Annotated in this window: 50 protein-coding genes (1 of these 50 only partly in view); 33 read left to right on the top strand and 17 right to left on the bottom strand. The window is 73.0% G+C overall.

Going from position 1 to position 56019, the window contains the following annotated elements; all coding sequences use genetic code 11:
* On the top strand, positions 1–1629 hold the 3' portion of the coding sequence (locus SGA01_RS11190) for a phosphatidylglycerol lysyltransferase domain-containing protein (RefSeq protein WP_141296040.1). It extends 135 nt beyond the left edge of the window; 1629 of the gene's 1764 nt are visible here — the last part of the coding sequence; its start codon lies off the left edge, out of view; the stop codon is at positions 1627–1629.
* Positions 1626–2375, top strand: coding sequence for a hypothetical protein (locus SGA01_RS41425; protein WP_174867266.1), 750 nt, complete (start codon positions 1626–1628; stop codon positions 2373–2375). Before SGA01_RS11190 ends, SGA01_RS41425 begins: the two co-directional genes overlap by 4 nt.
* Here SGA01_RS41425 and SGA01_RS11180 read toward each other — a convergent pair.
* Entirely contained in the window at positions 2315–3079 is a 765-nt protein-coding gene (locus tag SGA01_RS11180) for a hypothetical protein (RefSeq protein ID WP_141296037.1), read from the bottom strand. The two genes, SGA01_RS41425 and SGA01_RS11180, sit on opposite strands and share 61 nt — an antisense overlap.
* Positions 3080–3104: 25 nt before the next feature.
* Here SGA01_RS11180 and SGA01_RS11175 point away from each other — a divergent pair, with 25 nt between their 5' ends.
* Positions 3105–3911 carry an adenosylcobinamide-GDP ribazoletransferase gene (locus tag SGA01_RS11175; RefSeq protein ID WP_141296034.1) on the top strand — a complete coding sequence of 269 codons (807 nt, stop codon included), beginning with the start codon at positions 3105–3107 and terminating at the stop codon, positions 3909–3911.
* Positions 3912–3929: 18 nt separating this feature from the next.
* On the opposite strand, the gene SGA01_RS11170 is transcribed toward SGA01_RS11175, so the two are convergent.
* From SGA01_RS11170 to SGA01_RS11150, 5 genes are read right to left on the bottom strand one after another with little or no spacing between them, the layout of a single operon-like run.
* Entirely contained in the window at positions 3930–4730 is an 801-nt protein-coding gene (locus SGA01_RS11170; protein ID WP_141296031.1) for an endo alpha-1,4 polygalactosaminidase, read from the bottom strand.
* The gene (locus tag SGA01_RS11165; protein WP_141296028.1) at positions 4727–5344 is read right to left on the bottom strand and encodes a spherulation-specific family 4 protein; all 618 of its coding nucleotides are present in this window, start codon (positions 5342–5344) and stop codon (positions 4727–4729) included. The genes SGA01_RS11170 and SGA01_RS11165 overlap by 4 nt, the downstream gene beginning before the upstream one ends.
* Before the next feature lie 8 nt (positions 5345–5352).
* Positions 5353–6837, bottom strand: coding sequence for a hypothetical protein (locus SGA01_RS11160; protein ID WP_141296025.1), 1485 nt, complete (start codon positions 6835–6837; stop codon positions 5353–5355).
* Positions 6834–8390, bottom strand: coding sequence for a GT4 family glycosyltransferase PelF (pelF, locus tag SGA01_RS11155; protein ID WP_141296022.1), 1557 nt, complete (start codon positions 8388–8390; stop codon positions 6834–6836). The genes SGA01_RS11160 and pelF overlap by 4 nt, the downstream gene beginning before the upstream one ends.
* A gap of 41 nt (positions 8391–8431) precedes the next feature.
* Entirely contained in the window at positions 8432–10510 is a 2079-nt protein-coding gene (locus SGA01_RS11150) for an Agd3-related carbohydrate deacetylase (RefSeq protein ID WP_141296019.1), read from the bottom strand.
* A gap of 314 nt (positions 10511–10824) precedes the next feature.
* On the opposite strand from SGA01_RS11150, the gene SGA01_RS11145 reads away from it, so the two are divergent.
* From SGA01_RS11145 to SGA01_RS11120, 6 genes are all read left to right on the top strand, one after another.
* Positions 10825–12348 carry a leucyl aminopeptidase gene (locus SGA01_RS11145; protein WP_141296016.1) on the top strand — a complete coding sequence of 508 codons (1524 nt, stop codon included), beginning with the start codon at positions 10825–10827 and terminating at the stop codon, positions 12346–12348.
* 299 nt (positions 12349–12647) lie between these two features.
* Positions 12648–14036 carry a dihydrolipoyl dehydrogenase gene (gene lpdA, locus SGA01_RS11140; RefSeq protein WP_141296013.1) on the top strand — a complete coding sequence of 463 codons (1389 nt, stop codon included), beginning with the start codon at positions 12648–12650 and terminating at the stop codon, positions 14034–14036.
* Positions 14037–14098: 62 nt separating this feature from the next.
* Positions 14099–15877, top strand: coding sequence for a 2-oxoglutarate dehydrogenase, E2 component, dihydrolipoamide succinyltransferase (gene sucB, locus SGA01_RS11135; protein WP_141296010.1), 1779 nt, complete (start codon positions 14099–14101; stop codon positions 15875–15877).
* Positions 15878–16016: 139 nt separating this feature from the next.
* Entirely contained in the window at positions 16017–16640 is a 624-nt protein-coding gene (locus SGA01_RS11130) for a GntR family transcriptional regulator (RefSeq protein WP_055643967.1), read from the top strand.
* A 319-nt stretch (positions 16641–16959) separates the two neighbouring features.
* Positions 16960–19665, top strand: coding sequence for a pyruvate dehydrogenase (acetyl-transferring), homodimeric type (gene aceE, locus SGA01_RS11125; RefSeq protein WP_141296007.1), 2706 nt, complete (start codon positions 16960–16962; stop codon positions 19663–19665).
* 132 nt (positions 19666–19797) lie between these two features.
* Complete coding sequence (locus SGA01_RS11120; protein WP_141296004.1) at positions 19798–20763, top strand: helix-turn-helix transcriptional regulator; 966 nt, start codon at positions 19798–19800, stop codon at positions 20761–20763.
* Positions 20764–20876: 113 nt separating this feature from the next.
* On the opposite strand, the gene SGA01_RS11115 is transcribed toward SGA01_RS11120, so the two are convergent.
* Complete coding sequence (locus tag SGA01_RS11115) at positions 20877–21797, bottom strand: SDR family oxidoreductase (RefSeq protein ID WP_141296001.1); 921 nt, start codon at positions 21795–21797, stop codon at positions 20877–20879.
* A gap of 110 nt (positions 21798–21907) precedes the next feature.
* Between SGA01_RS11115 and SGA01_RS11110 the strand changes: the two genes are divergently transcribed.
* The gene (locus SGA01_RS11110) at positions 21908–22429 is read left to right on the top strand and encodes a DUF4240 domain-containing protein (RefSeq protein WP_141296395.1); all 522 of its coding nucleotides are present in this window, start codon (positions 21908–21910) and stop codon (positions 22427–22429) included.
* A 125-nt stretch (positions 22430–22554) separates the two neighbouring features.
* Here the strand turns inward: SGA01_RS11110 and SGA01_RS11105 are convergent, their stop codons facing one another.
* Positions 22555–23349, bottom strand: coding sequence for an SDR family NAD(P)-dependent oxidoreductase (locus SGA01_RS11105; RefSeq protein WP_099054276.1), 795 nt, complete (start codon positions 23347–23349; stop codon positions 22555–22557).
* A gap of 119 nt (positions 23350–23468) precedes the next feature.
* On the opposite strand from SGA01_RS11105, the gene SGA01_RS11100 reads away from it, so the two are divergent.
* Complete coding sequence (locus SGA01_RS11100; RefSeq protein ID WP_141295998.1) at positions 23469–24185, top strand: TetR/AcrR family transcriptional regulator; 717 nt, start codon at positions 23469–23471, stop codon at positions 24183–24185.
* Here SGA01_RS11100 and SGA01_RS11095 read toward each other — a convergent pair.
* A complete protein-coding gene (locus SGA01_RS11095) occupies positions 24174–24674 on the bottom strand; it encodes a GNAT family N-acetyltransferase (RefSeq protein WP_141296392.1) in 501 nt (166 codons plus the stop codon). The genes SGA01_RS11100 and SGA01_RS11095 overlap by 12 nt on opposite strands.
* Before the next feature lie 46 nt (positions 24675–24720).
* Between SGA01_RS11095 and SGA01_RS11090 the strand changes: the two genes are divergently transcribed.
* A complete protein-coding gene (locus tag SGA01_RS11090; protein WP_141295996.1) occupies positions 24721–25632 on the top strand; it encodes a TIGR01777 family oxidoreductase in 912 nt (303 codons plus the stop codon).
* A gap of 188 nt (positions 25633–25820) precedes the next feature.
* Entirely contained in the window at positions 25821–27191 is a 1371-nt protein-coding gene (locus SGA01_RS11085) for an NAD(P)/FAD-dependent oxidoreductase (protein ID WP_141295993.1), read from the top strand.
* A 116-nt stretch (positions 27192–27307) separates the two neighbouring features.
* Here the strand turns inward: SGA01_RS11085 and SGA01_RS11080 are convergent, their stop codons facing one another.
* A complete protein-coding gene (locus SGA01_RS11080) occupies positions 27308–28861 on the bottom strand; it encodes an NsdA family TPR-like regulatory protein (protein ID WP_141295990.1) in 1554 nt (517 codons plus the stop codon).
* A 358-nt stretch (positions 28862–29219) separates the two neighbouring features.
* On the opposite strand from SGA01_RS11080, the gene lipB reads away from it, so the two are divergent.
* The 4 genes from lipB to SGA01_RS11060 all read left to right on the top strand — a co-directional run bounded on the left by lipB (position 29220) and on the right by SGA01_RS11060 (position 32353).
* On the top strand, positions 29220–30029 hold the full coding sequence (lipB, locus tag SGA01_RS11075; protein WP_141295987.1) for a lipoyl(octanoyl) transferase LipB: 810 nt from the start codon (positions 29220–29222) through the stop codon (positions 30027–30029).
* Positions 30030–30176: 147 nt separating this feature from the next.
* Entirely contained in the window at positions 30177–31145 is a 969-nt protein-coding gene (gene lipA, locus SGA01_RS11070; RefSeq protein ID WP_055643960.1) for a lipoyl synthase, read from the top strand.
* 277 nt (positions 31146–31422) lie between these two features.
* Positions 31423–31638: an SCO2195 family GlnR-regulated protein gene (locus SGA01_RS11065; RefSeq protein WP_141295984.1), complete on the top strand. Its 216-nt coding sequence runs from the start codon at positions 31423–31425 to the stop codon at positions 31636–31638.
* 10 nt (positions 31639–31648) lie between these two features.
* On the top strand, positions 31649–32353 hold the full coding sequence (locus SGA01_RS11060) for a DUF4191 domain-containing protein (protein WP_141295981.1): 705 nt from the start codon (positions 31649–31651) through the stop codon (positions 32351–32353).
* Between the two features lie 133 nt (positions 32354–32486).
* Here SGA01_RS11060 and SGA01_RS11055 read toward each other — a convergent pair whose 3' ends face one another.
* Positions 32487–32954 carry an RDD family protein gene (locus tag SGA01_RS11055; protein WP_055643957.1) on the bottom strand — a complete coding sequence of 156 codons (468 nt, stop codon included), beginning with the start codon at positions 32952–32954 and terminating at the stop codon, positions 32487–32489.
* Positions 32955–33175: 221 nt separating this feature from the next.
* Between SGA01_RS11055 and glnA the strand changes: the two genes are divergently transcribed.
* The 3 genes from glnA to SGA01_RS11040 all read left to right on the top strand — a co-directional run bounded on the left by glnA (position 33176) and on the right by SGA01_RS11040 (position 36745).
* Positions 33176–34600 carry a type I glutamate--ammonia ligase gene (gene glnA, locus SGA01_RS11050; protein WP_141295977.1) on the top strand — a complete coding sequence of 475 codons (1425 nt, stop codon included), beginning with the start codon at positions 33176–33178 and terminating at the stop codon, positions 34598–34600.
* A 238-nt stretch (positions 34601–34838) separates the two neighbouring features.
* A complete protein-coding gene (locus SGA01_RS11045) occupies positions 34839–35552 on the top strand; it encodes a cyclodityrosine synthase (protein WP_141295974.1) in 714 nt (237 codons plus the stop codon).
* Complete coding sequence (locus SGA01_RS11040; protein WP_141295971.1) at positions 35549–36745, top strand: cytochrome P450; 1197 nt, start codon at positions 35549–35551, stop codon at positions 36743–36745. Before SGA01_RS11045 ends, SGA01_RS11040 begins: the two co-directional genes overlap by 4 nt.
* A gap of 62 nt (positions 36746–36807) precedes the next feature.
* Here the strand turns inward: SGA01_RS11040 and SGA01_RS11035 are convergent, their stop codons facing one another.
* Positions 36808–37083, bottom strand: coding sequence for a hypothetical protein (locus SGA01_RS11035; protein ID WP_024758496.1), 276 nt, complete (start codon positions 37081–37083; stop codon positions 36808–36810).
* A 149-nt stretch (positions 37084–37232) separates the two neighbouring features.
* Between SGA01_RS11035 and SGA01_RS11030 the strand changes: the two genes are divergently transcribed.
* Together SGA01_RS11030 and pdxR are read left to right on the top strand one after the other, a co-directional pair.
* Complete coding sequence (locus SGA01_RS11030) at positions 37233–37601, top strand: arsenate reductase family protein (RefSeq protein WP_141295968.1); 369 nt, start codon at positions 37233–37235, stop codon at positions 37599–37601.
* 52 nt (positions 37602–37653) lie between these two features.
* A complete protein-coding gene (gene pdxR / locus SGA01_RS11025; RefSeq protein ID WP_141295965.1) occupies positions 37654–39114 on the top strand; it encodes a MocR-like pyridoxine biosynthesis transcription factor PdxR in 1461 nt (486 codons plus the stop codon).
* On the opposite strand, the gene SGA01_RS11020 is transcribed toward pdxR, so the two are convergent.
* Positions 39090–40010, bottom strand: a complete 921-nt coding sequence (locus tag SGA01_RS11020; protein WP_141295963.1) for a Gfo/Idh/MocA family protein — start codon at positions 40008–40010, stop codon at positions 39090–39092. The genes pdxR and SGA01_RS11020 overlap by 25 nt on opposite strands.
* A gap of 56 nt (positions 40011–40066) precedes the next feature.
* Between SGA01_RS11020 and SGA01_RS11015 the strand changes: the two genes are divergently transcribed.
* The 4 genes from SGA01_RS11015 to SGA01_RS11000 all read left to right on the top strand — a co-directional run bounded on the left by SGA01_RS11015 (position 40067) and on the right by SGA01_RS11000 (position 44933).
* Positions 40067–41608 carry a hypothetical protein gene (locus tag SGA01_RS11015; protein WP_229917810.1) on the top strand — a complete coding sequence of 514 codons (1542 nt, stop codon included), beginning with the start codon at positions 40067–40069 and terminating at the stop codon, positions 41606–41608.
* Positions 41605–42780 carry an ARPP-2 domain-containing protein gene (locus SGA01_RS11010; protein ID WP_141295957.1) on the top strand — a complete coding sequence of 392 codons (1176 nt, stop codon included), beginning with the start codon at positions 41605–41607 and terminating at the stop codon, positions 42778–42780. The genes SGA01_RS11015 and SGA01_RS11010 overlap by 4 nt, the downstream gene beginning before the upstream one ends.
* 142 nt (positions 42781–42922) lie before the next feature.
* Positions 42923–43954, top strand: a complete 1032-nt coding sequence (gene glnII / locus SGA01_RS11005; RefSeq protein WP_141295954.1) for a glutamine synthetase — start codon at positions 42923–42925, stop codon at positions 43952–43954.
* Between the two features lie 391 nt (positions 43955–44345).
* Complete coding sequence (locus SGA01_RS11000) at positions 44346–44933, top strand: winged helix-turn-helix domain-containing protein (protein WP_055643946.1); 588 nt, start codon at positions 44346–44348, stop codon at positions 44931–44933.
* Here the strand turns inward: SGA01_RS11000 and SGA01_RS10995 are convergent, their stop codons facing one another.
* Positions 44934–46376, bottom strand: a complete 1443-nt coding sequence (locus SGA01_RS10995; protein WP_141295952.1) for a PepSY-associated TM helix domain-containing protein — start codon at positions 46374–46376, stop codon at positions 44934–44936.
* A gap of 49 nt (positions 46377–46425) precedes the next feature.
* A complete protein-coding gene (locus SGA01_RS10990; protein ID WP_229917788.1) occupies positions 46426–47034 on the bottom strand; it encodes a hypothetical protein in 609 nt (202 codons plus the stop codon).
* A gap of 222 nt (positions 47035–47256) precedes the next feature.
* Between SGA01_RS10990 and SGA01_RS10985 the strand changes: the two genes are divergently transcribed.
* The 5 genes from SGA01_RS10985 to SGA01_RS10965 all read left to right on the top strand — a co-directional run bounded on the left by SGA01_RS10985 (position 47257) and on the right by SGA01_RS10965 (position 53757).
* The gene (locus SGA01_RS10985; RefSeq protein ID WP_174867264.1) at positions 47257–48270 is read left to right on the top strand and encodes an NAD-dependent epimerase/dehydratase family protein; all 1014 of its coding nucleotides are present in this window, start codon (positions 47257–47259) and stop codon (positions 48268–48270) included.
* A gap of 135 nt (positions 48271–48405) precedes the next feature.
* Positions 48406–49206: a tyrosine-protein phosphatase gene (locus SGA01_RS10980; protein WP_141295946.1), complete on the top strand. Its 801-nt coding sequence runs from the start codon at positions 48406–48408 to the stop codon at positions 49204–49206.
* Positions 49207–49268: 62 nt separating this feature from the next.
* Positions 49269–51740, top strand: a complete 2472-nt coding sequence (locus SGA01_RS10975; RefSeq protein ID WP_174867262.1) for a hypothetical protein — start codon at positions 49269–49271, stop codon at positions 51738–51740.
* 80 nt (positions 51741–51820) lie between these two features.
* On the top strand, positions 51821–52705 hold the full coding sequence (locus SGA01_RS10970) for a metal-dependent hydrolase (RefSeq protein WP_141295943.1): 885 nt from the start codon (positions 51821–51823) through the stop codon (positions 52703–52705).
* Positions 52705–53757 (top strand): PDR/VanB family oxidoreductase, encoded by a 1053-nt coding sequence (locus SGA01_RS10965; RefSeq protein ID WP_141295899.1) that lies wholly within the window; start codon positions 52705–52707, stop codon positions 53755–53757. Before SGA01_RS10970 ends, SGA01_RS10965 begins: the two co-directional genes overlap by 1 nt.
* A 14-nt stretch (positions 53758–53771) precedes the next feature.
* Here SGA01_RS10965 and SGA01_RS10960 read toward each other — a convergent pair whose 3' ends face one another.
* Complete coding sequence (locus SGA01_RS10960) at positions 53772–54260, bottom strand: hypothetical protein (protein ID WP_141295896.1); 489 nt, start codon at positions 54258–54260, stop codon at positions 53772–53774.
* A 37-nt stretch (positions 54261–54297) separates the two neighbouring features.
* On the opposite strand from SGA01_RS10960, the gene SGA01_RS10955 reads away from it, so the two are divergent.
* Entirely contained in the window at positions 54298–55029 is a 732-nt protein-coding gene (locus tag SGA01_RS10955; protein ID WP_141295893.1) for a TetR/AcrR family transcriptional regulator, read from the top strand.
* Here SGA01_RS10955 and SGA01_RS10950 read toward each other — a convergent pair.
* Positions 55014–55346: a 5-carboxymethyl-2-hydroxymuconate Delta-isomerase gene (locus SGA01_RS10950; protein ID WP_141295890.1), complete on the bottom strand. Its 333-nt coding sequence runs from the start codon at positions 55344–55346 to the stop codon at positions 55014–55016. The two genes, SGA01_RS10955 and SGA01_RS10950, sit on opposite strands and share 16 nt — an antisense overlap.
* Before the next feature lie 65 nt (positions 55347–55411).
* Between SGA01_RS10950 and SGA01_RS10945 the strand changes: the two genes are divergently transcribed.
* Positions 55412–55924 (top strand): GNAT family N-acetyltransferase, encoded by a 513-nt coding sequence (locus SGA01_RS10945; protein ID WP_167534059.1) that lies wholly within the window; start codon positions 55412–55414, stop codon positions 55922–55924.
* Positions 55925–56019 lie beyond the last annotated feature (95 nt).

Genomic DNA, 56019 nt, shown 5'->3' with positions numbered 1-56019 from the left:
TTCGGGCAGGACCTGCGCCGGCACAACGAGGACAACTACTTCACCCCGTACATGCTCACCGCGGGCTTCGCCTCGGGCGTCTTCACGCTCTTCCTGGCAATCACCATGCGCCGCCGCAAGCGGGCCGCGTGGATCCTCAACATGGTCCTCGCCGGGCTCTTCCTGCTGCTCTTCGCCGTCGTGATGGTCTTCCCGGAGATCCGGCAGCACGCCCAGAACTGGATCTCGCTCGCGCTGACGGCCGCCTTCGTCCTGGCGCTGCTGCTCGGCCGCAAGGAGTTCTACGCGAAGGGCGACCGCTCCAACCCGTGGCTCGCCGCGATCGTGGCCGTCGGCGGACTGCTCGTCACCTCGCTGCTCGCCGCCGTCCTGGTCACCGTCACCAACACCTCCACCGCCCACTCCACCTTCCTGGAGCGCTGGCGGTACGGCGTGATGCGGCTGGTGACCCTGGCCTCCGACGACTCGCGCTTCGCCGGGATCACCACCCCCGGCTGGGTCGACGTCACCATCAACGTCCTCTCCACGCTGCTGCTCTTCGCGGTGCTCTTCGCCGCCTTCCGCGCCCGCCGGGCCACCGACCCGCTGACCGAGGAGGACGAGGAGCGGCTGCGGGCCCTGCTCGACAAGCAGGGGGACCGCGACTCCCTCGGCTACTTCGCGCTGCGCCGCGAGAAGAGCGTCGTCTGGTCGCCGAGCGAGAAGGCCGCCATCACCTACCGGGTGGTCGGCGGGGTCTCGCTCGCCTCCGGCGACCCGATCGGCGACCCCGAGGCCTGGCCCGGCGCGATCGAGCCCTGGCTGGCCGAGGCGCGCGAGCACGGCTGGATCCCGGCCGTGATGGGCGCGAGCGAGGAGGCCGGGGTCATCTACGCCCGGCACGGTCTGGACGCCCTGGAGCTGGGCGACGAGGCGATCGTCGAGACCGACGAGTTCACCCTGGACGGGCGGGCCATGCGGACGGTCCGGCAGGCCTTCAACCGGGTCAAGCGGGCCGGTTACGAGGTCCGCATCCGGCGCCACGAGGACATCCCGGCCGCGGAGATGGACGAGCTGCTCCGCAAGGCCGACGACTGGCGGGACGGGGCCACCGAGCGCGGCTTCTCGATGGCGCTCGGGCGGCTCGGGGACCCGCAGGACGGGCGCTGCGTGATGCTGGAGTGCACTGATGGCGAGGGTCAGCTGCGGGCGGTGCTCTCCTTCGTGCCCTGGGGGCCGAAGGGCCTCTCGCTCGACCTGATGCGCCGTGACCGGGACTCCGAGAACGGCCTGATGGAGTTCATGGTGATCGAGCTGCTCCAGCGCGCGAAGGAGATCGGGATCACCCAGGTCTCGCTGAACTTCGCGATGTTCCGCTCCGTCTTCGAACGCGGCTCGAAGCTCGGGGCGGGACCCGTGCTGCGCATGTGGCGTTCACTGCTCAGCTTCTTCTCCCGCTGGTGGCAGATCGAGTCGCTGTACCGCGCCAACGCCAAGTACCGACCGATCTGGGAGCCCCGATTCATGCTCTTCGAGAAGAGCGCCGACCTGCTGCGCATCGGCCTCGCCGCCGGCCGGGCCGAGGGCTTCCTCGAAGCCCCCGGCCTGCCGAAGTGGCTGCACCGCAAGCACCTGGAGAGCGGGCGTTGAGCGGGTCCGTCACGCGTTTCGCGCGCCGCGAGTGGGGACCGCTGTTCGGCACCGTACGGGCGGATCTCGTGGCCCGGAGATGGGGGCACCTCCCTGCTCGAGCGAAGCCGAGAGCTTGGGGGAGCGCGATTCCGATGACGCTGGCCGCCGTCTGTCTGACGGCCCTCTTCCAGCTCGTGCAGAACCAGGACTGGGGCTACCAGCCGGTCCAGAACATCGGTTCCGTACGGGCCGAGGACCCGCTGTGGCTCGCGCTGCTGCGGACCCCGCTCTCGCTCTTCGTCCCCGCGCTCGACCTGCCCGTGTGGGGCGCCCTGGCCCAGGTCCTGCTGGTGTTCGGGATCGCGGAGATCTGCCTCGGCCGGTGGCGGACGCTCGGCGTGGCCTTTCTGGCGACGCTCTGCGGCACGCTGTACGCGCGCGTGGGCATCGCCCTGGGGCCGGGCACGCCGTTCGGCCTTCCCTCCTCCGACGCGCAGGTGGTCGACACCGGCCCGTCGGCGGCCGTGGTGGGTCTCGCCGTCTACGTCTGCTGGCGCTACCGGGCGTGGTGGACGGGTGGTGCGGTGGTCGTGGCCATGATCGTCGAGGTGATCGTCAAGCCGAACCTGGCGGGCAAGGAGCATCTGGCGGCCATCGGGGGCGTGCTCGTCCTCATCGGCGTCCAGGCCTGGCGCGAACGCCGTCAGGAGGGCGTGGAGCCCCGGCCCGGCACCCGCTCCTGGAAGCCGCCGATCAGGTCCTGAAGACGGCGCCGCACCTTGGTCCAGCGCTTGTCGTGGCGGTACGTGCGGATACGGGAGCGGGCGCGGGCCTTGTGCCGGCGTTTGTAGAAGCGCCGGGACCACCAGGAGCCGGGGCGGGCCAGCCGGACGGCGCCGACGATCGCCACGAACGGGATCAGGGTCCCGAGCACGGCCATCCGGAACTTCCCCTTCACCAGCGCGATGAGGACGAAGAGGAAGTTCACCACCAGGGTGAGGATGAACGTGCCCCGGTCCTGGCGCTCGTCCGCCGTCATGTCGTCGACGCCGAGCGGCGAGAAGCCGCTGAGCGTGAGCCCCATCAGCGCCGCGGTGAGGACGACCACCTCGACGCTCTTGCGGCCCTGGTCCGTCCAGTACACGTCGTCGAGGTGGAGGATCAGCGCGAACTCGTCGAGGACGAGCCCCGCACCGATCCCGAAGAGGACGGCGAAGACACACGCGCCCACGCCGTGCCGGTCGCTGGCCACCGCACCGAAACCGCCGAGGACGGTGAGGACGACGCCGGGCACGACGTGATGGATGTGGAGACCGCCGGAGGAGACGTTCCGGAAGGGGCCCTTCCCGGCCCGGATGAGCCGGGTGACGGTACGGGTGACCAGGAATGTCAGAACGAAGGAGGTCAGAGCGAGCAGCATCGGGAGCTTGCCCGGCTCGACGATGTTGCGGGAGAACCAGTGACCCATGCCACCCCGTTCCGATATGCGCGGTATGCGCAATCTACCGTCCGGGGGCGACGATTACCCTGCCCGGATGGACGGCCTGCGTTTCGCCTTCGGCACCCTCACGGTGTTCCCCGCCCGCATCACCCGCTGGGACCGTGACGCGGCGCGCGCCGGCATGCTCTGCGCCCCCGTGGCCGGGCTGGTCGTCGGAGTCTCCGCCGCCGCGCTCGGCGGGACGTTCCTGCTGCTCGGATCGGGACCGCTGCTCGCGGCCGTGGCCGCCACCGCCGTCCCCGCCGTGCTCACCCGCGGCCTCCACCTCGACGGCCTCGCCGACACCGCCGACGGTCTCGGCAGCGCCAAGCCCGCCGAGGACGCGCTGCGCATCATGAAGCAGTCGGACATCGGGCCGTTCGGCGTCATCACGATCGTCCTCGTCCTGCTCGCCCAGGTCGCCGCCCTGACCCGGCTGTACGAGGAGGGCTGGGCGCACGGCACGGTCGCCGCCGCCCTCGCCGCGACCGTCGCCCGCCTCGCCCTCACCCACGCCTCCCGCCACGGCGTCCCCGCGGCCCGCCCCGAGGGCCTCGGCGCGATCGTCGCGGCGACGGTCCCGGTCCGATCCGCGACCCTCTCGACCGCCCTCGTCCTGGTGGCGTGCGCGGCGGCGGGCCTCCTCTCCTCCCCGTACGACGCGGTACGGAACGTGCTGGCCGCCGGCGCCGCCCTGGGCGCGGCGGCGCTGCTGCTGCGCCGGTGCATCCGGCGCTTCGGCGGGGTCACGGGCGATGTGTTCGGCGCGCTGGAGGAGACGGCGGCGACGGTGGCGCTGGTCGCACTGACGCTGGGGTGACCCCGGCGTCGAAGGCCCCTAACAGGGCTTGCGCCAGACCCCGAGCTCGTACTTCTTCAGCATCGAGCTGAGGCCCAGCTTCCGTGCCTGGGGGCAGAACTCGCCGGTGTCCAGCTCGTACTCGACGTGGAAGACCGCCTTGCCCGCCGCCACGAACGGGGCCAGGCGGCCGCACTCGTCGTACTCGGCGCACTGTTCGTTGACCGCGAAGTCGAAGTCCGGGAGCAGCCGGGGGATCTGGTCCAGGTCGTTCTTGAGGCCCACCGCAAGGCCCCGGTCGTGGGCGAGGCGGGCGATGAGGCGGTTGTAGCGGAGCTGGTCGGCGGCGGTGAGGGGGAAGCCGGTGCGGTTGCGGTAGCCGTCCATGTTGTCGGGTTCGACGGCGTCGAAGCCCTTGTCCCGGCACATGTCGAGCCGCTTCGCCATGAGGGGTTCGAGGACGTCGGTGCGGCGGATGTCGAGCCAGCGCTCGCCCTCCCAGCCGTTGCCCTGGCCGAGGACGGACTTCGGGAAGCGGGCGGCGTCCGGGCGGAAGTCCTCCCAGGCGCCGGTGGAGAGGTAGCAGATGACCTTGCGGCCGCGGGCGTGCAGGTCCTGCACCGTGGACGCCGGGTGGTCGAAGCCGTCGATGTCGTACACCGGGACGTCGACCGTCGGGTCGAGACGGCCGCTGAGCTGCCACTGCCAGGCCAGGCCGGGCTTCGGCCGCCAGCGGTCCGAGGAGGGGTCCCGGTCGGGTTTCGGATCCGGGTCCGGGGCCGTCGTACAGGCGGTGACCAGCAGCAACAGGCCCGCGAGCAGGGGCAGCAGACGTCTCATCGGGCGGGCTCCAGGAGGTGCGGCAGGGTGCCCCAGGGGTGCGCGCCCGTGCCGGGGACGGCGCAGTGCACCGGGGTGGCGGGGCGGGCCCCGGGCGGGGCCGCGTAGACGAGGTGGCAGTAGTGCGGGGCGACCGGGAGGTCGAGCGTCCGGTACGTGTCCCAGGGGCCCTCGAAGGTGACGAGGAGGTCGGCGAACTCCTCGTACCCCGGGTCCGGGTGGGCGCCGTGGTTGAGGACGAGGGTCGCGGCCCCGGCGGCCCGGGCCGCGACCGCGATCCGCCGGTAGTGGGCGAGGACGCCGGGCGCGGTCGCCACCTGGTCGAGGAAGGTCCCGTCGGCGCCGTACCAGTCCCGGTGCCGGAGCAGGTCGGTGACGACCTCGGCGTGCGGGCGGCGGCCGTAGTCGGTGTCCACGTACCCGAGGACGCGGACACCGGCCTCCCGCAGCCGCGCGGACACCTCGGCGAAGGCCGGGTCGGGTGCCTCGCCCGCGCCGCTCGCCGGGTTGAGGACGACGCCGTGGAGGGAGGGCGCGGCGGCGACGAGGGCCGACCAGGCCTCGGGGCGGTCGGCGGGGTGCTCGTAGTACGGCACCAGGAGCGAAGAAGTCACGTCTGCCCCTACGCGCGGTGGGCGGTCGGTCGTACCAGCAGAACACAGGTGAGGACGGCCAGCAGCGCCGCCGCTCCCCCGGTCGCCGCCGGTCCCGCCGCCGGCTCCACGGTCTGCGCCGCCGCGGCGACCAGGCAGACGGCCGCCGCGCTCGCGACCGCACCGAAGGCCTGGAGCAGCAGCCCCAGCCAGAGCACGGTCCCGATCAGGAGCAGCGTGACGAGACGCGGGAGCGTCGGCCAGGGCGCTCCCGGCCAGGCCAGGACCGCGGTGAGGGTGAGGCCGACGAGGACGGTGAGGTAGCCGCCGAGGCAGAGGACGAGGGTCCCGGCGACCGCCCTGCGGAACTCGCGGGCCGTCGAGAGGGTCCGCAGCCGGGTCAGGCTCTCGCCCCGGAAGCGGTGCAGCAGCCACTCGGCCGGTCCCATGGAGAGGGTGAGCGCGACGACCGCCCCGGCGCCGCTCACGAGCGTGTCGCCGATGCCCGCGTGGAGGACGAGCAGGCCGCTGCCGAGGCCGAAGAGGCCGTACGGGAGGGAGGCCGCGCGCGGGGGCCCGCCCCGTCCGGCCACCCCGCGCCGCACGCCCGGTCGGAGCACGAGCGCGGCGAACACGACGGCGGCGGTGAGCGAGGCGAGGAGGAGCCCGCCGCGCAGGAGGTCGGGCAGGTCCCAGCGGAAGGCGGGGACGGCTCCGGCGAGCGGCAGCAGGGCCAGGAGCAGGGCCCGTTCGCGGCCGAGCACCAGGAGGACGGTCGCGGCGGCGAGGTAGAGCGACTGGCCGGCGGCGAACAGCGCCGCCGGGAGCTCGCCTGGCGCGGCGACCGCGAACGCGACGGCCGCGCCGGCGAGGGCGCCCGCCGGGGCGCCGGTGAGCAGCGCGCGGGCCGCGGCGGGCCGGTCGCCGAGGCCGAGCCAGGTGTACGCGCGGTGGGAGAGGGCCTGGTTCCAGACCCAGCCGGTGACGGCCCCGGCGAGGAGAGGGATCGTTCCGCCGGGGAGCCCGAACCGGCCGTGCTCCCCGGCGAGGAGCGGCGCGGCCAGGACGTAGGCGAGGCCGGGCAGCGCGAAGACGAGCCCGCGCAGGAGGCAGCCGGCGAGTTCGCTGTGCCAGGGGCCGGCGGGTGGTGCCTCCGGTGCGGTGTGGCGCCGCTCCACGCGCGCGTAGAGGTCCTCGGCGAGGGCGAAGGAGTCGGCGCGGCCGTAGGTGAGGCGGATGTGGTCGTCGGTCATGCCGTCGGATTCGAGGAGCGCGGCGATCTCGTCCGGGTGCACGGCGAGGGCGACGAAGTCGTCGAGCCGCGCGGCGAGTTCGTCGATGGGGTCGACGGCGAGGCCGTCGCCGTCAAGGGCGGGAGCCACCCCGGGAGGGGAAGCGCCGGCGGCGGGGCCGGGTGCGGCCTCGCCGGCGGCGTGCTTCTCCCCGCGGGGGCGGGGGATCGCCGGGAGCGGGGTGACCGTCGTCGGGGGTTTCAGCCAGAGGGAGCCGCTCATGCCGGGGTGCCTCCCGCCACCAGGGGCGCGGGGGCGCGGCGGGGGGCGGGGATCCGGATCGTCCACGTCTTCGGGACGGGGAGGGGGCGGGGGGCGGCGGGCCGTTCGCCGGCCAGCTCGCGGTAGATCTGGCGGAAGCCGTCCACCGAGCGGTTCAGGGTGAACCGGTCGATGACCCGCTGCCGTGCCAGACGGCCGAGTTCGGCGCGCCGGGCCCCGTCCCTGAGCAGTTCGGTGACGGCGGCGGCCATGACGGCCGGTTCACGGGGCGGGACGACGATCCCGGTGTCGCCGACGGCCTCCCGTACGCCTCCGACGTCCGTGGAGACGGTGGCGCGGCCGCAGGACATGGCCTCGATGAGGGAGAAGGGGAAGCCCTCGCTGATGGAGGAGAGCATGACCACGCTGCCGGCCGCGTAGGCGCGCGGCACCTCGGAGACGCGGCCCTCGAAGGTGATGCCGTCGGTGACGCCCAGTTCGGCGGCGAGCTTCTCCAGCCGGGTGCGGTAGTCCTCGTTCCCGGCGGGGACCGGGCCGAACAAGCGCAGCCGCAGCTCCGGGAGTTCGGCTCGGCTGATCGCGTACGCCCTGATCAGCGTCTCTAGGTCCTTGATGGGGTCGACCCGCCCGCACCAGCTGAGGGTGGGGGTCTCGGGTTCGGGTCCGGCCTCGGGGAAGAGGGCCGGGTCGACGCCGTTGTAGACGGTGCGGATGCGGTCGGCGGGGGCGCCGCCGCGCTCCTCCCAGCGCCGGTTGTACTGGTTGCACGGGGTGATCAGGTCGGCCTTGCGGTAGCCGAGCGTGTTGAGCTCGCGGTAGAAGCCGAGCATGAGGGCCTTCACGGGCCAGCGCTGCGCGTCGGTGCGGTAGCCGAGGTAGCGCTCGCGGAGGTAGATGCCGTGTTCGGTGAGCAGGAAGGGCACCCCTTCGAAGTGCTGCGCGGCGAGGGCCGGCAGCGTGGCGAGGCCGCTGGAGACGGCGTGGGCCACGCTGCCGGTGGCTATCCGGGCGGCGAGCGGGCGCAGGGCGTGTTCCAGCAGGTCGGTGGCGGTGAGCGCGTCGTGGACGGTGGGCCGGGCCGCGAGCGTCGGCAGGTGCGGCATGGTCCAGATCCACATCAGGGAGCGCAGGGCCTGTTCGGAGCGCAGGGCGGAGGTCAGCCGTCCCTGCCGGGCCAGTTCGGCCAGCTCGTACAGGCTCGTGCCGAAGTCGCAGCCCGCGCCCGGGTCGAGGAGGGCGAGGAGCAGGCGTTCGTACGTGTCGAGGAAGCGGCGGCGTTCGCGCCCCCGCAGGGGCCGGCGCGCTCCGGCGAACAGGCCGGGCGCGTCGGGCCCCTGCGGGTGGCCCCAGAGGGGGAACGCGGTGTGCCGGGTGATGTTGGGCGGCAGCTCCCAGGTGACGGGTTCGCGGCCGCTGCCGGTGAGGGCGAGGATCTCGAAGTCGACCTCCGGCATGCCGCGGACGAGCTGGTCGCACCAGGTGCTGACGCCGCCGTGTACGTGCGGATAGGTGCCTTCGGTGAGCATGGTGACGTGACGGCCACTGCTCGGCATGTGCGTTTCCCCCCAGGACGTGCTTGGTCAGACGGTGCTGGTCAGGCGGTCGGGAGCGTGAGTGTGACGGCGGTCTGGAGCAGTTCGGGCGTGGTCCAGGCGGAGCGGGTGCCCGCGTAGCCCGTGCCGAAGACGGTCGAGCCGAGCAGGAGCTGCTTGCGGGTGCCCTCGGGCGCGGTGACGGGCACGGTGAGGCCGGCGGGGGCCTTGACGGTGACCGTGGTGCCGACGCGGTAGGCGGTGACCTTCCCGGTGGCGACGGCCTGGTCCCAGGCGGCGCGGCGGCTCAGCTCGGTGCCGACGTCCTTCTGACGCGGGTTCACCAGGGGCGCGCTGGGCGCGAAGAGTGCGCGGTAGTCGGCGAGCACGCGGTCAAGGACGGGGTAGAGGAGCCGCTCCTCGGCCAGGTTGGACTGGTGGACGTAGTGCGGGCGGGGGTCGTTGCCGAGGACGTGGGAGAGGGCCGTGCGGGCCTCCTGCGGGACGATCCGCTCGGCGTAGCCCGTGGTGGTGGGGAGCGGGGCGGGCAGGCAGGTGGAGAGGGGGTTGTCCTCGCAGATGCCGCTGCCGCCGTCGGCGCGGGAGGTGTAGACCCAGTTGTACTCGTCGGCCATCTCGGCGGCGGTGCCCACGTTGTAGTACACGTTCATGGGGTGGCGGGGCACGGTCCTCGCGGCGGCGCTGCCCGTGCCGACGGCACGCTGCTGCGGTTCGCGGGAGTTGTCGCTCGCCGTCCATTTCACGCCGTTGTCGGCGAGGGCGCCGGCGAGGTTCGGATTGTCGACGGACTGCTGGGGCAGGGTCTTCAGACCGGAGTGCTCGCCGGTGACGAGTTCGGAGCGGTCGACGGAGATGCCCTTGCCGACGGCCCAGTTGTGGTTGTTGCGGATCTGCCCGGAGAGCTCGGAGCGGCTGACCCAGAGGGTGTTGCCCGAGATGTCCTTGGCGCACTGCCAGGGGACGGTGGTGTTGTCCTGGACGCAGCCGAGGAAGGGGTGGGTGTAGGTGTGGTTGATCCACCGGTACTGGGCGCGGTCCGCGAGGAGCTGCGTGGTGAGCGGGTCGGCGCCGCCGTGCTCGGTCTTCCACTGCTCGCCCTGGCCGCCGTTGTAGACCATGTCGAGGGTGAAGCCGGAGGCCTTCTGCCAGGCGGCGGCGTACTGGGCGTCGGCGGCGGTCATCCGGATCGGGTTCACGCCCTCGCCGTCGTCGTCGACGCAGTCGAAGTCGCCGGGGGTGCAGTTGAGGGTGGGGTCCCAGCGGGCGTCGGGGGCGAAGACGTCGTCGACGTGGACGGAGAGGTAGTTGCGGCTCTGGCCGAGGTGGACGCCCTGGGTGAGCCATTCGACGATGCCGCGCGCGAGGGCCCGGAACTGCCGCTGGTACTGGTTGTAGGCGAAGGTGACGACGAGCTCGCGGCGCCCGTCGGCGGTGTACTCGCCGACGAGGCTGGCCCGGCCGCCGCCGTCGACCGGGATGTCGACGTAGCTGGTGTAGCCCGCGCGGGGCCGGCCCGCGTAGCCGTAACTCTCGGCGATCGACGGGTCGTTGTCCTCGAAGGTGAGCGCTCCGGCGAGGTACCGGAAGGGGCCCGTCTTCCCTGCGGTGGTGATGCCGGCCGTGGTCCCGTCGAGGACGCCGGACCAGCCGCCCTCGTTCGTGTAGTCGAGGCCGACCCCGGGGTGCGACCAGGTGTAGGCGTCGACCTGCGGGATGCCGAAGGTCCGCTCGTACGCCTGGAGCGCGGTGTGCTCGGCGGAGTCGGGGCCGAAGGCGGTCTCGTGGGGCAGGACGACGCCCTGGTACTTGGCGCGCGGGCGCCCGTCGAGCGTGTCGCTGAGGAAGGCCGTGTCGAGGACCGGCCGGTTCGGGTCGTTGAGGTCGATCCTGCGGTACGGGACGCCGGAGCCCTTCAGCTCGGCGGTGATCGCCTCGACGGCGCTGCCTCCGTCGTCGACGACGAGGACCGTCAGGTCGACACGGGGCACCGGCGCGGTCGCCGCCTGAGCGGACGGCATGACGGTGGCGAGCAGCGCGGCGGCGGCGAGCGCGGCGACCCGGGCGGTGCGGGGCGCGGTGCGGCGGGCGCTTCTGGGCGTACGGATTCGGCCGGAGTCCATCGGTGGTGTCCCCCCTCGGCAGGCCCGTCCGGGCCGGGGCCGGACCGGCGGGACCTGTGGAGATGATGCAGATGGTGCAAAGGCGAGTGCGTTCGCCTTGCGGGATTGAGGCGAGTGTGGACGAGCGCTCCGAGCCTGAACGGTAAACATGAAAGAGACACCACGGATGAGTGAATCACTGCCGCCGTGAGCGAACGCGGTGAGCGAGCGTAGGCTCGTTCTCGGCGCTCTCCGGGCCGAAATACGATGCGGCGGGCACGGTCGGCCCATCCCTCGACCGCCACAGAACTCAATGGAAGCGAGATTTCACCACCGTGACTGCTCTCACTCTCAGCACTGCCGGTGCGGCGACGCTGCGCGCCGACGCCCTCGTGGTCGGCGTCGCGAAGTCCGGGAAGACGCTCGTCGTCGCCCCGGGCGCCGAGGCCGTCGACAAGGCCTTCGACGGGCGGCTCGCCACCGTCCTGGAGACCCTGGGCGCTTCGGGTTCCGAGGGAGAGGCGATCAAGCTGCCCGCGCCCGCCGGTCTCAAGGCCCCCGTCGTCCTGGCCGTCGGCCTGGGCACCGCCCCCGAGGACGGCGAGTCGTACGGCGCGGAGACCCTGCGCCGCGCCGCCGGTACCGCCGCCCGCACGCTGACCGGCTCGAAGAAGGCCGCCTTCGCGCTGCCGATCGTCTCCGCCGAGGACACCGCCGCCGTCGCGGAGGGCGCCCTGCTCGGCGCGTACGCCTACAACGCGTACAAGGCGGCCCCGGACGCAAAGGCAGACAAGGACGCGAAGAAGCCGCTGGCCGAGGTCGCCCTGCTCGGCGCCAAGCCGCGCGACAAGGCGTACAAGGCCGCCGCCGAGCGCGCCCAGGCCGTGGCCGAGGAGATGAACCGCGCCCGTGACCTGATCAACATGCCGCCGAACGACCTCTACCCCGAGTCCTTCGCCGCCGCCGTCACGGCCGCCGGCAAGGAGCACGGCCTCAAGGTGCAGGTGCTCGACGAGAAGGCGCTCGAGAAGGGCGGCTACGGCGGCATCCTCGGCGTCGGCAAGGGCGCCGTCCGCGGTCCGCGCCTGGTCCGCATCGCCTACACCCACCCGAAGGCGGAGAAGACCCTCGCCCTGGTCGGCAAGGGCATCACCTACGACTCCGGCGGCATCTCCTTGAAGCCTGCCGGCCACAACGAGACGATGAAGTGCGACATGAGCGGCGCCGCCGCCGTGTTCGCCGCCGTCGTCGCCGCGTCCCGCATCGGTCTCGCCGTCAACGTCACCGGCTGGCTCGCCCTCGCCGAGAACATGCCGTCCGGCAGCGCCACCCGCCCGGGTGACGTGCTGCGCATGTACAGCGGCAAGACCGTCGAGGTCCTCAACACCGACGCCGAGGGCCGGCTCGTCCTCGCCGACGCGCTGACCAAGGCCTCCGAGGAGCACCCGGACGCGATCGTCGACGTGGCGACCCTCACCGGCGCCATGGTCCTCGCCCTGGGCGACCGCACCTTCGGCATCATGGCCAACGACGACGACTACCGCACCGCGATCCACGAGATCGCCGAGGAGGTCGGCGAGCAGTCCTGGCCGATGCCGCTCCCGGCGGACCTGCGGAAGTCCATGGACTCCCCCACCGCCGACATGGCCAACATGGGCGTCCGGATGGGCGGCGGCCTGGTCGCCGGCCTCTTCCTCCAGGAGTTCGTGGGCGAGGGCATCACCTGGGCCCACCTGGACATCGCGGGCCCGGCCTTCCACGAGGGCGCCCCGTACGGCTACACCCCCAAGGGCGGCACCGGCTCCTCGGTGCGCACCCTGGTGAAGCTGGCCGAGCTCACGGCGGCCGGCGAGCTCTGAGCACACCCGTGACAGGGGCGGCCCCGGGTCTCGCGCCCGGGGCCGTCCCTGTCCGCGCCTGTGAGCGACTGTTCGCCCGCGACGAAATCCGTAGGTTCGTACGCTGCGGCGATCCCTCCGTACGGACGATCGGCCGTCTCACAGCACGGCCCCGCGTCCCGCCATCCGTCAACAAGTGCGAAGATGGGTTCTCGGCAGGACAGGGCCCCCACCACAGGGCCGAAATAAAGCGGCCGAACACCAGCCGCCGCCCGGTCACTGAAGACCGGCGACGAGCGCACATGCATGGAGGACGTGACGTGGCGAACGACGCCAGCACCGTTTTCGACCTAGTGATCCTCGGCGGCGGTAGCGGCGGTTACGCCGCGGCGCTGCGCGGAGCGCAGCTGGGCCTGGACGTCGCACTGATCGAGAAGAACAAGCTCGGCGGCACCTGCCTGCACAACGGCTGCATCCCGACGAAGGCCCTGCTCCACGCCGGCGAGGTCGCCGACCAGGCGCGCGAGGCGGAGCAGTTCGGTGTCAAGGCCTCCTTCGAGGGCATCGACATCAAGGGCGTGCACAAGTACAAGGACGACGTGATCTCGGGCCTGTACAAGGGTCTGCAGGGGCTCGTCGCCTCCCGCAAGGTGACCTACATCGAGGGCACGGGTCGCCTCTCCTCCCCGACCTCCGTCGACGTGGACGGCCGTCGCGTCGAGGGCCGGCACGTCCTCCTCGCCACGGGTTCCGTGCCGAAGTCGCTCCCCGGTCTGGAGATCGACGGCAACCGGATCATCTCCTCGGACCACGCGCTGACCCTGGACCGGGTCCCGGAGTCCGCGATCATCCTCGGCGGCGGCGTCATCGGCGTCGAGTTCGCCTCGGCGTGGAAGTCCTTCGGCACCGACGTGACGGTGATCGAGGGCCTGAAGCACCTCGTCCCGGTCGAGGACGAGAACAGCTCGAAGCTTCTTGAGCGCGCGTTCCGCAAGCGCGGCATCAAGTTCAACCTCGGCACCTTCTTCCAGTCCGCCGAGTACACCGACAGCGGCGTCAAGGTGACCCTGGCCGACGGCAAGACCTTCGAGGCCGAGGTGCTGCTCGTCGCGATCGGCCGCGGCCCGGTCTCCGCCGGTCTCGGCTACGAGGAGCAGGGCGTCGCGATGGACCGCGGCTACGTCCTGGTCGACGAGTACATGCGTACCAACGTGCCGACGATCTCGGCCGTGGGCGACCTCGTCCCGACCCTCCAGCTCGCGCACGTCGGCTTCGCCGAGGGCATCCTCGTCGCGGAGCGCCTGGCCGGCCTGAAGGCCGTGCCGATCGACTACGACGGCGTGCCGCGGGTGACGTACTGCCACCCCGAGGTCGCCTCCGTCGGCATCACCGAGGCCAAGGCCAAGGAGATCTACGGCGCGGACAAGGTCGTCGCCCTGAAGTACAACCTCGCGGGCAACGGCAAGAGCAAGATCCTCAAGACCGCGGGCGAGATCAAGCTCGTCCAGGTCAAGGACGGTGCCGTGGTCGGCGTCCACATGGTCGGTGACCGCATGGGCGAGCAGGTCGGCGAAGCGCAGCTGATCTACAACTGGGAGGCGCTGCCGGCCGAGGTCGCGCAGCTCATCCACGCCCACCCGACGCAGAACGAGGCGCTCGGCGAGGCTCACCTGGCCCTGGCCGGCAAGCCGCTGCACTCCCACGACTGACGCTCACGTCATCACAGGGCGCGACGACCACTTTCCGCAATTCGTTAGGAGCAACTGAAACCATGTCGGTTTCCGTAACCCTGCCGGCGCTCGGCGAGAGCGTCACCGAGGGCACCGTCACCCGCTGGCTCAAGGCCGAGGGTGAGCGTGTCGAGGCCGACGAGCCGTTGCTCGAGGTCTCGACCGACAAGGTCGACACCGAGATCCCCGCCCCCGCCTCGGGCATCCTGGCCTCCATCAAGGTCGCCGAGGACGAGACGGTCGAGGTCGGCGCCGAGCTGGCCATCATCGACGACGGCACGGGCGCCCCGGCCCCGGCCGCCGCCCCGGCCGCCGAGGCCGCCCCGGCCCCGGTCGCCGCCCCGGCCCCCGTGGCCGAGGCCCCGGCCGCCCCGGCGCCGGTCGCCGAGGCCCCCGCCGCCGCTCCGGCCGGCGCCGCCTCCGGCACGGACGTCGTGCTGCCCGCGCTGGGCGAGTCCGTCACCGAGGGCACCGTGACCCGCTGGCTGAAGTCGGTCGGCGAGACCGTCGAGGCCGACGAGCCGCTGCTCGAGGTCTCCACGGACAAGGTCGACACCGAGATCCCGGCCCCGGTCTCGGGTGTCCTCCTGGAGATCACCGTCGCCGAGGACGAGTCCGCCGAGGTCGGCGCCAAGCTGGCCGTCATCGGTGCCGCGGGTGCCGCTCCGGCCGCCCCCGCCGCCCCGGCCCCGGCCGCTCCGGTCGCCGCCCCGGTCGCCGCCCCGGCGCCCGTCGCGGCTCCGGCTCCGGTGGCCCCGGCCGCCCCGGTCGCGGCTCCCGCGCCGGTGGCTCCGGCCGCTCCCGTGGCCGCTCCGGCTCCGGTCGCGCCCGCCGCCCCGTCCATCGCCCCGGCGCTGGTCACCCCGGTCGCCCCGGCTCCGGCCGAGGACGGCGCGTACGTGACCCCGCTGGTCCGCAAGCTCGCCACCGAGAACGGTGTCGACCTGGCGGCCGTCAAGGGCTCCGGCGTCGGCGGTCGCATCCGCAAGCAGGACGTCCTCGCAGCCGCCGAGGCCAAGAAGGCCGCGGCCGCCCCCGTCGCCGCTCCGGCTGCTCCGGCCGCCGCCGCGAAGGCTCCGGCCCTCGCGGTGTCCCCGCTGCGCGGTCAGACCGTCAAGATGACCCGCATGCGCAAGGTCATCGGCGACAACATGATGAAGGCGCTGCACGGCCAGGCCCAGCTGACCTCGGTCGTCGAGGTCGACATCACCAAGCTGATGAAGCTGCGCGCCCGCGCCAAGGACGCGTTCGCGGCTCGTGAGGGCGTCAAGCTCTCCCCGATGCCGTTCTTCGTCAAGGCGGCGGCCCAGGCGCTGAAGGCCTTCCCGGTCATCAACGCCCGGATCAACGAGGACGAGGGCACGATCACCTACTTCGACACCGAGAACATCGGTATCGCGGTGGACTCCGAGAAGGGTCTGATGACCCCGGTCATCAAGGGTGCGGGCGACCTCAACATCGCCGGCATCTCGAAGAAGACCGCGGAGCTGGCCGGCGCCGTGCGCGCCAGCAAGATCACGCCGGACGACCTCGCCGGTGCGACCTTCACCATCTCCAACACCGGTTCGCGCGGCGCGCTGTTCGACACGATCATCGTGCCCCCGAACCAGGTCGCCATCCTGGGCATCGGCGCCACCGTGCGCCGTCCGGTCGTCATCAACCACCCGGACCTGGGTGAGACGATCGCGGTCCGCGACATGACGTACGTCGCCCTGTCCTACGACCACCGCCTGGTGGACGGCGCCGACGCGGCCCGCTACCTGACGGCCGTCAAGGCGATCCTCGAGGCCGGCGAGTTCGAGGTCGACCTCGGCCTGTAAGGCCTCCGCGAGGCCACGTGAGGGCCGGCCACCGGCTGGCAACGTAACGAGCCTCACCTGCGGCGCCCCCGCCCGGAAGTGTTTCCGGACGGGGGCGCCGCCGTATTGTCTAAGGGTCAACACTCCCCAAGGAGCCTTCATGACCGTCCCCGTCGTCCACTCGCTGCGCGAACAGATCCGCGAGCACATCGTGGAGGGGATCGTCAGCGGCCGCTGGAAGCCGGGCGAGCGCATCGTGGAGCGCCGGATCGCGACGGAGCTGGAGGTCAGCCAGACCCCGGTCCGCGAGGCCCTGCGCGAGCTGGAGTCCCTGCGCCTGATCGAGTCGGCCCCCAACAAGGGCGTCCGGGTCCGCAATCTCACCGCGGCCGACCTGGAGGAGAGCTACCCCGTACGAGCCGGTCTGGAGCAGATCGCGGCCGAGCTGGCCGCCGGACGTCTGGCGACGGACTGCTCGGCCCTCGAGCCGCATGTGACGGCGCTGTACGAGGCGGACGCGACCGCCGACGGCACGGCGCAGGTGCGGCACACGGTGGCCTTCCACCGGGAGTTGGTGAAGGCCGCCGGGAACGCCGTGCTGCTGCACACCTGGGAGACGCTCGGCATCGAGGTCTTCACGGCCCTGTCGATCCGCTGGCTCGGCACGGTCCAGAAGTCGTACGCGGAGGAGCACCAGGAGCTGGTGGAGGCCTTCCGCAGGGGTGACCCGAACATCGGGGCGCTCGTGAAGGCGCACGTCCTGGGCTGCGCCCCGCGCGCCTGACGTCTCCCCCTTCGGTTGCAGGAATCGAGCGGGCCCACCTCTCCGGCGGGCCCGCTCATTCGTGCGAGCATGCCCTCAGACGACCGCTCCCACCTGCGAGAACAAGCCAGAATCAAGGCGAATACGAGGCACCCGGTGCCCTGCTTCGCGGCACCCTGTGCCGACTTTCTCGATCTGAAGAGGTTTTCCCCTTCAACCCTTTGATCGATCATCGATCGTCGGTTTACAGTCTTCGGCGGGCCGTCACCCGGCCCTTCGCCCTGTCCTGCCAGACAAGGCCCCCTTTTCTCCACCCCCACCTGTCCGGAAGGCGGCGATCATGACCGATCCCGTAGGCAAGATTCCGAGCGAGCTCGACCAGCTCCCGGACCGTGACACCGAGGAGACCGCCGAGTGGGCGGCCTCCCTGGACGCCGTCACCAAGGCCGCCGGCCCTCACCGGGCCGCCTACCTGATGCGCCGCACGCTCCAGCACGCCGAGGGCGCGGGCCTCGCCCTGCCCAAGCTGCTGGAGACGGACTACGTCAACACCATCCCCACCTCCGCGGAGCCGTCGATCGCCGAGTTCGGCGGCGACGAGGAGATGGAGCGGAAGATCACCGCCTGGAACCGCTGGAACGCGGCCGCGATGGTCACCCGCGGCTCCAAGTACGGGGTCGGCGGCCACATCGCCACCTTCGCCTCGGCGGCCTGGCTCTACGAGACCGGCTTCAACCACTTCTTCCAGGGCAAGGAAGCCGACGGTTCCGGCGACCAGCTCTACATCCAGGGCCACGCCTCCCCCGGCATCTACGCCCGCGCGTTCCTCGACGGGCGCCTGAACGAGGCCCAGCTCGACAACTTCCGGCAGGAGTCCGGCGGCAACGGCCTGCCCTCCTACCCGCACCCGCGCCGGCTGCCCTGGCTGTGGGAGTTCCCCACCGTCTCCATGGGTCTCGGCCCGCTCTCCGCGATCTACCAGGCGCGCTTCAACCGCTACCTGACGAACCGCTCCATCAAGGACGTCTCCGCGTCCCACGTGTGGGCCTTCCTCGGTGACGGCGAGATGGACGAGCCCGAGTCGACGGCAGCCCTCGCGCTCGCCGCCCGCGAGGGTCTGGACAACCTGACCTTCGTCATCAACTGCAACCTGCAGCGCCTCGACGGCCCGGTCCGCGCCAACTTCAAGATCGTGCAGGAGCTGGAGGCCCAGTTCCGCGGCGCCGGCTGGAACGTCGTGAAGTCGCTGTGGGGCAACGCCTGGGACGAGCTGTTCGCGCTCGACACCACCGGCGCCCTCGTCCGCCGCCTCCGCGAGGTGCCGGACGCGCAGGTCCAGACGTACCAGACCCGCGACGCCGCCTACATCCGCCAGGACTTCTTCGGCAAGGACCCGGCGCTCGTCGCGATGGCGCAGCTGCTGAGCGACGACAAGATCCTCGAGTGTTTCCACCTCTCCCGCGGTGGCCACGAGCCGCGCAAGGTGTACGCCGCGTACAAGGCCGCCCTGGAGTTCAAGGGCGCGCCGACGGTCATCCTCGCGCAGACCGTCAAGGGCTTCACCCTCGGTGAGGGCTTCGCGTCGAAGAACGCGAACCACCAGATGAAGAAGCTCACGACCGACGAGTTCAAGAACATGCGTGACCTTCTCGAGCTCCCGATCTCGGACGCGCAGTTCGTCGACGGCCAGGTGCCCTACGGCCACCCCGGCGCCGACTCCCCCGAGGTCCGCTACCTCCAGGAGCGCCGCGCGGCCCTCGGCGGCCCGGCCCCGGCCCGCCGCACCCACGCGCTGGCCCCGCTGCCGGCCCCCGCCGACAAGGCCTTCACGGCCTTCGACAAGGGCTCCGGCTCGCAGTCGATGGCGACCACGATGGCCTTCGTGCGACTCATCAAGGACTTGATCCGCGACAAGGAGACCGGCAAGCGCTGGGTCCCGATCGTCCCGGACGAGGCCCGTACCTTCGGTATGGAGTCGCTGTTCCCGTCGCTCGGCATCTACTCGCCGAAGGGCCAGACGTACGAGCCGGTCGACCGCGACCAGCTGATGTACTACAAGGAGGCCGTCAACGGCCAGATCCTCAACGAGGGGATCACCGAGGCCGGTTCGATGGCCGACTTCATCGCCGCTTCCACCGCGTACTCCACGCACGGCGAGGCGATGATCCCGTTCTACATCTTCTACTCGATGTTCGGCTGGCAGCGGACCGCCGACCAGATGTGGCAGCTCGGCGACCAGCTCGGCCGCGGCTTCCTCGTCGGCGCGACCGCCGGCCGCACCACCCTGACCGGTGAGGGCCTCCAGCACGCCGACGGCCACTCGCCGGTGATCGCGGCCACGAACCCGGCGGCGCTGACGTACGACCCGGCGTTCGCCTACGAGGTCGCCGTCATCGTCAAGGAGGGTCTGCGCCGGATGTACGGCGAGGCCGCCGAGGGCGAGGACCAGGACGTCTTCTACTACCTGACGGTCTACAACGAGCCGATGCCGCAGCCGGCCAAGCCGTCCGGCATCGACGAGGGCATCGTCAAGGGCCTCTACCGCTTCAACACCGCGGAGTCGGCCGGTCTCGACCTGCCCGCGAACGCCTCGCGCATCCAGCTCCTCTCCTCCGGCACGGCCATCCACTGGGCCCTCGAGGCGCAGAAGCTGCTCGCCGCCGAGTGGGGCGTGGCCGCCGACGTGTGGTCCGCGACCTCCTGGACGGAGCTGCGGCGCGACGCCCTGGAGGCCGACGCGGCCCTCCTGCGCGGCGAGGAGCAGGTGCCGTACGTCCGCAAGGCCCTGGAGGGCATCGACTCGCCGGTCCTGGCGGTCTCCGACTACATGCGCCAGGTCCCGGACCAGATCGCGCAGTGGGTCGAGCAGGACTGGTCCTCGCTGGGCGCCGACGGCTTCGGCCTCTCGGACACCCGCGACGCGGCCCGCCGCCACTTCGGCGTCGACGCCCAGTCGATCGTCGTCGCCTCGCTCGCGCAGCTCGCGCGGCGCGGCGAGGTCCAGGCGACGGCCGTGAAGGAGGCGCGCGAGCGCTACGGCCTGTAGTCCGGCCGGCTGATCGGTTCCGAGGGGCCGTGCCCGTACGTCTCGTACGGGCACGGCCCCTCGGCGTGTCGCCCCGAGGTCGTGAGCCCGGTTCTGCGCCCCGGAGGCGAACCGAGCCCTGAAAATAGGCCCATGCGTGCCGCACGTCTCATCAAGCTGGTCCTGTTGCTCCAGTCCCGGCCGTCGATGACGGCCGCCGAACTGGCCGCCGAACTGGAGGTGTCGGAGCGGACCATCACCCGGGACGCGCTCGCCCTCTCCGAGGCGGGGGTCCCGGTGTACGCGGACCGGGGCCGCGCGGGCGGCTACCGGCTGGTCGGCGGCTACCGGACGCAGCTCACGGGGCTCGCGCGCGGCGAGGCGGAGGCGCTGTTCCTCTCCGGGCTGCCGGGCGCGCTGCGCGATCTGGGCCTCGCGGACGCGGCCTCGGCGGCGCGGCTGAAGGTGTCGGCGGCGCTGCTGCCCTCCCTGCGGGACGCCCCGGACGCGGTGGGCCGGCGCTTCCTTCTGGACGCGCCCGGCTGGTACCAGGAGCCGGAGACCCCGGAGCTGCTCGCCCCGGTCGCGGAGGCGGTCTGGGACGACCGGCTGCTCTTCGCCCGCTATCTGCGCGGGGACGGCGAGGAGGTGGAGCGGGAGCTGTGTCCGTACGGCCTCGTCCTGAAGGCGGGTGTCTGGTACGTGTGCGCGCGGGCCGACTCCTCCTTCCGCACGTACCGCGTGGACCGGTTCACGGCGGTCGCCGTGGGCGAGGAGCGGTTCGTCCGGGACGAGGACTTCGACCTGCCGTCGTTCTGGGAGGAGCGGGCGGCGGAGTTCGCCCGCTCGCTGCTCCGCGCGGAGGTCGTCCTGCGGCTCTCGGAGGCGGGCGCGCGGCGGCTGCCGCACGTGACGGACCGAGCGGCCGCCGAGGAGGCCCTGGCGGCGGGGGCCGCGGAGGACGACGGCCGGCTGCGGGTCGTCCTGCGCGTGGAGAGCGAGGAGGTCGCCTTCTCCCAGCTGCTCACCCTGGGCCCGGAGGCCGAGGTCCTGGCCCCGGCCGCACTCCGCGCACGCTTCACGGCGGCGGCCCGGGGCCTGGCGACGCTGTACTCCTGACCGGGACGGGACGGGCCTCCCCGGGGCCCACCGGGGTCGGGCCGGCCTCGGCGCCCGACCGGGCCGGTCCCGGGACCGGCCCTACCGGTAGGGCCGGTCCCGGGCCCCCGGCCCTACCGGTAGTCGGCCACGTCCGGCGTTCCCGTCTCGTCCGCGAACATGTAGCCCCAGGCGTCCGGCTGCGAGCCGTCGGCGTCGGTGAAGCCGTACTCCCGGGCCAACTGGCCGCTGGAGAGCGACTGGCCGTTCCAGCGACGGCGGTCGGCGTCGGCGGCGAGGGCGGCGACGGCCCTGCCGACGTACACCGGGGACTCGGCGACGGCGAATCCGGGGATCCTCTCGACGGCGTCCCGCCAGTTCTCCTCGGTGACGCCGAAGGCCGCGAGCATCTGCTCGGACCTGAGCCAGCCGGGGGTGAGGGCGACGGCCGTGCCGCCGTACTCCTCCAGTTCCTTGCCGAGGCCGAAGGCCATCCGGAGGGGGGCGTTCTTGGCGAGGTCGTAGAAGAGGTTCTCGCGGAAGCGGGTGCCGTTGTACTCGGTGGTGCCGTCGGTGACCTCGACGACGAGCCCGCCGGGGTTCCTGATGAGCAGCGGCAGGGCCGTGTACGAGGTGATGACGTGCGTCCGGACACCGAGTTCGAGCATCCTGAGGCCGCCGGCAAGGTCGTTCTCCCAGGTCTTCTTCCCGAAGACGAGGAGGTGCTCGCCGCCCCACACGTCGTTGACGAGGACATCGAGCCGTCCCCGTTCCCGGTCGATCCGGTCGACCAGGGCCCGGACCTGGTCCTGCTCCAAATGGTCGGTCGGCACGGCGATGCCCTCGCCCCCCGCGGCCGTCACCAGTTCGGCCGTCTCCTCGATGGTCTCGGTGGCGCGGCCGACCTCGCTGACCTTCTCGCGGGTGGTGCGCCCCGTGACGTACACGGTGGCTCCGGCGGCGCCGAGCTGGACGGCGATGGCCCGTCCCGCGCCCCGGGTGGCTCCGGCGACCAGGCAGATACGTCCCCGCAGGGGTGTGGTTTCCGTCGTCATGGACACCAGACTGGCAGGAAAGTACGACATCTTCTGTCCGGATTCATTTCCGGAGTTCTTCGGGCATTCCGGGTGCGTCGCGCCCGCCGAGACAGGATGCTGGTCCCGTGATGGACGAGACGGAGTTCTGGGAGATCATCGACGCCACCCGCGAGGCCGCCGAGGGCGACCCCGAGGAACAGGCCGATCTGCTCGTGGAACGGCTGACCCGGCTGGATCCCGACTCCGTGCTCGACTACGCCCGCCATTTCGAGGCCCGCTACAACCGCGCGTACCTCTGGGACCTGTGGGGCGCGGCCGCCGTGCTCCTCGGCAGGTCCGGCGACGACACCTTCGACTTCTTCCGCTGCTGGCTCATCGGCCAGGGCCGGGAGGTCTTCGAGGGGGCGGTGCACGATCCGGACGCGCTGGCGGAGCTGCTCGCCGACTTCGACGTGGAGATCGACGGGGACGGCGAGGAGATCGGTTTCGCGGCGGACGAGGCGTACGAGCAGCTGACCGGCGCCGAGACCCCGGACCTGGGCATTCCGATGCCGGGCGGGGAGCCGCTGGGCGCGCCCTTCGACCTGGAGGACGACGGTGTCCTCGCGGCCCGCTTCCCCCGGCTGTGGGAGCGCTTCGGGGCCGCGTAGGAGCAGGAGAGGGAAGCAGGAAGAGGTACGGACCCGGGGGGCCGTCCCGCCCCGGGTCCGTACCGGCTCATTCGTACGGCTCTTCCGTACCGGCTCTCGTGCCGGCGCTTCCGTACCCGCGCCCGTCAGAAGTGCGTGCCGCCGTCGACGCGGACCTCGGTGCCGGTGATGAACTTCCCGTCCTCGCTCGCGAGCATCGCGACGACGCCGGCGACCGTCTCGGGACCGGCGAAGCCCTGGCCGAGGGCGGGGGCGAGCTTGGCGAAGAGGGACCAGTCGGTGTCCTCGGGCAGGCCGGGGCCGATCGACTGCTTGCTGGCGCCGGTGCCGTCGGTCATGCCGGAGGAGATGGAGCCGGGCTGGACGGCGGTGAAGCGGATGCCCTGCTTGGCGTACTCGGCGGCGAGCGCGTGGGTCATGGACTGGATGCCGCCCTTGCTGGCCGCGTAGGCCGCCATGTAGGGGTGGGCGAACATCGCGGAGGTCGAGGAGAAGTTCACGACGGCGGAGCCGTTGCCCTCCAGGAGGGCCGGTATCGACTCGCGGATCACGAGGAAGGTGCCGGTGAGGTTGATCCGGAGCACCTGCTCGAAGGAGTCGAGGCTCGTCTCGTGCGTGTGCGAGGAGCGCAGGACGCCGGCCGCGTTGACCAGGACGTCCAGACCGCCGAGCGCCTCGACGGCGGCGGCGACGCCGGCCCGTACGGAGTCCTCGTCGGCGACGTTCACGACGACCGTGGTGAGGCGGTCGGCGGCCTCGCCGGCCTTGGCGACGGTGTCCTTGAGGCCGTCCTCGCTGATGTCGGCGGCGACGACCCGGCCGCCCTCGGCGAGCACGCGGAGCACGGTGGCCTGGCCGATGCCGGAGCCACCGCCGGTGATGAGGGCGCGGCGTCCTTCGTAACGGGTCAGCTGGTTCATGGTGGCAACCTCTCGATGTCAAGCTTCCGTGGAACGCTGCCACCGTACGCCCGAGTGGCACGTTTTGCCAGAGATGCACGTCGTGCACTTTCGGCAGGTGCGGGCGTACGCTTCGTACGGTGAGCACCAAGCCCCCCTCCCTGACGGAGCGCCGCAAGGCCGCGACCCAGCTGGACATCGCCCGAGCCGCCGCCGAGCTCTTCACCGAGCGCGGACCCGACGGCACCACGGCCGAGGACATCGCCCAGCGGGCCGGGGTCGCCCTGCGCACCTTCTACCGGTACTTCCGCTCCAAGCAGGACGCCGTGGCCCCGCTCCTCGCGGGCGGCGCCGACCGCTGGCGCGAGCAGCTCGCGGCGGCCGGCCCCGGGGCCCGCCTCCCCGAGGCGCTGGAACGCTCGATCGCCGAGTCGCTGGCCGCGGAGGACGAGGAGGCGGCCGAGGGGGTGCGCTGGACGCGCGGGCTCCTGCGGGCGGCCGCACAGGACCCCGCCCTGCGGGCCGTCTGGTACCGGGTCAACCAGGAGTCCGAGGAGCGGCTGCGGGAGGTCCTGGCCGGGCTCGCGGGCCCGGAGACCGACCCGCTGGAGATCCGGCTCGCGGCGGCGGCGGCCACGGACGCCATCCGGATCGCCCTGGAGACCTGGGCGGAGACGGACGCGCCGGTACGCGGCGAGGGCTCACCGGCCGCTCTCGCCGTCCGCTGCCTGCGCGAGCTGATGGGCGGGATGCGGCTCCTCGGGGAGGCGACCGCCGAGGACGGCACGAGGGACAGCACGAGGGGCGGCTCGCGGGACGACGGCCCGGCCGCGTCCGGAAACGACTCAGGCGTGTAGCGAGCGGCCCATCAGGACGTCGTCCACGTACTCCCCGTCGATCAGGAGCTCGCCCGGCAGGACGCCCTCGACCGCGAAGCCCTCGGAGGCGTAGAGCGCGCGGGCCGGCGCGTTGTGTCCGAGGACCCGCAGGGTGATCCGGCGGGCGCCCTCCCCGCGGGCCCGCTCCACGGCCGCCCGCAGCAGCGCCCGCGCCACGCCCCGGCCGCGGACGGACTCGTCGACCACGAGGCCCTGGATCTGGCGCACGTGGGCGGTGGCGGCGAGCGGGGTCGGCAGGACGAGCCGTATGTATCCGGCCACGGCGCCGTCCACCACCGCGACGAGGTAGTCACCGGGCCGGTGGCGGTCGTCGAAGAAGGGCTCGTACGGCTCCGTCGGCGCGGGCAGCACGGCGTGCAGGGGCGACCAGGCGGCCCGGTCGAGCGCGGCGAGGACGTCCTCGTCCCCGGCGTCGGCGATACGTATCTGCGTCTCCGGCACGATCATGACGGCCACTGTGTCACGCACGGGACCGGGAGGGCAGGATGAGCCCATGCAGCGTTCCGCCACCCGCAAGCGCGTCGCCGTCACCGGCGCATCCGGACTCATCGGCCGGGCCCTCGTCCGCTCCCTGCGCGCCGACGGCCACGACGTCCTCCGCCTCGTCAGGCGGCCCGCAGCGACCGCCGACGAGGTCGAGTGGGACCCGAAGCGGCTGTACGTGGACGCCGCCGGACTCGTCGGGGTGGACGCCGTCGTCCACCTGGCGGGCGCCGGTGTCGGCGAACGCCGCTGGACCGAGGCGTACAAGCGGGAGATCCGCGACAGCCGCGTCCTCGGCACGCGGGCGATCGCCGAGGCGCTGGCCTCGCTCGCCTCGCCGCCGGAGGTCCTGGTGTGCGGCACGGCGCTCGGCTGGTACGGCGACACCGGCAGCCGCGCGGTCGACGAGAGCGCGCCCGCCGGGACGGGCTTCCTGCCCTCGGTGTGCGTGGAGTGGGAGGCCGCCGCGGCCCCCGCCGAGGAGGCCGGCATCCGCGTCGCGTACGCCCGCACCGGCCTGGTCGTGGCCCGCGAGGGCGGGGCGTGGGGGCGGCTCTTCCCGGTCTTCCGCGCCGGGCTCGGCGGGCGGATGGGCGACGGCCGCCAGTACTGGTCCCACATCTCCCTCCACGACGAGGTGGCCGCCCTGCGCCACGTGGTCGACACCCCGGCCCTGTCGGGCCCGGTGAACCTGACGGCCCCCGAGCCGGTCACCAACCGCGAGGTGACGGCCGCGATGGGCCGGGTCCTGCGGCGGCCGACCCTGTTCACGGTCCCGGCGCCCGCCCTGAAGCTGGTGCTCGGGGACTTCGCCCAGGACGTGCTGGGCAGTCAGCGGGTGCTGCCGGGGAGGCTGTTGGAGTCCGGCTTCGACTTCGCCTTCCCGACGATCGACGAGGCGATCAGGGCCGCGGCCCGCTGACGCACCCCTCCCCCGGCTCCCTGCGCTCCCCCGTGCTGCGTGCACCCCGCCGCGCGCGGGCCGACTTCCGTGGGCGCGCTCCCTAGGCTCGATGCCCATTGTTCGATACGACCGCGAACGCGGGCATTCCGGGGGCCGGTTGGGGGCATAAGGCCTCCCACCGGCGGCGCCGACCTGGGGAGGGGCACGTGCTCAGTACCGCAAGTACCGCACAGCGAACGGACGTCGGGGAAACCGTCGACGTCGTCATCGTGGGGGCCGGGATCGCGGGGCTCACGGCCGCCCGCCGGCTGACCGGGGCCGGGCTCTCCGTCGCCGTCCTGGAGGCGGAGCCGCAGGTGGGCGGCCGGATGGCCACCGACTCCGTCGACGGCTTCCTGCTCGACCGGGTGGGCCCCCTGCTCACCCTGTCGCCCGAGGAGCTGCGGGCCGTGCCGGGGCTCGACGGCCTCGCGCTCCGTCCCTTCGCCCCCGGGGTTCTCGTGCACAGCGACGGCCGGCACGCCCGGTGGGGCGCCCCGCACCCGCGCAGGGCGGGCGGCACGCACCGAGGCGGGGGGCACCGGAGCGTGGGGGGAGCGTTCAGCGTGGCACGCGCCCTCGCGAGCGCCCCCCGGCGTCCGACGGCCTCGCTCGACCAGGCGCGGCTCGGCGCGTCCCTGGTCCGGCTCGCCGCGACCCCGTCGCAGCGGCTGCTCGCCCGCCCCGAGCGGACGGCGCGCGAGGCGCTGACCGCCCGGCTGCCCGCCCGGACCGTGCAGGGTGTGCTGCGACCGCTGCTCGCGGCGCTCCTCGGCGACCCGGACCTCGTCATGTCGAGCCGCCGGGCGGACCTGGCGCTGCGCGCCTTCGCCCGGGGCCGGCTCGCCGTACCGGAGGGCGGTTCGGCGGCCCTCCCGGAGCGGCTCGCCGCCTCGCTGCCGCCCGGCACGGTCCGTACCGGCGTCCGGGTCACGGAGGCGTCCGTCTCCCGGGTGACGACCGCCGAGCACGGGGTCTTCGGCTGCCGCTCGGTGCTGCTCGCGACGGGGGCACGGACGGCGGCCGAGCTGCTGCCCGGCCTGCGGGCGCCCGCCTTCCACGCGGTGACGGTCCTGCACCACACGGCGCCCGCGGCGCCCACCGGGGACCCGACGCTGCTCCTGGAGTCCGACCCGGGCGGGCCGGTGGCCCACACGGCCGTGATGAGCGCGGTCGACCCGGTCCGCGCCCCGGAGGGCCGGGCCCTGATCACCTCGACGGTGCTCGGGGCGCCGCCGGACGACACGGAGCGCCGGGTCCGCAAGCACCTCGCCACGCTGTACGGCACGTCGACCGACGAGTGGGAGCTGCTGGCCCTGCACCACACTCCGGAGGCCGTGCCGGCGATGCCGCCGCCGTACGACGCCCGCCGCCCGGTCCGACTGCTCGCGGGCCTGTACGTGTGCGGCGACCACCGGGACGCGGGCACGCCGCAGGGCGCCCTCGCCTCGGGAGCGCGCGCGGCCCGCGCGCTCCTCGGCGACCTCGGCGTCCGGCTCCCGCAGGAGGAGGAAGAGACGGCGGAGGAGGCCGCGTAACGCGGACGCGGACGCAGCCCCGGCCCGGGGCACGGGGCTCCGAGCCGGGCTCCGGCTCCGGGGCACGGGGCGCGGGCTCCGAGCCGGGCTCCGGCTCCGGGCTCCGGGCTCCGGGCTCAGCCGAGGGCGGCCACGCGGTCGCGGTAGGTGCGGGCGGCCGCGGCGTCGCGGTACGGCTCCAGGCGGCGCTCGAAGTCGCGGACGTACTCGACGGCGCGCGCCGACCGCATCTCGGAGGCCTGCTGGGCGGCCTCCGCGCCCAGGGCGCACGCCTGGTCGAGTTCGCCGAGGGCGAGGCGCGAGGTGGCGAGGACGACCCGGCAGAAGAGCCGGCTGCGGGCGAAGCCGGGTGCGCGCAGCTGGAGGGCGCGCTCGGCGTGCTGGGCGGCGGGCCGGTACTGCTGGAGGTCGCGGTGGCAGTGCCCGAGCTCGTCGGCGAGCTGGGCCTCGTCGAACATCCTGGCCCAGTAGGGCACCTCGTCGCCCGGCCTGGCCGCTTCGAGGGCCCGCTCGGCCCGGACCAGGGAGGCGCCGCAGACCCGGGCCTCGCCGAGGACCGCGTGCCCGCGGGCCTCGATCGCGTGCAGCATCGCCTGGACGACGGGCGGCGCGGCGGGCCCGACGCCCTGCTGGGCGACCCGGGCGAGCTGCACGGCCTCCCTCCCGTGGCCGAGGTAGACGGCCTGGCAGCTCATGGTGAGGAGCACGTACGAGCCGTAGGCCCGGTCGCCGGCGGCCTGGGCGAGGCGCAGCGCCTGGACGAAGTAGCGCTGGGCGAGGCCGTGGGCGGCGATGTCGTACGAGGTCCAGCCGGCGAGTCGGGTGAGGTCGGCGGCTGCGGCGAAGAGGCGGCGGCCGACGGACTCGCCGTACGTGCCGCGCAGCATCGGCTCGGCCTCGTGCTCCAGGTAGCGGACGAGGGCCTGGCGGGCGTGGCCGCCGCCGTAGGCGTGGTCGAGGGTGCGGAAGAGCTCGCCGACGGAGCGGAGGGCGGCGATGTCGCCGCTGGAGACCCGCTGGCCGGGTCCGCGGTCCGTACCGCGCTGCCGGGGCACGGAGAAGCGGCCCTGCGGGGGGACGCGCGGGTCGTGCTGCGCCACTCGGGGGTCGTTCGGGACGCGGGGTTCGTGCGGGGAGCGCGGGTCGGGCCGCGCGTGGGGGTCGCCGGGCGCCCCGGTGTGGGACCGGGAGGAGGGCGGGCCGGGGGCGGGCTCGCCGCGGGCGACCCGCTCGTCGGCGCGGCCGATGAGCCAGTCGCGGCTGGGCACGACGAGCCCCGCCGGGGTGAAGGCGATCTTGCGGAGTTCGGCGTGGCTGCCGGAGTCCTTGCGCCAGAGCCCGCTGACGATGTCGACGGCCTCCTCGGGGGTCGCCGCGAACTCCAGGCCCGCGTAGACCGGCGCGCAGGCGTCGAGACCGAGGTCCTGCGCGGAGAGCCGGCGGCCGAGGCGCCGGGTGAAGACCTCGGCGATGAGGGCGGGGGTGGTGCCGCGCGGCTGCTGGCCGCGGAGCCAGCGGGTCACGGAGGTCTTGTCGTACCGCAGATCGAGGCCGTGTTCCAGACCGAGCTGGTCCACTCGTCTGGCGAGGCCCGCATTGGAGAACCCGGCTTCGGCGATGAGCGAGGCGAGCTGGCGGTTCGGGATGCGCTGCGGTGGTCGTTCCGTCATCAGCTGTGCGGTCTCCTGCCTTCCGGGCCCAGGTGCAGCCCGTTCGGTCCCTCATGGAACGGCGTGAATTTAGCGGTCCTCACGGCCTGTACCGCCACCTTCGCCCCACATTCATCCGATCGTGTGAGGATTGACGGCACCGCTGACGTAGCCGCCGCGGTCCAGCTGACGGAGGCGGCACCCCCGCACCGCCCGTAGGGGGCGTCCCCGGCACCGCCCGCGCCGCCGCCCCCGGCACCCCCGTACAGGTGTGCGTGGTGTCGCCGTACAGTGGCATGGGCGCGAATGACGCATGTGCCGATCCGGCCCGGGATGATCCCCGGTCCCCGGTCCCCGGCACCCAGGAGGAGGCATGGCCGTGAGTGAGCTGCGATTCGTCCGCCTTGGTTTCGGCGCGGAAGCCGTCGAGTACCAGGTGGCCTGGGACAAGCAGCGCGAGGTGCACGCCGCGCGGTTCGCCGACGAGACCCCCGACACCTGTCTGCTCCTGGAGCACCCGCCGGTCTACACGGCCGGCCGGCGCACGGCGGAGAGCGAGCGCCCGCTGGACGGGACGCCCGTCGTGGACGTCGACCGCGGCGGCAAGATCACCTGGCACGGCCCCGGCCAGCTCGTCGGCTACCCGATCATGAAGCTGCCCCGCCCGGTGGACGTCGTCGCACACGTCCGCCGCCTGGAGGACGCCCTGATCCGTACGGCCGCGGAGTTCGGTGTGGAGACGAGCCGGGTCGAGGGGCGCAGCGGTGTCTGGGTCCTGGGCGACCCGGTGGAGCAGCGACCGTCGCTCGGCGGGCTCTCCCTCGACTTCGACCCCCGTCTCACCGACGAGGAGTTCGACCCCCGGCTGAACGGCCCCGAGTACGCGCCGTCCAACGCCGGCCAGCGCCGCGAGGACCGCAAGCTCGCCGCCATCGGCATCCGGGTCGCCAAGGGCGTCACCATGCACGGCTTCGCCCTGAACGTGAACCCGGACAACACCTGGTTCGACCGGATCATCCCCTGCGGGATCCGCGACGCGGGCGTGGCCTCGCTCGCGAACGAGCTGGGCCGGGACCTCACGATCGAGGAGGTGCTCCCGGTCGTGGAGCGCCATCTGCGGGAGGTCCTGGAGCAGGCGGAGCTGAAGCCGCGCGAGATCGAGCGTCCGGCGGAGCCGGCCTCCGTCTGAGGCACGGCCCGCTCGGGCACGGCCTCCACACTGGGGGCACGGCCTGAGGAATGCGGGGCTCTGGCCATGGGTTGGCCAGAGGTAAGGCATGGGAAGCAACGGGCGTACCCTGGTGTGCGCCGAAGAATCGAAGCTACAGGAGCCGATGTGTCCGCAGTCGCACCCGACGGACGCAAGATGCTGCGCCTGGAGGTCCGGAACGCCCAGACCCCCATCGAGCGCAAGCCCGAGTGGATCAAGACCCGCGCGAAGATGGGTCCCGAGTACACGAAGATGCAGGGCCTCGTGAAGAGCGAGGGCCTGCACACGGTCTGCCAGGAGGCGGGCTGTCCCAACATCTTCGAGTGCTGGGAGGACCGCGAGGCGACCTTCCTCATCGGCGGCGACCAGTGCACGCGGCGCTGCGACTTCTGCCAGATCGACACGGGCAAGCCCGAGGCGCTGGACCGTGACGAGCCGCGGCGCGTGGGCGAGTCGGTCGTCACGATGGACCTGAACTACGCCACGATCACCGGCGTCGCGCGCGACGACCTGGAGGACGGCGGCGCCTGGCTGTACGCGGAGACCGTGCGCCAGATCCACCAGCAGACGGCGGAGCGCGCCGACGGCCGCACGAAGGTCGAGCTGCTGGCCCCCGACTTCAACGCGGTGCCGGAGCTCCTGAAGGAGGTCTTCGACTCGCGCCCCGAGGTCTTCGCGCACAACGTCGAGACCGTCCCGCGGATCTTCAAGCGGATCCGTCCGGGCTTCCGCTACGAGCGCTCCCTCGACGTCATCACCCAGGCCCGCGACTACGGTCTGGTCACGAAGTCGAACCTGATCCTCGGCATGGGCGAGACCCGCGAGGAGGTCAGTGAGGCGCTCCGGCAGCTGCACGACGCGGGCTGTGAGCTCATCACGATCACGCAGTACCTGCGCCCCTCGGTGCGGCACCACCCCGTCGAGCGCTGGGTGAAGCCGCAGGAGTTCGTGGAGCTGAAGGAGGAGGCCGACGAGATCGGCTTCTCCGGTGTGATGTCGGGCCCGCTGGTCCGGTCCTCGTACCGCGCGGGCCGCCTCTTCCAGCAGGCGATCGAGAAGCGCGGCGCGGTCGACAACGCCACGCAGGCGGTCTGATCGCTCCACGGCCCCGCCGTGTGAATCCGAGCACAAGCAGTTACCGGTCAGTAATGGCCGGATCGAACGCGGCCCGTACGCCCCCGCAGCTCAGCGGGGACGTACGGGCCGCGTCGGCGTTCTCCGGTGGCACGACCGGCCGCGCCAACGTTTCATCAGTGTTTGACCACTGGGTCACGCCCTGGTAACACCGATCTGTGAGCCTGGATTCACTCACCGCCACCACCGCTCGCATCCCCCCGCCTCGTCTCATCCGCAATCGAGGGAGGACCCCGACATGCCGGCCGCATCGACGCACGTCCGCGTCACCGCGATCCCGTCCGTCACCGACGCCCTGAAGGCCGTGGAGGCCCTGCTGCTCGGCGCCGGGCAGCGCACCGCCCGGCGCAACGCCTGGACCTCCGTCCTGGAGGACCGCCGCCACGCCAAGGACCGGGTCGAGGCCCAGCATGTGATGGAGGCCGCGTCTGGCCACGCTTCCCGGGCCACGTAAACTTCAGGACATGGCGAGGAAGGCAAACACGGGCAGCGCTGACGCTGCGAACCAGGGGCGGCTCAAGCAGATCGCCCTCACGTACAAGATGACCCGGAAGGCCGACCCTAAGGTCGGACTTGTCGTCGCAGGCGTGGGCATCGTCGTACTCGGTGTCCTCCTCGCGATCGGCTTCCTCATCGGTCATCCGGTCTATCTGGGCATCCTGGGCTTCGTCCTGGCGCTCCTGGCGGCGGCCATCGTCTTCGGGCGGCGTGCCGAGCGCGCGGCCTTCGGGCAGATGGAGGGCCAGCCGGGCGCGGCCGCGGCGGTGCTGCAGAACGTCGGGCGCGGCTGGACGACGACCCCCGCGGTCGCGATGAACCGCAGCCAGGACGTCGTGCACCGCGCGGTCGGCCGGGCGGGCATCGTGCTGGTGGCGGAGGGCAACCCGAACCGGGTGAAGACTCTGCTGGCGGCCGAGAAGAAGCGGATGAGCCGCGTCGTGGTGGACGTGCCGGTGCACGACCTCATCGTCGGCGACGGCGAGGGCCAGGTGGAGCTGAAGAAGCTGCGCACGACCATGCTCAAGCTGCCCCGCGTGCTCACCGGCCCGCAGGTCACCGCGGCCAACGACCGGCTGCGGGCGATGGGCGACCTGATGAGCAACATGCCGCTGCCGAAGGGCCCGATGCCCAAGGGCATGAAGATGCCGCGCGGCGGAAAGATGCGCTGAGCGGAACGACGCGCTGACGCGCCCGACCGAACACGAGAAGAAGGGCCCCGGACCACACGGTCCGGGGCCTTCTCGCTGTCGGCGGTCGGCCGGGTCCTGTCGGCGGTCGGCCGGGGCAGACAGGTCGGACAGGTCAGATACGGACCTGGACGGCGCCGGAGAGGCGGTCGTGGAGGCCGCGGCCGTCGCGGTCCCAGATCAGGGCCGGGACGGCGAGGCAGACGAGCACGGAGCGGACGACGACGCGCCAGAGGCTCAGCCGGCCGCCGTTCGCCGAGACGACCACCAGGCCGAAGAGGCGCTTGCCGGGCGTCGAGCCGATGGTGCCGACGGTCAGCACGCTCAGGACGAGCAGGAGACCGAGCGCCCAGTTGCTGGTCGCCTGGCTGTAGCTGTCGGTGATCAATCCGTATGCGATCAGAAGACACAGGGCCCAGTCGACTGCGAGGGCGCCGAGCCGGCGGCCCGGGCGGGCGATCGAGCCGGGTCCCTCCTCGGGGAGTCCCAGCTGCTGCCCCCGGTATCCGAAGTCCACGCCTGCTTGCTCCGCCGCGGCACGGGGGCCGGAGAGCCACGATCCGAGTGCTTGCCTGTTGTCCACCCGACCACGGTACTGCGCCCGTTTTCGATCACTTCCGTCCGGGTCGGCGTACGCGCGCCACAGCGCGCCGCACACCCGCTCCGGTTAACTTCGACGAAACAAATGGGTCATGCTTGAGAAATCCCGTCTGCCTATGGTCGGGTCCAGCGTGTGCCACCGCACTGGCCGCACGACCGAGCTGCAACCCCGCCCCTCCCCGGGCCGGGAGTAGGAGGAGTTGGATGTCCGAGAAGCACGGGTTCCAGAACGCCGACGAGGTCAAGAAGTTCATCAAGGACAACGACGTCAAGATGGTCGACGTCCGGTTCTGCGACCTTCCGGGCGTGATGCAGCACTTCACGATCCCGGCGACGGCCTTCGACCCGGCGGAGGAGCTCGCCTTCGACGGCTCGTCGATCCGCGGCTTCCAGGCGATCCACGAGTCCGACATGGCGCTCCGCGCCGACCTGTCGACGGCCCGCGTGGACCCCTTCCGCCGCGACAAGACGCTGAACATCAACTTCTTCATCCACGACCCGATCACGGGCGAGGCCTACAGCCGCGACCCGCGGAACATCGCGAAGAAGGCCGAGGCGTACCTCGCCTCCACCGGCATCGCCGACACCGCGTACTTCGGCCCCGAGGCGGAGTTCTACGTCTTCGACTCGGTGCGCTTCGAGACCTCGGCGAACCAGGGCTTCTACCACATCGACTCCGAGGCCGGCGCCTGGAACACCGGTTCGGAGGAGAACAACCGCGGCTACAAGGTCCGCTACAAGGGCGGCTACTTCCCGGCCCCGCCGGTCGACCACTTCGCCGACCTGCGCTCGGAGATGTCCCTGGAGCTGGAGAACGTCGGCCTCCAGGTCGAGCGCCAGCACCACGAGGTCGGCACCGCCGGCCAGGCCGAGATCAACTACAAGTTCAACACGCTGCTCGCCTCGGCCGACGACCTGATGCTGTTCAAGTACATCATCAAGAACGTCGCCTGGCGCAACGGCAAGACCGCGACCTTCATGCCGAAGCCGATCTTCGGCGACAACGGCTCGGGCATGCACGTCCACCAGTCGCTGTGGGCCAACGGCGACCCGCTGTTCTACGACGAGACGGGCTACGCGGGCCTCTCGGACACCGCCCGCTACTACATCGGCGGCATCCTCAAGCACGCCCCGTCGCTGCTCGCCTTCACCAACCCGACGGTGAACTCGTACCACCGCCTGGTCCCGGGCTTCGAGGCCCCGGTCAACATGGTGTACTCGCAGCGCAACCGCTCCGCCGCCATGCGCATCCCGATCACGGGCTCGAACCCGAAGGCCAAGCGCGTCGAGTTCCGCGCGCCGGACCCGTCCTCGAACCCGTACCTCGCCTTCTCGGCGCTGCTCCTCGCGGGCCTCGACGGCATCAAGAACAAGATCGAGCCCGCGGAGCCGATCGACAAGGACCTGTACGAGCTCGCTCCCGAGGAGCACGCGAACGTCCAGCAGGTCCCGACCAACCTGGAGGCCGTGCTCCACGCCCTCGAGGACGACAACGAGTACCTGCAGGCCGGTGGCGTCTTCACGTCCGACCTGATCGAGACCTGGATCGACTACAAGCGCACCCACGAGATCGCCCCGATCCAGCTGCGCCCGCACCCGCACGAGTTCGAGCTCTACTTCGACCTCTAGGCCGTACCGCGCGAGCGAGGTTCTCACGAGGCCCGTCGTCCCCTTTCGAGGGGCGGCGGGCCTCCGCCGTTTTCCGGCCAAGATCACGAAACGGGGAACAGGTGACGAACTTTCGTACGTACCTACGAGTAGGTCTGTTCACGCTCCGCGACTGATCGATAGCGTGACGTCGTCGCTGCCGCCACACCCGGAGCACGGGGCTCCGCTGGGACTAGCTGGCGCGATGAGGACTGCCTACGTGACTCAGGCGGCATTCGCCCCTGCAGAGACGCTCAAACTCCAGCCGTACACCGATCACTGCCGCGTCATCGCCGACGAAGGCGCGCACGTGGTCATCGGCGTCTCTCCGGGAAACAGTTATTTCACCGCCCAGCGGCTGCGCGAGCTGACGCGCTGGGGCTTGGACCACTTCGATCAGGTCGATCTCGTCTACACCGATCTGCATGTCGCCGACATGTACGAGTCGCTGGGGTACGGGGCCGACGAGGCGCGGCGGAAGGCCGTCAAGAACCTGCGGGGGGTGCGGGCGAAGGTCGGGGCGGCCGCGGCCGAGGCCGACCCCACGGGGGTACGCGTACGGGCCCGCGGGATGTCGGAGTTCCAGGCCCTGCCCGCGTACCAGGAGCTGCACCGCCAGGTCGTGGCGGCCGTCGACGAGGATCCGGTGGTACGGGAGACCTGCGACGCGCTCACCGGGATCTTCCTGGCCGGGAAGCTGGCGCCGGGGCAGGAGGCGAGCAGGCTCCAGAAGGAGGTGTGCCGGGCGTACATCAGCGCCGAAGTGCCGCTGTTCCTGGACACCCCCGCGATCCTCGGGGTGCCCTCCTCGCTCAACTGCTACCACCAGGCCCTGCCCCTCGCCGATCTGCTCTACGCCCGGGGCACCGGGCTGCGTGCCTCCCGCAACCAGGGGCACGGCATCCTCACGCCTGTCGAAGGAGATTCACGATGACCGCGGTCATGACGAACGAACTGCCCGCGTTCCCCTTCGACTGGGACGGGACCCGGCTGCCCGCCGAGATCGAGGCGCTGCGCGCCGAGCCGGTCCGGAAGGTCCGCACGATCGCCGGGGCCGAGGCCTGGCTGGTCTCCTCCTACGAGCTGTGCCGGCACGTCCTGGAGGACCCGAGGTTCAGCCTGAAGGACACCTCGGCACCGGGAGCGCCGCGGCAGTACGCGCTGACGATCCCGCCGCACGTGGTGAACAACATGGGCAACATCACCGGGGCCGGGCTGCGCAAGGCCGTCATGAAGGCCATCAACCCGAAGGCCCCCGGCCTGGAGGAGTGGCTGCGGGCGCGGGCCGGGTCCCTGGTGGACGCGCTGGTCGCCGAGGGGGCGCCCGGGGATCTGCGGAGCGCCTACGCCGATCCGTACTCGGCGGGGCTGCACTGCCGGATGCTGGGCATCCCGGAGGAGGACGGAGCGCGGCTGCTGCGCAGTCTGGACGTGGCCTTCATGAACGCGCCGCACGAGATCGAGGCGGCCCGGCTCCACTGGGACCGGGACATCGCCTACATGACGGAGCGCCTCGACGATCCGGCGACGGGCGGGCTGATGGCGGAGCTCGCGGCGCTGCGCGAGGATCCCGAGTACGCGCATCTGACGGACGAGATGCTGGCGACGGTGGGCGTGACGCTGTTCGGGGCCGGGGTGATCTCCACCGCCGGGTTCCTGGCGATGGCGCTCGTGTCGGTGCTGACCCGGCCGGACGTGCGGGAGGCGCTGACCGCCGCCGGCCCGGGCGGGGTCGCCGGGGCGATGGACGAACTGCTGCGGGTGAACCTGTCGATCGGCGACGGGCTGCCGCGGCTGGCCCTGGAGGACGTGCGGCTCGGCGAGGTCGACGTGCGGGCCGGTGAACTGGTCCTGGTGCTGGTGGAGGCCGCGAACCACGATCCGGAGCACTTCCCGGACCCGCTGGTCTTCCGGCCGGACCGGGAGAACGCCGCCGAGCACCTCTCCTTCGGCGGCGGGCGGCACTACTGCCCGGCGACGGCGCTCGGCAAGCGGCACGCCGAGATCGCTCTGGAGACGCTCCTCGACCGGCTGCCGGGGCTGCGGCTCGCGGTGCCGGTCGAGCAGTTGGTGTGGCGCACCAACTTCATGAAGCGGCTCCCCGAGCGGCTGCCGGCGGCCTGGTAGCCCCGCACGCCCACGGGTGGCGCTGCCCGGCACTCTCGGTGCCGGGCAGCGCCCCTCCGGTGTCAGCGGCCGTAGCGGATCAGGGCGCGGACCATGCGGCAGGTGGTGTCGGAGGGCGGGTGGATGCCGATGTCGGCGGCCGTCGTGCGTATCGTCGCGTTCGTGGCCTTCGACGGGACGTAGACGCCGGCGTCGAGGAGGGCGATCGCGAGACGCATGGCCTTCAGGCGGCGGTTGTGCGTCACGTACCACTCGCGGGGGCGGCCCGCGGGAAGCGGCTTCCGCTGGAGCGGCTTCCAGGGTTCGAGGGACGGCGTCCGGATCACGGCCAGAGCCATGGGCTACCTCCTGGCGAACGATGGGGTGCGGGCCCTCCCCGGGACCCTCACCTTCACCCCCTATTTTAGAGGCCCCCACTGACAATCGCCCCTGGCCAGGCAGGGTTTGGGGGGTGGTGGAGGGCCGTCTGGGGGGTACCGTGTGGGGCATGGAGATCTGGATCAATCCCGCCTGTTCCAAGTGCCGCAGCGCCCTCACCCTGCTCGACGCGGAGGGCGCCGACTACACCGTCCGGCGCTACCTGGAGGACGTGCCCTCGCCCGCGGAGATCCGGCAGGTGCTCGACCGGCTCGGGCTCGAACCGTGGGACATCACGCGGACGCAGGAGGCCGTCGCCAAGGAGCTCGGGGTGAAGGAGTGGCCCCGGGACGAGGCGAACCGGGACCGGTGGATCGAGGCGCTCGCCGGGCACCCCAAGCTGATCCAGCGGCCGATCATCACGGCGGAGGACGGCACGGCCGTCGTGGCCCGGTCGGAGGAGGCCGTGCGGGACGCCCTGTCCCGCCCCGCCGGGTGAAGCCGAGTGAAGCCGAGTGAAGCCGAGTGAAGGGGAGCCTGGAGGACGTGCGGTGAGCGGGACGGTGGACGCGGGGCCCGGCGGGCCCGGCGTCGATCTGCATCTGGAGCTCGGTGCGAGCGGCAGCCGGCGGGCCGTGCTCGCCGAGGCCCTGCGCGAGGCCGTCCGCGGCGGACGCCTTGCGCCCGGGACGCTGCTGCCGCCCTACCGGTCGCTCGCCGCCGACCTCGGGATCGCCCGGAACACCGTCGCCGACGCCTACGCCGAGCTGGTCGCCGAGGGCTGGCTGACCTCCCGCCAGGGCTCCGGGACCCGGGTCGCCGAGCGGGTGCTCGCCCCCGCCCCCGGACCGGCACGGCCCGCGGCGCCGGCGGCGCTCCCGTACGACCTCGTCCAGGGCAAGCCCGACCCCGGCGCCTTCCCGCGCGCTGCCTGGCTGGCGGCCGCCCGGCGGGCGCTGACCGCCGCGCCCCACGAGGCCTTCGGCGTCGGGGACCCGCGCGGCCGGATCGAACTGCGCCGGGCCCTCGCCGCCTACCTCGCGCGGGTCCGGGGCGTACGGACCACCCCGGACCGGATCGTGGTCTGCTCCGGCACTGCGCACGCCCTGCGGCTCCTCGCGCGCGTCCCCCTGGCGACGCACGCCCGCGAGAAGCCCGCCCGCCAGACGGCCGCCCGCAAGGCGCCTCCCCGGCCCTGGGCCGTCGAGGCCTACGGACTCCCCTACCACCAGGGGCTGCTGGGCGAGGCGGGCATCCACACGCTGCCGCTGGCCGTCGACGAGGACGGGGCGCGCATCGCGGAGATCCCTCCGGAGGCGGGCACCGTCCTGCTCACCCCCGCCCATCAGTTCCCCACCGGCGGGCCGCTCCACCCCGAGCGCCGCGCCGGCGTCCTGGAGTGGGCGCGGCGGTCCGGCGGGCTCGTCGTGGAGGACGACTACGACGGCGAGTTCCGCTACGACCGGCGGCCGGTGGGCGCCGTCCAGAGCCTCGACCCCGACCGGACCGTCCTCCTCGGCTCCGTCAGCAAGAGCCTCTCCCCCGCACTGCGGATCGGCTGGATGTGTCTGCCGGAGGCCCTCGTGGACGGGGTCGTCGAGGCGAAGGGCCTGCGCGAGCCGCACACGTCGGCGACGGAGCAGCTCACGCTCGCGGAGTTCGTCGACTCCGGCGCCTACGACCGGCACGTCCGGCGCATGCGCCAGCACCATCGTGTGCGGCGCGACCGGCTGGCCGCGGTGCTCGCGGAGCGCGTGCCGCGGGTCCGGGTGACCGGCCTCGCCGCCGGACTGCACGCACTCGTGGAACTGCCCCCGGGCACGGAGCGGTCGGCCGTCGCCGCCGCGGCCCGGCACGGGGTCGCCGTGGAGGGCCTCGCCGACTACCGGCACCCGGAGGCGCTGGGCCCGGCCCTCCCCGACGGTCTCGTCGTCGGCTACGCCACCCCGCCGGACCGGCTGTACCCGGCCGCCCTGGACGCGCTGTGTCAGGCCTTGGCCGCCGCGCTCTGAGCGGCGAGCCGCTCCGCCTCCGTCAGGATCTCGGTCAGGCGCAGCCCGAACCGGGCGTCGCACGGGTGCGGCTCGCCGGTGCGGGCCACCGTGAGCAGGGCGTCCACGGCGGTGCCGAAGGCTTCCACCGCTCCTCCCCAGCGGGGCAGTTCGGCCCGGCCGGCGGCGCCGTGCAGGGAGAGCGTCACCTCCGCCGCCTCCGGTGGGGCGCTCAGCGTCAGCGTGGCCGTGCTGCTCGCGCCCGAGCTGTGGCGCAGGACCAGGTGGTGGGTGTCCTCCGGGCCCGCCGCAGCCGTGATCGCGGTGACGTCGCCGAGGACCGGCAGATAGACCGAGAGGACGTGCGGGCCGACGTCCCACAGCCCGCCCTTCTCCCGCCGCCACGGGGAGTCCGCATACACGCTGGTGGAGCCCGCCCCGTAGAGCGAGCCCAGCCAGTGCGCCTCGCCCAGGAACCAGCCGCCGGCCGCCTTCCGCTCCTCGATCCAGCGGGCCGTGGTCTCAGCGAAGCGCAGCGTGCAGAAGACCACCGAGGCGACCCCGGCCTCCTCGGCGGCCTCGGCCACCTCCCGGGCCGCCGCCACCGTCGTGGCGACCGGCTTGTCGAGCAGGACGTGGCAGCCGGCCCGTGCCGCCCGCACCGCCAAGGGGGCCTGGACGTCCGGCGGGAGTGCGAAGGCCACGGCGTCGCTGGCCGCGAAGAGGGCGTCCACGTCCTCGTACGCGCGCGTGCCGGACGCGGCGGCGAGCTCCTCCGCCGCTTCCGCGCGTCTGCCCCACACCCCGCTGAACTCGACGCCGGGGTGCCCGGCGAGCGCGGGCGCGTGCGTGCGGCCGGCCCAGGGGCCGGTGCCGAGGAGTCCGATGCGGGGCTTCGCGCCCAAGTGCTTCGCCATGCCCCCCAGTCTGCCGGGTGCCGCTGACAGCGGGTGCGGCCCGGGTCCGAAACCCGGTGGCGGGCCTCCCCCCTTCCGGTGTTAGCGTCGATCCGCCGGCCGCGGGACTTCGGTGCGACTTCCGGAACCTGCCTATGAAGCAACGTCTTCGCTGTTCGTACCCCCATTCCCCGGCCGGCGCCCACGAGAAGGGGAGAGCCTTGTCCGAGCTCGTCGCCGCCGAGGACGTGCTCCTCTTCGTCAACGCCGCCGTGACCGCCACCGGCCAGCGCGAGTTCCGTTCGTCCGCCGCCGCGCAGCACTTCTCGCTGCGCTTCGTCCACGAGTACGTACGGGTCAACTACCGCCCCGTGTACGCGGCCGCGCTCGCCCTCGACATCAACCACCACAACGCCGCCCTGATCGTCGAGCAGCTGCTGCGCACGCCCCACGAGGCGGGCGGGTCCGAGGCGAAGCGGGCCGAGGGGCGGCTGATCGCCGCTCGGCTCGCGCTGCTGCCGCCGCAGCGCGTCTACCGGCTGTTCCGCTCGCTGCGCGCCGCCGGGGTCAACAACCGCCGCACGCGCGCGATCGTGCGCGCGTGGCTCGCCGCCCGGCCCGATCCGGCGCTGGACGCCGTGAAGTACCGGCCCGGGCTGAAGGCCGCCCTCCGGCACGTCCACGGCCGGCCCGCCGACGACGAGACCGGCGACTTCCTCTTCGCGCCGGGCCGCCGTGTCCGCTACGGGAACGCCACCCTCGACGCGTACCGCCGCGCCCACTACGAGCAGGGCGCGCTGTACGAGCTGCCGTTCACGGTCGCCGAGGGCTTCGCCGCCCGTCACAAGGTGCCGCGCGCGGTGTTCCTGGAGCGGATCGCGCCCCGGATGACGCGGCTCGAACAGCTCAGGACGGCGCGGGCCGCCGATCTGACCGTCATGCCGCTCACCCGGCTCGCCCTGTACGTCCTCTCGCTCCCGTTCGCCGAGCGGGTGGAGCGGCGGGCCGAGCTGACGCACGCGCTGCGCGCCGCCGCCCGGCGCGCGGCGGGACCGTACGCCGGAAGCTGGGGGCGGGTCGCCGCGGTGCTCGACGACAGCTTCTCCTCGTCCGGTTCGGCGGTGAAGCGGCGCCGTCCGCTGGCCGTCGCGCTGGGCTGCCACTTCCTCCTGGAGGCCCTCGCGGCGCCGGGGGCGTACACCCCGCTGTGGACCTCGGGCGGCTCCGATCCGCTGCTCGTCCGGCCGTACGGTCCGACGCCGCTGGGCCTGCGGATCCTGGACGCCCTGGAGACCGGGCCCGACCGGGTCGTGATCGTCTCGGACGGCTGGGACAACGCGCCGCCGGGGCTCGCGGGAGAGGTCCTGCGGGTGTGGCGCACACGGCTCGACGCCGAGCGCCGGACGAGCGTCGTCCACCTCAACCCCGTATACGACGCCGAGGGCTTCGACGTGCGCCGGCTGGCGCCGAGCGTGCCGACGGCCGGGATCCGGGACGCGGAGGATCTGGCGGCCCTGGTGGAGATCGCGCAGTTCGCGGAGGGGCGGACGGGGTTCGCCGAGCTGGGGGCGTATCTGGACCGGCGTGTGGAGCTGTTCCTGAAGGAGGCCGGGGGATGACGCGGATCGATCTGACCGGGCTCGACGTCCGGCCGGCGCAGGTGTGGGGCGGGGTGCGGATCGTGCCGCTCGTGCGGGCCGAGCCGGTGGCCGGGCTGCGGCTGCGCCGGGAGCTGTACGAGGGCTCGGGCCTGGCCACCGTGGACCTGGGCGACCGGACGACCTACACGTCGTACGTCCCGCACGGCTTCGTCGCCGACTGGACGGGCGCGGGGGCGGGCGCGGGCGCGGAGCAGGGCGTCGAGTCCGCCGCCTACGGGACCGTGCTCGGCGGCGAGGGCGCGCCGCCGTGCGTGCCCGTGCGCCGCGTGCACCGGCTGGCCAAGCGGCGGCAGGGCGAGCGGCGGCTGCGTTTCCTGCCGCTCCACCTGGCCCTCGACGGCTACCTCGCGCTGCATTTCGGCGGCCCGTCCGTGGTCTGGGACGACTGGTCCCGCAAGGCCCTCGGGCAGGGCCTGTCGCCGCGGGCCGAGGCGGCGTACGCGGGCTGGGCGGTGCCGGGGCTCGGCGAGGCGCTGCGGATCTTCGAGCTCCATCCCGGCCAGTGCGGGCTGCTCCTGTACGTGGCGGACGCCCTGGCCGCGGCCTTCGTCGTCCCGCACCCGGACGACTACCGCGTGCTGCACCCGACGCTCGTGGAGGACCTGTACGGCGAGCTGGTCCACCAGTACGCGTACTACGGCGCGCAGGTGCCGGAGTTCACGGCGCGGATCCGGGACGGCGTCGGAGGCATCCGTACCCTCGCGGACCTGCGGGCGGCGGCGCGCCAGGAGGAGCGGGCCTGGGCGGAGGCGCACGACGGGCTGATGGCGCGGGACCTGCTGGAGACCTCGTACGCCTTCGAGCGGGTGTACCGGATGGGCGATTTCGACCTGTTCCGGTTCCTGCCGCCGTTCCTGCGGGACGGGCGGGAGCAGCACATCGGCGAGCTGATCACCGACCACAAGGGGCGGGCGGCCTATCTGAAGACCTTCCGGCTCTCCGAGAAGCAGATCCGGAAGGGGCACCTGCTGCGGCGGCTCGCGGACCGGGACTGGCACCTGGAGGCGACGGCGGAGGACCTCGGCACCACGTACGCGGAGGTCGTGCGGCGGATCGAGGCGGCGGGGCTCGGCGGGCTGCTCGATGCGCACGTCGTCGCACGGCGCACACGGGAAAAAGAGGAAGGCTGAGTAACACGGGGTTCACAAACGGGCAACCATCGGGAAATCCCGTGTTGCGAAGCTGCGACCGGACACCGAACAACACACCGCAGCTCTCGCAGCGCCGCGAGCCGCCGCGCACCCGCAGCAGCACGCCCAAAGGATGAGACCCGTGACCTTCAAGGCTGAGTACATCTGGATCGACGGCACCGAGCCGACCGCGAAGCTTCGTTCCAAGACGAAGATCATCGTGAGCGGTGGCACCGCGCTCGACGAGCTGCCGATCTGGGGCTTCGACGGTTCCAGCACGAACCAGGCCAAGGGCCACGCCTCGGACCGCGTCCTCAAGCCGGTCTTCGTCTGCCCGGACCCGATCCGCGGCGGCGACGACATCCTGGTGCTGTGCGAGGTCCTCAACACGGACATGACGCCGCACGAGTCCAACACGCGTGCCGCGCTCGCCGAGGTCTCCGCGAAGTACGCCGCCCAGGAGCCGATCTTCGGCATCGAGCAGGAGTACACCTTCTTCGAGGGCGACCGCCCGCTCGGCTTCCCCGTCGGCGGCTTCCCCGCCGCGCAGGGCGGCTACTACTGCGGTGTCGGCTCGGACGAGATCTTCGGCCGTGACGTCGTCGAGGCGCACCTGGAGAACTGCCTCACCGCGGGTCTGGGCATCTCCGGCATCAACGCCGAGGTCATGCCGGGCCAGTGGGAGTTCCAGGTCGGCCCGCTGGCGCCGCTCACGGTCTCGGACCAGCTGTGGGTCGCCCGCTGGCTGCTGTACCGCACGGCCGAGGACTTCAAGGTCTCCGCGACGCTGGACCCGAAGCCGGTGAAGGGCGACTGGAACGGCGCGGGCGCGCACACCAACTTCTCCACCAAGGCGATGCGCGAGGGCTACGACGCGATCATCACCGCCGCCGAGTCCCTCGGCGAGGGCTCGAAGCCGCTCGACCACGTCAAGAACTACGGCGCCGGCATCGACGACCGCCTGACGGGTCTGCACGAGACCGCTCCGTGGGACAAGTACTCCTACGGCGTCTCGGACCGCGGCGCCTCGGTCCGCATCCCGTGGCAGGTCGAGCAGGACCAGAAGGGCTACATCGAGGACCGTCGCCCGAACGCGAACGTGGACCCGTACGTGGTGACCCGCCTGCTGGTGGACACCTGCTGCGAGGCCCTGGAGAAGGCCGGCCAGGTCTGATCCGAGCCCGTCCGATCCCCGTCCCGGATCGACGCGCGCGCAACTTCGAAGAGGCGCCCACCGTTTCGCACGGTGGGCGCCTCTTCCGTCATGTGGGACGGATGACACGGGGTTTGGCCGACGAAAGGCTCGTCGGAGGCATTCCCTTCTGGTTCAATAGGGATATGGCCACGACGAAGAACGAGACAGCGACAGGTCGCGACGACCTCGAGCCGTTCTGGCCGTCCCGGCAGCACGACGACTTCGACCGGGTCTGTTGCCGCGCGAGGAACGCGTCGGCCCTCTAAAGCCCGATCGGTACGGTCCGATCCCCGGCCTTCGGCCGACGCGCACGACGAATGACGCACGACGCCTGTCCGTTCGTTTCTCCGCGCGAAAGAGCTGACCTTCCATGGCTTACACCCAGACCGCTCCCCTCACCGCCGCCACCGCCGTCCGTCCCGGCCGGCACCGGCTTCGAGCCGTCGACCCCAACGAGTTCGCCGGGCCGGCCCCGCTCTCGCCGCTCGCCCAGCTCTCCCAGGTGGCGGACCTCCTGCCGCCCGGCGCCACCCTGCTGCCCGCGCCGCAGCACGCGCTGCCGACCCTGCCGGGGCGGCCGCCGATGGTCGGGTACCTCGTGCTCGTACCGGCCGATCAGCAGCCGCAGGTCCCCGTGGCCGCCCCCGTCCCCGCGCCGGCCCCGGCACCGGAGGAGCAAGGGCCGGTGGCCATCGACGGGGTCCGGCGGATCGCCGCCGTGGACGGGGAGGAGCTCGACCTGACATATCTGGAGTTCGAGCTCCTCGCCCACCTCGTGGCGCACCCCCACCGGGTCCACACCCGCGACCAGTTGGTCACGACGGTGTGGGGGTACGGGCACGTCGGCGACGGCCGCACGGTCGACGTGCACGTGGCCCGGCTGCGCCGGAAGCTGGGCGCCGAGCACCGCCACACGATCCAGACCGTGCGGCGGGTCGGCTACAAGTACACGCCCTGATCAGGCGGTTCGGCCGGTGCGCGCCCTCACCTTCGCCACCGCGGCGAGGGTGAGGTCCACCGCCAGGAACAGCAGCAGGCTGAGCCCGAGCAGCGGGACGAACCAGCCGACGAGTGCCGTGACCGCCGCGAGCGGCAGCAGCATCGTCACCGGGACCTTGCGCCAGGCCCCGCGCGCCACCGGGCGGCCCGGGCGGCGCTGCCACCACATGCGGTAGCCCCAGAGGATCAGCAGGATCAGCGAGAGCGCGAGGGCCGCGAGCGCCAGCTGGTTGAACAAGCCGAGGAACACGCCGGTGTGCGCGTCGATGCCGATGCGGGTCAGCTTGGCGAGCAGCGGGTAGTCGGCGAACGCGAGGCGGTCGAGGACCGCGCCGTCCGCCGGGTTCACGGCCACCGAGTCCAGCTGGAGCGGGAACTGCGTGTCGGTCTCCTTGACCACGTACCCCTTGCCCTCGGCGGGCAGGACGACCGAGATACGCGGGCTGTCGATGCCGGCCGCGCGGGCCGCATCGACCGCCTTGTCGACGCCGATGTCCGGGCCCTGCGCGGTGGTGCCGCCCTGCTGGTGGCCGCCGCCGTGGCCCTCGTGCTCCGAGCCGGCGTCGGCCGCACCACCGAGGGTCGCGGTCAGCGTGGGCGTCGCGCCGCCGAGGCCGTCCTGCACGACGCCGATGTTCTCGCCCGCGTACCGCGACCAGGTCAGGCCCGTCGCGGAGAGCAGGACGAGTCCGGTCACGGCCCACAGGCCGACCGAGCCGTGCCAGGAGAGCGTGCGGCGGCGGGACTTCGGGCCGCCCTCGGGGACGAACAGCGCGCGGCGGTTCTTCCTGCGGCGGCCGAGCCAGAGCAGCAGACCGCCGAGGGCTATCACCCACAGCCAGCTGGCGGCCAGCTCGCTGTAGTTGCGGCCGAGTTCACCGAGGTGCAGGTCGGCGTGGAGACCGTCGATCCAGGTCCGCACCGGCAGGGCGCCGGAGCTGCCGAAGCTGGGCAGCTGTCCGCGTACGTCACCGGTGTACGGGTCGACGAAGACGGCGAGCGAGGTGCCCTCGGGGACGTCCGGGTCGGCCATCAGGACCCGGGTGGAGGCGTCCGGTTCGGCGCCGGGCCAGACGGCGGTGACGGTGCCGTTCGGGTTGACCTTGCGGGCGATGTTCACCTGCTGCGAGAGCGGCAGGGTGGTGTCGCCGACGGGGACCTCCAGCTCGTGCGCGTAGATCACCTTCTCGGCCTGGAAGGAGAGCGCGTAGAGCAGGCCGCTGACGGCGGCCACGAGGAGGAACGGGGCGACGAGGACGCCCGCGTAGAAGTGCAGGCGCAGGACGAGGGGGCGCAGGGCGCTCCAGGTGCCGGCCTTACGGGGGGTGTTCGCCGTGGAGTCGGCGGTTTCCGACGGTGGTGCCTCGGTGGTTTCCGGGCGCGCGGGATCGTCGATGGTCATGACTGTCCGTCCTTGGAGACGAGTGGACAACGGGAGGAGACCCCCGGTGTCAGACGTGAGCTCCGAGGGCCGTGGCGCGGGGTACGGACAGCCGGGGCGGGCCGCGCCGGGAGACGGTGTGCGCGAGGACGACGGTGTGGGGACGGTGGGCGTTCCCGCGCGGCCGGCGGACCGGCCCGCGCGGGGCGTCGGGGACGCGGACGCGCGCGAACAGCAGGCGCAGCGGGGTGAAGGCGTACGCCAGGGCGGCCTCGGCGAGCGTGAAGAACGCGGCCTCGCCGTGGGCCAGCCAGAGGCCGCAGAGGAGTGCGGCGAGGAGGTGGACGGCGAGCATGCCGGCGCCGGAGTCCATGGCCATGGGGCTCATGGGCAGGGACTCCACAGGGTTCATGGAAGCCGTGGAGCCCATGGAACCCATGGACGGGTGTCCGGCGGTCATGGCGTGCGCGTGCGTCGTCGCCTGCGCGTCGCCCGTGCCCTGCGCCGCCGGGTGCGCGCCCGTCATCGAGAAGAGCACGTGCAGCGCGCCCTGGAGGACGAGCATGGCGCCCGCGATCGTCGGCGTGCCCCGCCGTCGTCCGGCCGCCGCCCAGGCGGCGGCCGCCGTCGCGGCGAAGGCGCCGAGCAGGCCGAGCGCCGGAAGCTGGTGCGCAGACATGGACGAATGCCCCACGGCGGCCAAGGCCACGCACACCACCGCGAAAAGTGCGGCTCGCAGGGCGCGCAGCGGCGACCGGGCATCCGTCATCGCCCGCAATGGTGCCATCCCGCCATCCGGCCGAACAGACCCCCTCCCACCTGTCGCGTTCCTCCCCCGGCGGAATCCTCCCGGAGCGGAATCCCCTGGCCCCGGCCCTCGCCTCCGAGGCACGCTTCGATCATGAAATTGCTGATTCTCGGTGGTACGGAGTTCGTGGGTCGCGCGGTCGTCGAGGCGGCTCTCGGCCGGGGCTGGGAGGTGACGGTCTTCCACCGGGGCCGCCACGCACCCCCGGCCGGGGTCCGCTCCCTGCACGGCGACCGCACCACAGGACCGGAGGGGCTCGCCGCCCTCGCCACCGGTTCCTGGGACGCCGTCGTGGACACCTGGTCGGGCGCGCCCTCGGCGGTCCGGGACGCGGCGCGGCTGCTCGCGGACCGGGTCGGGCGCTACGCGTACGTGTCGAGCCGCTCCGTCTACTCCTGGCCGCCGGCCGCCGGACTGGCGGAGGACGGCCCGCTGGTGGAGGGTTCGCCGGACGCCGGGGACGTGCCGTACGCGGAGTCCAAGATGGGCGGCGAGCTCGCCGCGACGGCCGCCTTCGGGGCGGAGCGGACGCTGCACGTCAGGGCGGGCCTGATCATCGGCCCGTACGAGAACATCGGCCGGCTCCCCTGGTGGCTGGGCCGGGTCGCGCGCGGCGGGACGGTCCTGGCCCCCGGGCCGCGCTCGCTCCCCCTCCAGTACGTCGACGCCCGCGACCTCGCCGAGTGGACGCTCGACGCGGTGGCGGCCGGGCTCTCGGGGCCGTACAACCTCGTCTCGCCGCCCGGGCACACGACCATGGGCGAACTGCTCGACGCCTGCGTGCGGGTGACCGGCGCGGACGTCGAGCTGCGGTGGGCGGAGCCGGAGGCGGTCCTCGCGGCCGGTCTCGAGCCCTGGTCGGAGCTGCCCGTGTGGCTGCCGCCGGGCGAGATGTACGACGCGATGCACACCGCCGACGTCTCCCGGGCGGTCGCGGCCGGGCTGCGCTGCCGGCCGGTCGAGGAGACAGTCGCGGACACCTGGGCGTGGCTGGAATCGATCGGCGGGGTCGCGCCGAGGCGCCCCGACCGGCCGGAGGTCGGGCTCTCCCCGGAGCGGGAGGCGGACTTCCTCGCGAAGTACGACCCCGCCGGCGGGGACCGCTGACGGAGACCACCGAGGGAGACCACTGACGGAGATCACTGACGGAGGCCACTGACGGAGGCCACTGACGAACTGCCACATTTCGGGAGTTCCACTACGGTCGACAGGAAAGTGGACGAACCGGAGGAGTCGACGCCCATGCCCGCCATCCCCGCCGTCTCCGTCGCCAATCTCCGCGACCTCGGGGGCCTTCCCCTCGGGGCCGGGCGCGCCGTCCGGTCGGGTCTCGCCCTCCGCTCGGCGCATCTCGACCGGCTCGATCCGGCCGAGCCGGTGGTGGCGGCGCTCGGCATCCGCACGGTCGTCGACCTGCGGACGGAGACCGAGCGCGGCGAACGTCCCGACCACCTGCCGGCCGGCGCACGGCTGCTCGTCGCGGACGTCCTCGCCGACCGGCTGGCCGTCAGCGGGCTGCCGCCGGCCGCGCGGCTGAAGCTGCTGCTCTCCGACCCGGCGCTGGCCGAGGAACACCTCGGCGGGGGCCGGGTGCGGGAGGCCTTCGCGCGCACCTACCGGACCTTCGTGTCCGGCGACTCCGCCCGCGCCGCGTACCGCGCCCTGCTGACCGAGCTGGGCACGCCGGGCGCCGGGCCCCTGCTCTTCCACTGCTCGGCGGGCAAGGACCGCACGGGGTGGGCGGCGACGGTCGTCCTGTCGCTGCTCGGGGCGGACGAGGAGACGGTGCGGGCCGAGTACCTGGCGGTCAATCCGGCGGTACGGCAGGCGTTCGCGCCGATGGTCGAGGGGTTCACCGCCCAGGGCGGGGACCCCGAGCTGGCGCTCGACCTGATCGGGGTGCTGCCGGAGTACCTGGAGGCGGGTCTCGACGAGGTGGCGGTCCGGCACGGTTCGATGGAGAAGTACGTACGGGAGGGGCTCGGCGTTCCGGACGAGGTGACGGAGCTGATCCGCGAGCGGTTGACGGTCCATTCCGCCTGAGGCCCCTGCGCGGGGGCCCGTGGCCGGGGTGACCATCGGAAGAATCGCTCGTTCTGCTGAACGTGAGCACCCAGGATCTCGACCCCTCGCCCGTGGGCCCCGTCGACGTCGAGCAGGCCGAGGCCGCGCTCGTCGAGCGCTACCCGCGCCTCGTGCGCATCGCCTATCTCGTGCTGCCGCCGACGCTCGGCCGCAACCGCCGGGTGCTGACCGCGCACGCCCTCGTGCAGCGCTCGCTGCCGCGCCGCCGGGTACCGGGTCCCGCGGTCCCGGGGCCGCGCCGCCCCGAGGACGCGGTCGATCCCGGCTACGCGTACGTACGGGGCGAGGTGCTGCGGCAGGCCCTGATCGCCGGGCTGCCGCTGCGACGGCGCGCCCTGCCGCGCCGGGCCCAGTTCCCGCCGCTGCTGCCGCAGGTGTGGGGGCTCCGGGTCTTCCCCCGGGTGGGCGGCGCGGACGAACTGGCCCTGGACCAGCGCCTGTCCGCCCTCTCGGGCCCCGGCCGTGCGGCGTACGTGCTGCGCGGCCTGGAGCGCCAGGGCGACCCGGAGGTCCTGCGGGTCCTGGCCGCCGCCGGCGTCACCGACCCGGCGGCGGCCCTCGCGGAGGCGGACGCGGTCGACGCGGCGGAGGACGACCCGCTCGCGGAGCGCGCCGGGCTCCCGGACGGGGCACCCGCACCGGGCGCGGAGGGCCAGGCCGCAGGCGACGGCGACGGCGACCCGGCCGAAGGCAAGGGCGACGCCGGCCCGGCCGAGGGCAAGCACACCCGCCGCCCCGGCGACGGAGCCCGGCAAACCGGCGGGGCCGGGCGCGCCGCGCGGGTCGGCGAGCAGGGCGGGCCCGGCAGGACGGGGGCCCCGGGCGGGGCGGGCGGGCCCGGCGGGGCGGGAGCCCCGGGCGGGGCTGGCAGGCTCGGCCACCTCGCCGGCGCCTGGAACGGCGAGGGCGATGCCTACGGCGGCGGATCGGGCGGTGGGTGGCCCGGAGGCCTCGGGACCGGCGAAGCCGGCCAGGGGCGGGGGGCCGGGGACGGCGGAGCCGGAGGCGGCAGCGGCAGCGGAGGCCTCGGGAGCGGCGGGGTCGGCGGCGGCGGGGTCAGCGGCGACGGCCTCGGGAGCGGCGGAGGGTCCGGCGGAGCCGGGGTCGTCCGGCGGGCCCGTGGGCGGGTCAGTGGGGCCGCTCTGTTGGAGTCGGCCGAGTTCGACCCCTGTTCGTTGCAGGCCCGGCCGACCGATCTGCTGCGGCGGCGGCAGCACGGCCGGGCCGCGCTCGTCGCCGTCGCCGCGCTCGTCGTGTGCGGGACGCTGCTCGGGCTGCCCGGGGACGGCTGGGGCAGAAACGGTGCTGCCGCGCCCTCGTACGCCCGGAACCCGGCCGCCGAGGCCGCGCTCGACCCGGGTGCCGTCAAGCGTGTGCCGCCGACCGCCTGGCCGGGGTCGACGCGTCAGGACTTCTCGGTGTGGCCCGCACGCGGCGGTCTCACCGGGGACCGGGCGCTGCTGCGGCGGGCGCTCGCCGTGTGGGCGCGGCCGGGGCTCACCGTGCGGTCGTCGGCGACGCCCGGGACGCCCGTCGGGCCGCCGATGGGACCGCCGCAGCTGCTGTTCGCGGGCCTGGTGGACGGAGCCCGGGTGGTGCTCTTCCACGACGGGCTGCGGGCCGTGCGGTACGCGGAGCCGGCGGCCGGGACGGCGGGCGGCGCGGGCGGAGCGGCGCTGGACTTCGCGCGGACGGACGCGGCCGACGCCGTCGGTTCGGCCGCCCTCGTCGTCTCCCGCGCCTCGGGCAACGTCCGCTATCTGACGGCCCCCTGGGTGCGGGAGACGGCCGTACGGGACCTGCTCGCGCCCGCGAAGGAGCCGTGGCCGCTGGCCCGGGACGCGTACGGGGTGACCGAGTCCGTGCCGAGCCCCGCGCAGGCGACGGAGTGCGAGCGCTGGAACAGCCTCCAGGTGCGGGACGGTTCGGGCACGCGGCTCCTCTCCGACCTGGGCGAGCTGGCACCCGCCCGGCTCCTGTGGGGGCCGCCGGACGCGCCGGTGGACGTGACGGGGAAGGAGGCGCGGGAGGCGTGGGCGCGGACGGCCTGTCAGCTGCCGGCCGTGCGGGCGCACGGGGTACGGTCGGTGAACGCCTGGCGGTTCGCGCGGCAGCCGCTGCCCGAGCGCGCCGGGCAGGGCTCCTGGGTGTGCACGCGCGCGGAGACCTGGCGCGGCACCGGCAGTCGGGTCCTCGCCCAGTTCCTCGTACCGTCACCGAAGGCTCCGGCGGTGCTCGCGGCCCGGTCCGAGGGCTCACCCGCGTGCGGCGTGCGGGATCCCCGGGTCCTCGCGGGCGTGCTGTGGCAGGCACCGAGCGGCGGCTGGTACGTCCTGGCGGCGGGCAGTCCGGACGTCGTCTCCCTGGAGACCTCGGGCGGGGTGAAGGGCCGTGCGGACGGTCAGGTCCTGGCGGTGCGGGCGAAGGCGGGGGCGCGGGCGGATCTGGACGGCACCCTGCGGGACGGCAGCCGGTTGGCCGCGCTGCGGTGAGCCCCCGACGGCCCGCGCATCCGCCAAAAAGGCGGCGCACAGGCCTGTTGCCGTCGCCTACCCCTCAGTACATTGACGTCATGTCTAATACGCAGCCTGCCCCGGTGGCGTCGGAACACGTCGAGCTCAAGGCCCGCAAGGTCTCCTTCGACTGGGAGGAGACCCCGCTCCACTGGGTCCCCGGCGACCCCTTCACCACGCACACGATCAACGTGCTGCACCTGCTGCTCCCGGCGGGCGAGCGGTGGTTCGTGCACGTCTACAAGCAGGCCCTGCCGTACATCACCGACGACCGGCTGCGCGAGGACGTCATCGGCTTCATCGGCCAGGAGGCCGTCCACTCCCAGGCCCACGACGACGTCCTCCCCCACCTGAAGAAGCTGGGCCTCGACCCCACCCCGTACACCGCGCAGGTCGACTGGTTCTTCGAGAAGCTCCTCGGCGACCGGACGCTGCCGCCGGGCCGGCCGCGCCGCTGGTGGCTGATGGAGCGGGTGGCGATGATCGCCGCCATCGAGCACTACACGGCCTTCCTCGGCAACTGGATCCTCAACGCCGACGAGCTCGACCGGGTCGGCGCCGACCCCACCATGCTCGATCTGCTGCGCTGGCACGGGGCGGAGGAGGTCGAGCACCGCTCGGTCGCCTTCGAGCTGTTCATGCACCTCGACGGCGGCTACCGGCGCCGCGCCCGCACCTGGGCGCTCGGCCTGGGCGCGCTCCTCTTCCTGTGGCAGCGGGGCGTCCGCTTCTTCATGGAGAACGACCCGAGCCTGCTCGACGGCAAGGCCTCCTTCGGCCAGTTCTACCGGAAGGGCCGGCAGGGGGTGCTGCCCTCCACCCCGGACATGCTGCGCTCCATACCCCGCTACATGAGCCGCGCCTACCACCCCTCTCAGGAGGGCGACACCGCGCAGGCGCTGGCCTACCTCGCCTCCTCCCCCGGCGCCAACGGAGGCCGCTGATGCCCCGGTTCACCACCGTCGCTCTCGCCGCCGGGGCCGCGCTGCTCGTCCGCCACGCCGTCCGCAGCCGGATGTCCACGGCCCCGCTGTGGCCGATGCCCGCCCTCGACGTGCCCGTCTCCGGGTTCGGCCGGGGCAGCACGGTCCCCCGCAGGGTCCTCGTGACCGGGCGCTCCACGCCCGCCGAGGGTGTCGTCGAACTGCGCCTCGAAGGCGCCGGGTTGCCCGCGTGGCAGCCGGGCGCCCATGTCGACCTCGTCCTGCCGTCCGGGCTCGTGCGGCAGTACTCGCTCTGCGGCGACCCGGCCGACCCGTCCTCGTACACCGTCGCGACGCGTCTGATCGAGGACGGCCGGGGCGGCTCGCGCGAGGTGCACGAGCAGCTCCACGAGGGCACGGAGGTCGAGATCCGCGGCCCCCGCAACCGTTTCCCGCTGGTCGGCGCCCCCGCCTACGTCTTCGTCGCCGGCGGCATCGGCATCACCCCGGTCCTGCCGATGGTGCGCGCCGCCGAGTCCTCCGGTGCGGACTGGCGGCTCGTGTACTGCGGCCGGAGCCGGGCCACGATGCCGTACCTCGACGAGGTCGAGCGGCTCGGGGGCGACCGCGTCACGGTCGTCGCCGAGGACGAATCCGGCTTCCCCGAGCTTGACTTCCTCGCGCACGTGCCGGCCGAGACGGCGGTCTACTGCTGCGGGCCCGACGGCTTGATGGACGCGGTGGGCGCGGCGATGCCCGAGGGCCGGGCGCCGCGCCTGGAGCGCTTCTCCGCCGCCGCGCCGACCGGCGGCACCGCCTTCGAGGTCGAACTGCGCCGCTCCGGCCGTACGGTGACGGTGGCGGCCGACCGGACGGTGCTCGAAGCGGTCCGCGAGGAGGTGCCCGGCCTCATGTACTCCTGCCGGCAGGGCTTCTGCGGTACGTGCCGGCAGCAGGTCCTGGAAGGGGAGGTCGACCACCGGGACGAGCTGCTCACCGACGCGGAGCGGGACGGCTCGATGCTGATCTGCGTCTCGCGCTGCACGGGGAAGCGACTCGTCCTGGACCTGTAGGCCTCAGGACGGGCTCACGGCAGGATCAGCCAGTCGAAGGCCAGGGCGGCGAGCAGCCCGCTCACCAGGAGCCAGGTGGCGAGCCGTGTACGGCCGTTGCGGGAGAGCTCGATCACGACGCCGCAGAGGATCATCGCGAGGCCGTACACGCCGACGACCAGGACGGACGTACGGCTCGCGAGGCGGATCACCAGGACCACGGCGAGGGCGACGAGGAGGACGGAGGCGGCGGCGACGCGGAGTCGTCGCGCCTGCTTGGGGGTGAGACCGCCCACCGAGGGGGCCTCGTCGTCTTCCTCCGCCTCTTCGACCTCGTCGGCTTCTTCGGCCTCTTCGGCCTCTTCGGCCTCTTCCGCGACCGCCTCGGCGATCTCGTCCGCGGCCTCGTCGGCGGCCTTCTCCGCGGCCTCGTCGGCAGTCTTCTCTGCGGTCTCGTCGGTCTCAGGAGCCTCAGCGGCCTCGGGGGCCTCGACTGCCTTGGTGTCCTGGTCGGAAGCGCTCATGGGGCAGGAGCGTAACGGACCCCGTTAGGCTGTTCGTATGACGACCGGGGTACGCCGCAGGATGGGCGTCGAGGAGCGCAAGCAGCAACTCATCGGGGTGGCCCTCGAACTGTTCAGCCACCGCTCTCCCGACGAGGTGTCCATCGACGAGATCGCCGCGGCCGCGGGGATCTCACGACCGCTGGTCTACCACTACTTCCCCGGCAAGCAGAGCCTCTACGAGGCGGCGCTGCGGCGGGCGGCGGACGAGCTGGCGGCGAGGTTCGTGGAGCCGCCGCGCGGCCCGCTGGGGGCGCGCCTGCTGCGGGTGATGGGCCGCTTCTTCGACTTCGTGGACGAGCACGGGCCGGGCTTCGCCGCGCTCATGCGGGGCGGCCCTGCCGTGGGTTCCTCCACGACGAACGCGATGATCGACGAGGTGCGCCAGGCCGCGTACGAGCAGATCCTGGCCCACCTGAAGGTCGAGAAGCCCTCGGCCCGGCTCGAACTGGTCGTCCGCTCCTGGGTGTCGCTCGCCGAGTCGACGGCCCTGCTCTGGCTGGACGGCCGCCGGGTCCCGCGCGCGGAGCTGGAGTTGCAGCTCGTGCACGACTTCGCGGCGCTGGCCGCGGTGTCGGCCGCGTACGACGAGGAGATGGCGGAGATCCTGGTCGGCCTCCTCGCCGACGAGCCGGCCGACGGCCCCTTCGGGGACCTGGTGGCCCGGCTCGTCGCGCTCGTGCCCTCGGCCGCAGCGGCGCCCGTCGTGCCCGATCAGCGCTTGCGGTAGGACGATTCGAGGTCGCGGACCTCGACGGAGAGCCGGACGTTCTCGGTCGCCTTGACGTACTTCGGCAGCAGGTCGAGGACGGCCTGCGAGAGCCGCGCCTTGGTGTCGTCCGTGCGGCCGAAGAGCAGGGCGATCTCGACGTGCACGATGACGTCCTCGGTGGCGCCGTCGCCGACGACGGTCTCCTCGACCTCGCGGAAGCGGGTCTTGCAGGAATCCAGCTTGGTGTCCACGGCCTCGACGACGAGCGGGTGCAGGGCGAGCGCGAAGCCGCGCCGGTCGAGAGGTGCGGAGTAGTCCACGGTGATCTGCGGCATGAGGGTCACTCCAGGCCAGAGGGTACGGATGTCGGATGTCTGGCCACACCTTTACGGTGATCTCCATGACGACACAAGTGACCTTCCGGCAGGCGGACGACGGCGATCTGGACCTTCTGGTGGGGCTGTTCGACGGGGCGGCCGCCTGGATGCTGCAGAACGGGATAGACCAGTGGAAACCGGGCGGGAAGGGTGCCGAGCACTTCCGGGCGCGCATCGCCGGGGGCGAGGTGTGGCTGGCGTCCCACGGGGAGCGGGTCGTCGGCGCCTACGAGCTGTGGTGGGAGGACCGGGAGGTCTGGGGGCCGCAGCCGCCGGTGGCGGGGTACGTGCACCGGCTGATGACCGACCGGGAGGCGGCGCCCGCCGGCGCCGGGCGGGTGCTGCTCGCGCACGCGGAGGAGCGGATCGCCGCCTCGGGCCGGACGCTGGCCCGGCTGGACTGCGAGACGCGCAATCCGCGCCTGGGGACGTACTACGAGGGCGCCGGGTACACGGCTCTCGCCCCGCTCCTGGAGAAGGTCGGTCCCGACGGCCGCCGGTACACGGTGACGCTGATGGAGAAGCCCCTGGCGTGACGCTCGCGAGGAAGCCTCCGGCGTGACGCGCATGGCGAAGGCCCCGGCGTGACAGGGATGTCACGCCGGGGCCCGGGTCCGCCCGCGATCGGCTC

The sequence above is a fragment of the Streptomyces gardneri genome (genome assembly GCF_006539185.1).
In the GTDB taxonomy this organism is placed as follows: domain Bacteria; phylum Actinomycetota; class Actinomycetes; order Streptomycetales; family Streptomycetaceae; genus Streptomyces; species Streptomyces gardneri.
This window is presented reverse-complemented; position numbering and strand designations above follow the sequence as displayed.

What these genes read in the sequence shown, in the direction of transcription:
- SGA01_RS11180 (WP_141296037.1), bottom strand. Translation starts at nt 3,079, where the DNA reads ATGGGTCACTGGTTCTCCCGCAACATCGTCGAGCCGGGCAAGCTCCCG.
- SGA01_RS11175 (WP_141296034.1), top strand. Translation starts at nt 3,105, where the DNA reads ATGCGCAATCTACCGTCCGGGGGCGACGATTACCCTGCCCGGATGGAC.
- SGA01_RS11170 (WP_141296031.1), bottom strand. Translation starts at nt 4,730, where the DNA reads ATGAGACGTCTGCTGCCCCTGCTCGCGGGCCTGTTGCTGCTGGTCACC.
- SGA01_RS11160 (WP_141296025.1), bottom strand. Translation starts at nt 6,837, where the DNA reads ATGAGCGGCTCCCTCTGGCTGAAACCCCCGACGACGGTCACCCCGCTC.
- pelF (WP_141296022.1), bottom strand. Translation starts at nt 8,390, where the DNA reads ATGCCGAGCAGTGGCCGTCACGTCACCATGCTCACCGAAGGCACCTAT.
- SGA01_RS11150 (WP_141296019.1), bottom strand. Translation starts at nt 10,510, where the DNA reads ATGGACTCCGGCCGAATCCGTACGCCCAGAAGCGCCCGCCGCACCGCG.
- sucB (WP_141296010.1), top strand. Translation starts at nt 14,099, where the DNA reads ATGTCGGTTTCCGTAACCCTGCCGGCGCTCGGCGAGAGCGTCACCGAG.
- SGA01_RS11130 (WP_055643967.1), top strand. Translation starts at nt 16,017, where the DNA reads ATGACCGTCCCCGTCGTCCACTCGCTGCGCGAACAGATCCGCGAGCAC.
- aceE (WP_141296007.1), top strand. Translation starts at nt 16,960, where the DNA reads ATGACCGATCCCGTAGGCAAGATTCCGAGCGAGCTCGACCAGCTCCCG.
- SGA01_RS11120 (WP_141296004.1), top strand. Translation starts at nt 19,798, where the DNA reads ATGCGTGCCGCACGTCTCATCAAGCTGGTCCTGTTGCTCCAGTCCCGG.
- SGA01_RS11115 (WP_141296001.1), bottom strand. Translation starts at nt 21,797, where the DNA reads ATGACGACGGAAACCACACCCCTGCGGGGACGTATCTGCCTGGTCGCC.
- SGA01_RS11110 (WP_141296395.1), top strand. Translation starts at nt 21,908, where the DNA reads ATGGACGAGACGGAGTTCTGGGAGATCATCGACGCCACCCGCGAGGCC.
- SGA01_RS11105 (WP_099054276.1), bottom strand. Translation starts at nt 23,349, where the DNA reads ATGAACCAGCTGACCCGTTACGAAGGACGCCGCGCCCTCATCACCGGC.
- SGA01_RS11095 (WP_141296392.1), bottom strand. Translation starts at nt 24,674, where the DNA reads ATGATCGTGCCGGAGACGCAGATACGTATCGCCGACGCCGGGGACGAG.
- SGA01_RS11090 (WP_141295996.1), top strand. Translation starts at nt 24,721, where the DNA reads ATGCAGCGTTCCGCCACCCGCAAGCGCGTCGCCGTCACCGGCGCATCC.
- SGA01_RS11080 (WP_141295990.1), bottom strand. Translation starts at nt 28,861, where the DNA reads ATGACGGAACGACCACCGCAGCGCATCCCGAACCGCCAGCTCGCCTCG.
- SGA01_RS11065 (WP_141295984.1), top strand. Translation starts at nt 31,423, where the DNA reads ATGCCGGCCGCATCGACGCACGTCCGCGTCACCGCGATCCCGTCCGTC.
- SGA01_RS11060 (WP_141295981.1), top strand. Translation starts at nt 31,649, where the DNA reads ATGGCGAGGAAGGCAAACACGGGCAGCGCTGACGCTGCGAACCAGGGG.
- glnA (WP_141295977.1), top strand. Translation starts at nt 33,176, where the DNA reads ATGTCCGAGAAGCACGGGTTCCAGAACGCCGACGAGGTCAAGAAGTTC.
- SGA01_RS11040 (WP_141295971.1), top strand. Translation starts at nt 35,549, where the DNA reads ATGACCGCGGTCATGACGAACGAACTGCCCGCGTTCCCCTTCGACTGG.
- SGA01_RS11035 (WP_024758496.1), bottom strand. Translation starts at nt 37,083, where the DNA reads ATGGCTCTGGCCGTGATCCGGACGCCGTCCCTCGAACCCTGGAAGCCG.
- SGA01_RS11030 (WP_141295968.1), top strand. Translation starts at nt 37,233, where the DNA reads ATGGAGATCTGGATCAATCCCGCCTGTTCCAAGTGCCGCAGCGCCCTC.
- SGA01_RS11020 (WP_141295963.1), bottom strand. Translation starts at nt 40,010, where the DNA reads ATGGCGAAGCACTTGGGCGCGAAGCCCCGCATCGGACTCCTCGGCACC.
- SGA01_RS11010 (WP_141295957.1), top strand. Translation starts at nt 41,605, where the DNA reads ATGACGCGGATCGATCTGACCGGGCTCGACGTCCGGCCGGCGCAGGTG.
- SGA01_RS11000 (WP_055643946.1), top strand. Translation starts at nt 44,346, where the DNA reads ATGGCTTACACCCAGACCGCTCCCCTCACCGCCGCCACCGCCGTCCGT.
- SGA01_RS10995 (WP_141295952.1), bottom strand. Translation starts at nt 46,376, where the DNA reads ATGACCATCGACGATCCCGCGCGCCCGGAAACCACCGAGGCACCACCG.
- SGA01_RS10990 (WP_229917788.1), bottom strand. Translation starts at nt 47,034, where the DNA reads ATGTCTGCGCACCAGCTTCCGGCGCTCGGCCTGCTCGGCGCCTTCGCC.
- SGA01_RS10985 (WP_174867264.1), top strand. Translation starts at nt 47,257, where the DNA reads ATGAAATTGCTGATTCTCGGTGGTACGGAGTTCGTGGGTCGCGCGGTC.
- SGA01_RS10980 (WP_141295946.1), top strand. Translation starts at nt 48,406, where the DNA reads ATGCCCGCCATCCCCGCCGTCTCCGTCGCCAATCTCCGCGACCTCGGG.
- SGA01_RS10970 (WP_141295943.1), top strand. Translation starts at nt 51,821, where the DNA reads ATGTCTAATACGCAGCCTGCCCCGGTGGCGTCGGAACACGTCGAGCTC.
- SGA01_RS10965 (WP_141295899.1), top strand. Translation starts at nt 52,705, where the DNA reads ATGCCCCGGTTCACCACCGTCGCTCTCGCCGCCGGGGCCGCGCTGCTC.
- SGA01_RS10960 (WP_141295896.1), bottom strand. Translation starts at nt 54,260, where the DNA reads ATGAGCGCTTCCGACCAGGACACCAAGGCAGTCGAGGCCCCCGAGGCC.
- SGA01_RS10955 (WP_141295893.1), top strand. Translation starts at nt 54,298, where the DNA reads ATGACGACCGGGGTACGCCGCAGGATGGGCGTCGAGGAGCGCAAGCAG.
- SGA01_RS10950 (WP_141295890.1), bottom strand. Translation starts at nt 55,346, where the DNA reads ATGCCGCAGATCACCGTGGACTACTCCGCACCTCTCGACCGGCGCGGC.
- SGA01_RS10945 (WP_167534059.1), top strand. Translation starts at nt 55,412, where the DNA reads ATGACGACACAAGTGACCTTCCGGCAGGCGGACGACGGCGATCTGGAC.